At 38.1% G+C, this 57,671-nt stretch carries 54 protein-coding genes, 1 pseudogene and 1 CRISPR repeat array (2 of these 56 cut by a window edge); of the genes and pseudogenes, 7 read left to right on the top strand and 48 right to left on the bottom strand.

What is annotated here, in order from left to right; genetic code table 11:
- The 28 genes from glpK to FTX43_RS06290 all read right to left on the bottom strand — a co-directional run.
- On the bottom strand, positions 1-316 hold the 5' end (the start) of the coding sequence (gene glpK / locus FTX43_RS06425; RefSeq protein WP_002314031.1) for a glycerol kinase GlpK. Its footprint begins 1,181 nt before the window's first position; the window shows 316 of its 1,497 coding nt (coding positions 1-316); its start codon is at positions 314-316; its stop codon lies beyond the left edge, outside the window.
- Between the two features lie 135 nt (positions 317-451).
- Positions 452-1,912: a helix-turn-helix domain-containing protein gene (locus FTX43_RS06420; protein ID WP_147606891.1), complete on the bottom strand. Its 1,461-nt coding sequence runs from the start codon at positions 1,910-1,912 to the stop codon at positions 452-454.
- Positions 1,902-3,197 (bottom strand): FAD/NAD(P)-binding oxidoreductase, encoded by a 1,296-nt coding sequence (locus tag FTX43_RS06415; protein ID WP_147606890.1) that lies wholly within the window; start codon positions 3,195-3,197, stop codon positions 1,902-1,904. Before FTX43_RS06415 ends, FTX43_RS06420 begins: the two co-directional genes overlap by 11 nt.
- Positions 3,198-3,539: 342 nt before the next feature.
- Positions 3,540-4,217, bottom strand: a complete 678-nt coding sequence (locus tag FTX43_RS06410; RefSeq protein WP_002310684.1) for a type 1 glutamine amidotransferase domain-containing protein — start codon at positions 4,215-4,217, stop codon at positions 3,540-3,542.
- 29 nt (positions 4,218-4,246) lie between these two features.
- Complete coding sequence (locus FTX43_RS06405) at positions 4,247-5,338, bottom strand: NADH-dependent flavin oxidoreductase (protein WP_002320708.1); 1,092 nt, start codon at positions 5,336-5,338, stop codon at positions 4,247-4,249.
- Between the two features lie 102 nt (positions 5,339-5,440).
- Positions 5,441-5,875, bottom strand: coding sequence for a MarR family winged helix-turn-helix transcriptional regulator (locus tag FTX43_RS06400; protein WP_002310682.1), 435 nt, complete (start codon positions 5,873-5,875; stop codon positions 5,441-5,443).
- Between the two features lie 163 nt (positions 5,876-6,038).
- Positions 6,039-7,661 carry an alpha-glucosidase gene (locus tag FTX43_RS06395; protein WP_147606888.1) on the bottom strand — a complete coding sequence of 541 codons (1,623 nt, stop codon included), beginning with the start codon at positions 7,659-7,661 and terminating at the stop codon, positions 6,039-6,041.
- Between the two features lie 238 nt (positions 7,662-7,899).
- Positions 7,900-9,213: an NCS2 family permease gene (locus FTX43_RS06390; protein WP_002292548.1), complete on the bottom strand. Its 1,314-nt coding sequence runs from the start codon at positions 9,211-9,213 to the stop codon at positions 7,900-7,902.
- Positions 9,214-9,457: 244 nt separating this feature from the next.
- Positions 9,458-9,682, bottom strand: a complete 225-nt coding sequence (locus tag FTX43_RS06385; RefSeq protein WP_002310680.1) for a hypothetical protein — start codon at positions 9,680-9,682, stop codon at positions 9,458-9,460.
- A 19-nt stretch (positions 9,683-9,701) separates the two neighbouring features.
- Positions 9,702-10,124, bottom strand: coding sequence for a VOC family protein (locus FTX43_RS06380; protein WP_171847343.1), 423 nt, complete (start codon positions 10,122-10,124; stop codon positions 9,702-9,704).
- Positions 10,125-10,255: 131 nt separating this feature from the next.
- Positions 10,256-10,966 carry a B3/4 domain-containing protein gene (locus tag FTX43_RS06375; RefSeq protein ID WP_002310678.1) on the bottom strand — a complete coding sequence of 237 codons (711 nt, stop codon included), beginning with the start codon at positions 10,964-10,966 and terminating at the stop codon, positions 10,256-10,258.
- A gap of 17 nt (positions 10,967-10,983) precedes the next feature.
- Entirely contained in the window at positions 10,984-11,481 is a 498-nt protein-coding gene (locus FTX43_RS06370) for an N-acetyltransferase (RefSeq protein WP_002316636.1), read from the bottom strand.
- A 36-nt stretch (positions 11,482-11,517) separates the two neighbouring features.
- Entirely contained in the window at positions 11,518-11,970 is a 453-nt protein-coding gene (locus FTX43_RS06365; RefSeq protein WP_002310676.1) for a MarR family winged helix-turn-helix transcriptional regulator, read from the bottom strand.
- Positions 11,971-12,104: 134 nt separating this feature from the next.
- A complete protein-coding gene (locus FTX43_RS06360) occupies positions 12,105-12,710 on the bottom strand; it encodes an NUDIX hydrolase N-terminal domain-containing protein (protein ID WP_002335169.1) in 606 nt (201 codons plus the stop codon).
- Positions 12,711-12,907: 197 nt separating this feature from the next.
- The gene (locus FTX43_RS06355; protein WP_147606886.1) at positions 12,908-13,528 is read right to left on the bottom strand and encodes an AAA family ATPase; all 621 of its coding nucleotides are present in this window, start codon (positions 13,526-13,528) and stop codon (positions 12,908-12,910) included.
- A 1-nt stretch (position 13,529) separates the two neighbouring features.
- Complete coding sequence (locus FTX43_RS06350) at positions 13,530-14,399, bottom strand: class II fructose-bisphosphate aldolase (protein ID WP_047927900.1); 870 nt, start codon at positions 14,397-14,399, stop codon at positions 13,530-13,532.
- Between the two features lie 22 nt (positions 14,400-14,421).
- Complete coding sequence (locus FTX43_RS06345) at positions 14,422-14,829, bottom strand: hypothetical protein (RefSeq protein ID WP_047937430.1); 408 nt, start codon at positions 14,827-14,829, stop codon at positions 14,422-14,424.
- 18 nt (positions 14,830-14,847) lie between these two features.
- On the bottom strand, positions 14,848-16,137 hold the full coding sequence (locus tag FTX43_RS06340) for a PTS sugar transporter subunit IIC (protein ID WP_002312716.1): 1,290 nt from the start codon (positions 16,135-16,137) through the stop codon (positions 14,848-14,850).
- Between the two features lie 25 nt (positions 16,138-16,162).
- Positions 16,163-16,465 (bottom strand): PTS sugar transporter subunit IIB, encoded by a 303-nt coding sequence (locus FTX43_RS06335; protein ID WP_002292534.1) that lies wholly within the window; start codon positions 16,463-16,465, stop codon positions 16,163-16,165.
- A gap of 35 nt (positions 16,466-16,500) precedes the next feature.
- Positions 16,501-18,582 carry a PTS sugar transporter subunit IIA gene (locus FTX43_RS06330; RefSeq protein ID WP_002314025.1) on the bottom strand — a complete coding sequence of 694 codons (2,082 nt, stop codon included), beginning with the start codon at positions 18,580-18,582 and terminating at the stop codon, positions 16,501-16,503.
- Between the two features lie 488 nt (positions 18,583-19,070).
- Entirely contained in the window at positions 19,071-19,835 is a 765-nt protein-coding gene (locus FTX43_RS06325) for a TIM44-like domain-containing protein (RefSeq protein WP_147606884.1), read from the bottom strand.
- Between the two features lie 111 nt (positions 19,836-19,946).
- Positions 19,947-20,816: a triphosphoribosyl-dephospho-CoA synthase MdcB gene (gene mdcB / locus FTX43_RS06320; protein ID WP_002345431.1), complete on the bottom strand. Its 870-nt coding sequence runs from the start codon at positions 20,814-20,816 to the stop codon at positions 19,947-19,949.
- Positions 20,817-20,837: 21 nt separating this feature from the next.
- Positions 20,838-21,923: an acyltransferase family protein gene (locus FTX43_RS06315; protein ID WP_147606882.1), complete on the bottom strand. Its 1,086-nt coding sequence runs from the start codon at positions 21,921-21,923 to the stop codon at positions 20,838-20,840.
- A gap of 23 nt (positions 21,924-21,946) precedes the next feature.
- Complete coding sequence (locus FTX43_RS06310) at positions 21,947-22,537, bottom strand: malonate decarboxylase holo-ACP synthase (RefSeq protein WP_147606880.1); 591 nt, start codon at positions 22,535-22,537, stop codon at positions 21,947-21,949.
- Positions 22,538-22,540: 3 nt separating this feature from the next.
- Positions 22,541-24,217, bottom strand: coding sequence for a biotin-independent malonate decarboxylase subunit beta (mdcD, locus tag FTX43_RS06305; protein ID WP_147606878.1), 1,677 nt, complete (start codon positions 24,215-24,217; stop codon positions 22,541-22,543).
- A complete protein-coding gene (locus FTX43_RS06300) occupies positions 24,207-24,506 on the bottom strand; it encodes a malonate decarboxylase subunit delta (RefSeq protein WP_002292523.1) in 300 nt (99 codons plus the stop codon). Before FTX43_RS06300 ends, mdcD begins: the two co-directional genes overlap by 11 nt.
- A 101-nt stretch (positions 24,507-24,607) precedes the next feature.
- Entirely contained in the window at positions 24,608-26,254 is a 1,647-nt protein-coding gene (mdcA, locus tag FTX43_RS06295; protein ID WP_147606876.1) for a malonate decarboxylase subunit alpha, read from the bottom strand.
- A gap of 6 nt (positions 26,255-26,260) precedes the next feature.
- Entirely contained in the window at positions 26,261-27,172 is a 912-nt protein-coding gene (locus FTX43_RS06290) for an ACP S-malonyltransferase (RefSeq protein WP_025477154.1), read from the bottom strand.
- A 119-nt stretch (positions 27,173-27,291) separates the two neighbouring features.
- On the opposite strand from FTX43_RS06290, the gene FTX43_RS06285 reads away from it, so the two are divergent.
- The gene (locus tag FTX43_RS06285) at positions 27,292-28,149 is read left to right on the top strand and encodes a LysR family transcriptional regulator (protein WP_002287551.1); all 858 of its coding nucleotides are present in this window, start codon (positions 27,292-27,294) and stop codon (positions 28,147-28,149) included.
- A gap of 187 nt (positions 28,150-28,336) precedes the next feature.
- Here the strand turns inward: FTX43_RS06285 and FTX43_RS06280 are convergent, their stop codons facing one another.
- Positions 28,337-28,699, bottom strand: a complete 363-nt coding sequence (locus FTX43_RS06280; RefSeq protein WP_002310656.1) for an MmcQ/YjbR family DNA-binding protein — start codon at positions 28,697-28,699, stop codon at positions 28,337-28,339.
- Between the two features lie 143 nt (positions 28,700-28,842).
- Between FTX43_RS06280 and FTX43_RS06275 the strand changes: the two genes are divergently transcribed.
- Entirely contained in the window at positions 28,843-30,282 is a 1,440-nt protein-coding gene (locus FTX43_RS06275; protein ID WP_147606874.1) for a helix-turn-helix domain-containing protein, read from the top strand.
- A 6-nt stretch (positions 30,283-30,288) separates the two neighbouring features.
- On the opposite strand, the gene FTX43_RS06270 is transcribed toward FTX43_RS06275, so the two are convergent.
- The gene (locus FTX43_RS06270; RefSeq protein WP_002312699.1) at positions 30,289-32,841 is read right to left on the bottom strand and encodes an HAD-IC family P-type ATPase; all 2,553 of its coding nucleotides are present in this window, start codon (positions 32,839-32,841) and stop codon (positions 30,289-30,291) included.
- A 705-nt stretch (positions 32,842-33,546) separates the two neighbouring features.
- On the opposite strand from FTX43_RS06270, the gene FTX43_RS06265 reads away from it, so the two are divergent.
- A complete protein-coding gene (locus tag FTX43_RS06265; RefSeq protein WP_147606872.1) occupies positions 33,547-34,974 on the top strand; it encodes a helix-turn-helix domain-containing protein in 1,428 nt (475 codons plus the stop codon).
- Positions 34,975-35,134: 160 nt separating this feature from the next.
- On the opposite strand, the gene FTX43_RS06260 is transcribed toward FTX43_RS06265, so the two are convergent.
- The 7 genes and pseudogenes from FTX43_RS06260 to FTX43_RS06230 form a co-directional block, all read right to left on the bottom strand.
- Complete coding sequence (locus FTX43_RS06260; RefSeq protein WP_002292507.1) at positions 35,135-35,500, bottom strand: DUF1622 domain-containing protein; 366 nt, start codon at positions 35,498-35,500, stop codon at positions 35,135-35,137.
- Positions 35,497-35,862 carry a DUF1622 domain-containing protein gene (locus FTX43_RS06255; RefSeq protein ID WP_087063967.1) on the bottom strand — a complete coding sequence of 122 codons (366 nt, stop codon included), beginning with the start codon at positions 35,860-35,862 and terminating at the stop codon, positions 35,497-35,499. Before FTX43_RS06255 ends, FTX43_RS06260 begins: the two co-directional genes overlap by 4 nt.
- A gap of 171 nt (positions 35,863-36,033) precedes the next feature.
- A CRISPR array of direct repeats spans positions 36,034-36,399; the repeat unit is 36 nt; unit sequence GTTTTGGAAGCATTCAAATCAGCATAGCTCTAAAAC.
- Between the two features lie 90 nt (positions 36,400-36,489).
- Complete coding sequence (csn2, locus tag FTX43_RS06250; protein WP_025478102.1) at positions 36,490-37,152, bottom strand: type II-A CRISPR-associated protein Csn2; 663 nt, start codon at positions 37,150-37,152, stop codon at positions 36,490-36,492.
- The gene (cas2, locus tag FTX43_RS06245) at positions 37,142-37,486 is read right to left on the bottom strand and encodes a CRISPR-associated endonuclease Cas2 (protein ID WP_002310648.1); all 345 of its coding nucleotides are present in this window, start codon (positions 37,484-37,486) and stop codon (positions 37,142-37,144) included. The genes csn2 and cas2 overlap by 11 nt, the downstream gene beginning before the upstream one ends.
- Positions 37,483-38,348 (bottom strand): annotated as a pseudogene (gene cas1, locus FTX43_RS06240) (type II CRISPR-associated endonuclease Cas1). The gene cas2 and the pseudogene cas1 overlap by 4 nt, the downstream one beginning before the upstream one ends.
- On the bottom strand, positions 38,349-42,371 hold the full coding sequence (gene cas9 / locus FTX43_RS06235) for a type II CRISPR RNA-guided endonuclease Cas9 (RefSeq protein ID WP_147606870.1): 4,023 nt from the start codon (positions 42,369-42,371) through the stop codon (positions 38,349-38,351).
- 8 nt (positions 42,372-42,379) lie between these two features.
- Positions 42,380-42,577 carry a hypothetical protein gene (locus tag FTX43_RS06230; RefSeq protein WP_002310643.1) on the bottom strand — a complete coding sequence of 66 codons (198 nt, stop codon included), beginning with the start codon at positions 42,575-42,577 and terminating at the stop codon, positions 42,380-42,382.
- A gap of 315 nt (positions 42,578-42,892) precedes the next feature.
- Between FTX43_RS06230 and FTX43_RS06220 the strand changes: the two genes are divergently transcribed.
- Together FTX43_RS06220 and FTX43_RS06215 are read left to right on the top strand one after the other, a co-directional pair.
- Positions 42,893-43,021: a hypothetical protein gene (locus FTX43_RS06220; RefSeq protein WP_002287569.1), complete on the top strand. Its 129-nt coding sequence runs from the start codon at positions 42,893-42,895 to the stop codon at positions 43,019-43,021.
- Between the two features lie 56 nt (positions 43,022-43,077).
- Complete coding sequence (locus tag FTX43_RS06215) at positions 43,078-44,808, top strand: oleate hydratase (RefSeq protein WP_147606868.1); 1,731 nt, start codon at positions 43,078-43,080, stop codon at positions 44,806-44,808.
- A gap of 618 nt (positions 44,809-45,426) precedes the next feature.
- Here FTX43_RS06215 and FTX43_RS06205 read toward each other — a convergent pair.
- The gene (locus FTX43_RS06205; RefSeq protein ID WP_025477152.1) at positions 45,427-46,287 is read right to left on the bottom strand and encodes a hypothetical protein; all 861 of its coding nucleotides are present in this window, start codon (positions 46,285-46,287) and stop codon (positions 45,427-45,429) included.
- A gap of 290 nt (positions 46,288-46,577) precedes the next feature.
- On the opposite strand from FTX43_RS06205, the gene FTX43_RS06200 reads away from it, so the two are divergent.
- Together FTX43_RS06200 and FTX43_RS06195 are read left to right on the top strand one after the other, a co-directional pair.
- The gene (locus FTX43_RS06200) at positions 46,578-47,711 is read left to right on the top strand and encodes an alcohol dehydrogenase catalytic domain-containing protein (RefSeq protein ID WP_002292500.1); all 1,134 of its coding nucleotides are present in this window, start codon (positions 46,578-46,580) and stop codon (positions 47,709-47,711) included.
- A 30-nt stretch (positions 47,712-47,741) separates the two neighbouring features.
- Entirely contained in the window at positions 47,742-48,056 is a 315-nt protein-coding gene (locus tag FTX43_RS06195) for a YrhK family protein (protein ID WP_002316627.1), read from the top strand.
- A gap of 125 nt (positions 48,057-48,181) precedes the next feature.
- Here the strand turns inward: FTX43_RS06195 and FTX43_RS06185 are convergent, their stop codons facing one another.
- The 10 genes from FTX43_RS06185 to FTX43_RS06140 all read right to left on the bottom strand — a co-directional run.
- The gene (locus FTX43_RS06185) at positions 48,182-48,640 is read right to left on the bottom strand and encodes a GNAT family N-acetyltransferase (RefSeq protein ID WP_147606867.1); all 459 of its coding nucleotides are present in this window, start codon (positions 48,638-48,640) and stop codon (positions 48,182-48,184) included.
- A 222-nt stretch (positions 48,641-48,862) separates the two neighbouring features.
- Complete coding sequence (locus FTX43_RS06180; RefSeq protein ID WP_147606865.1) at positions 48,863-50,116, bottom strand: PTS sugar transporter subunit IIC; 1,254 nt, start codon at positions 50,114-50,116, stop codon at positions 48,863-48,865.
- 28 nt (positions 50,117-50,144) lie between these two features.
- Positions 50,145-50,462, bottom strand: a complete 318-nt coding sequence (locus FTX43_RS06175) for a PTS lactose/cellobiose transporter subunit IIA (RefSeq protein ID WP_002310632.1) — start codon at positions 50,460-50,462, stop codon at positions 50,145-50,147.
- A 24-nt stretch (positions 50,463-50,486) separates the two neighbouring features.
- On the bottom strand, positions 50,487-50,807 hold the full coding sequence (locus FTX43_RS06170; RefSeq protein WP_002292494.1) for a PTS sugar transporter subunit IIB: 321 nt from the start codon (positions 50,805-50,807) through the stop codon (positions 50,487-50,489).
- Between the two features lie 312 nt (positions 50,808-51,119).
- Positions 51,120-52,535 carry a glycoside hydrolase family 1 protein gene (locus tag FTX43_RS06165; RefSeq protein WP_147606863.1) on the bottom strand — a complete coding sequence of 472 codons (1,416 nt, stop codon included), beginning with the start codon at positions 52,533-52,535 and terminating at the stop codon, positions 51,120-51,122.
- Between the two features lie 17 nt (positions 52,536-52,552).
- Positions 52,553-53,869: a PTS sugar transporter subunit IIC gene (locus tag FTX43_RS06160; protein WP_002312687.1), complete on the bottom strand. Its 1,317-nt coding sequence runs from the start codon at positions 53,867-53,869 to the stop codon at positions 52,553-52,555.
- Between the two features lie 149 nt (positions 53,870-54,018).
- Complete coding sequence (locus FTX43_RS06155) at positions 54,019-54,717, bottom strand: FadR/GntR family transcriptional regulator (RefSeq protein WP_002310628.1); 699 nt, start codon at positions 54,715-54,717, stop codon at positions 54,019-54,021.
- Positions 54,718-55,005: 288 nt separating this feature from the next.
- On the bottom strand, positions 55,006-55,962 hold the full coding sequence (locus FTX43_RS06150; RefSeq protein ID WP_002348342.1) for an aldo/keto reductase: 957 nt from the start codon (positions 55,960-55,962) through the stop codon (positions 55,006-55,008).
- Positions 55,963-56,101: 139 nt separating this feature from the next.
- The gene (gene msrA / locus FTX43_RS06145) at positions 56,102-56,905 is read right to left on the bottom strand and encodes a peptide-methionine (S)-S-oxide reductase MsrA (RefSeq protein WP_047929837.1); all 804 of its coding nucleotides are present in this window, start codon (positions 56,903-56,905) and stop codon (positions 56,102-56,104) included.
- Positions 56,906-57,079: 174 nt separating this feature from the next.
- A protein-coding gene (locus tag FTX43_RS06140; RefSeq protein WP_002319875.1) for a 6-pyruvoyl-tetrahydropterin synthase-related protein crosses the window boundary here: on the bottom strand, positions 57,080-57,671 show its 3' portion. Its footprint extends 1,043 nt past the window's final position; only the last 592 of its 1,635 coding nucleotides appear in the window; its start codon lies off the right edge, out of view — the gene reads right to left on this strand; it ends in the stop codon at positions 57,080-57,082.

The following is a 57,671-nucleotide window of genomic DNA, read 5'->3' as shown; positions in this document are numbered from 1 at the left end:
ATTGCCAAACAACTGCATGATAGATTGGACGTCCTGTATCTTTTTCCCAGATTACTGTTGTTTCACGCTGGTTCGTTATGCCAATCCCAGCAATCTGATTTGGTTTGATCCCTGATTCGATGAAAGCTCCGGCAATAACTGACTGTACAGAATTCCAGATTTCATTTGCATCATGTTCAACCCAGCTTTCTTGCGGGAAATATTGCGTGAACTCTTTTTGAGAACTGCCGATATGTCTTCCTTTCTTGTCAAAGATAATTGCTCGTGAGCTAGTTGTACCTTGGTCAATCGCCATGATATACGTTGGTTCTGTCATTGTGATTCCCTCCATTATCTGCAAACGCTTTCTTTAACTACTTTTATCATACTACTCATTTAAAAAAAGAAACTGTCAAAATTTTATTCGTTTTTTCTTTTTTTGACAGTTTTTCATTATGATGCTAGTTTTTGATTAATTCTTTTCTTTTTTCAACATTTCTATTCTTCTTTTCAATCGGATAATGTCATAAGGCGACGCAAATTCTGATAGATAATATTCATTCTGTTGCTTGTTTCTCTGACAAAACGTTATGACCAAATCATAGTTTTTTCCTTCTTCATAACTTTCAATCTCAATACCGCTGACTCCTCTCAGTTCTCTGATCAGATACTGTTGGAAAGCAATACGATAAATAGGCAAACTTTCTAAATCGATCCCTATCACTACTGGTTTCGCAATATAAAAATCGATCATCAAAAGAACATTGGCATACTGGATCATCAGATAACTAAGTGCACTGTCTTCGGTGCTTTTCCTTGGCAATTGCTGCATCGCTGTTTCCTGTAGTTTCTCCAATAACTGTGTTAAGGAATGCCCAAGCATTTTTTGCTGCTGCTCCAAAAGCCGATCACGCTCGTAGACTTCGATCTTTCCAACAAAGAAAAACCATTCATTGTTGATTTGTGAAATTTGGTAGCCTACTGCTTTTTCCTCTTTGATTTTCAAACGACGAGGACGATAATGCCATAGCATCGTTTCCCGAATATAAGTATCCAAAACAGCTGTGGGTAACTTTTTGCTCCGTGTCAAATCATATTGATAAAATATTTCTTCGTCTACTATCGAAAAAGAAACAAAAAAGCTGTAAAACATCATTGTTTCGTATACATTCAGTTCTGCTGCTGTTCGACTAAGATGCATCACGATGATTGGATCGATTGCTTGATAAAGCCGATCCGACTGATAGAGTAATTTCTTTTCTTCCAAAGTTGCGTACGTACTTTTTTCATTCAATAGTCTTTTTTTCGTGATCCCGAGCCAGCAAGCAATCTGTGCTTCTGCTGATGCCGTAAACGTCGTTTCTAATACGCGACCCAATCCTAGAATGAATGGTCTTTTTTCTGGTGTATTTTGCAAAAAAAACGGTCGTTGGTCTTCCGGGATATATTGGAATAATTCATAATAAAAATATCGGATCTGTAGCTCTTCTCCGTATAATTGACCGTTTTTGATTTGTAATCCAAATTCCTCTAAGAGCTGGTTCAATTCTTTGATTTTTCGAAAAACAGAAGACTCACTGATATTAAACGCTGTCGCTAATCGAACGATGGATACTTGCTGGTGTTCTAATAAATAGACAAGCATTTTAAACTTCAAGCTTTCCTGTAATAAAAACAAAAGAATTTTTTCCAAACTGACATCTTCGTCCAACACAAGCAGCGCCTGATACTCGTTTCGCTGTACTTCTACTTTTTTTCCCATCATCCGGCCAATCAATTCAATATCTTCCAAATATTGATCAAAAGAAGTTTTTGACAGTTGGACATGCTCTCTCAATCCATTGATAGAGGCTGTTCCCCCTTGCAGAACAAGTTTTCGCAAAATCAGGATCTGTAACTGCTCTTTTCTTTCTAATAATGCTTCAATCTTCATAGGCAGTATTCGCCACCTTTGACCACACCATATCAGGCACACGATATTCTGGCTGGAAAAACAGCTCATGTTCTTCTAACTGTTCGAACGTCCAGCCTTCTTCTACTGCGATTGTCAGTTGGTCAAGAAGATGGAACATTTCTTTTCTGCTTTGGAGCTGTGCTCCAAGAATCTTTTTTTCAGAATCAAATAGGAATTTGATTTTGACTTTGCTTTGGTTTATTGCTGCAAGCTTGTATTCCGCGTACCCTGTTTCAATTTTTTGGGGATAAAAAATGCTTTCTTCTTCTGTCATACCTACGCTTCCTAAGAAATAGCCAAACCACTGATTGCCGACTGGTCGGTAGGTTCCCTGATCCTTTGTCGCGGAGCCGCTAATTGTCTTGCTGACATTTCGCGCTGTACGGACAGCGTTGTTTACTAGAGAAACGTACATTTTTTCATTTGTTGGGCGAAAAGTGACTTGGATTGCATCGCCAATTGCATAGACGTCTTTTTGAGACGTTTGCAAATAGTCATCTACCCAGATCGTTCCATCATCATTCAATGTTAATTGTTCTTCCCACATCTGATTGTCGGGGCGAGAATGGTTAGCCAGCAAAACAAGATCATAGTTTTCCCTTCTTCTTTCCGTCTCTACTACAGCGGTTTCATTTTCGGATAAAGATACGACTTGCTCTTCTAAGAAAAGCGATATCCCTTGATTTTTCATTTCCTTTACTAACGGTTCCGTCATTTCAGGGTCTAGATAACGAAAAAGAATCGACTTTCGACTTTCATAAAGATGGATTTGTGTTTTTCCTGATGCTAACCCTTCAGCTATTTCGATCCCTGCTTGACCTGCTCCAATGATGGCAATTTTTTTTGCATCCATGATCTTTTGCTGAAGAGAAGCTATGTTTTGTATCTTTTTAACTGAGTGAATGAATCTTGCTTCTGCAGGAACATTTCGAAAATTTTGATTTGAGCCAGTCGCCAAAATCAAACGGTCAAAATCCAGTTTGTCTCCGCCTGCTAAAATGACTTTCTTTTCTTCCAATCCTATTACCGTCTTTTCTGTGTAAACATGGATACGATAGCGGTCAATCAGCTCTTCTTTGGTGATCCAAGAAAGTTGTTTTTCACTGGTGACCTTTCCTTTTACTATCAGATTGAATCCGCTGGGAATCCACCCTAACTTCGATTGCTTTTCAATCAAATATATTTCACTTGTTGGTATCAATTGGCGAAGATAAATAGCCGCATGAATCCCTGCAAACGACCCGCCGACAATTATAATGTTCATCTGCATTCCTCTTTCTTATTAAGTGTGCGACTGCCAATGGGCTGAAATCACAATGTTCTTAAACCATGTTTACTCATTCCTATGATCCATAGCAGCGTAGCAGAACACACTCTCTCCATCCTACCGTGTGACTAGGTCTGCTTCTCAGTAATAAATTAGTTGACCTAATTGAAGAGTATCATTTCTGAAGAGATGTTTCAAAAAATGTACTCTTAGAAAGGCAAAAAACTCGCCTTTTGCGTACCTCTGTCCAAATAGGAAACAGAAAAGAACGAAAAGACGAGTTTTAGCGTGTGTAATGTAATAGTTAGAATAGACCTATCATTTTTATGTTGACAATTTTTAATGCTTTAATGCTTCAACCACTACTTCGCCCAATTGATGAGCAGATTGAGGGTTTTGCCCTGTAAGAAGACGTCCATCGATTTGAACGACTTCTGAAAAAGCTGGACCTGACTGATAGTCAGCTCCTTTTTCTTTCAAAGCATCTTCTGCTAAGAATGGTACTTCATTCGTTGTACCATTGGCTTCCTCTTCTTCATTACTGAATCCAGTCACTGTGCGTCCAGCTAAAATAGACTTTCCAGATTCATCTGTAACTGGCAACAATCCGACAACACCGTGACAAACAGCTGAGACCAGTCCTTCATTTCGATAGATTTGTGAAGCAACTTTCCCAAGATCTGTTGCTTCTGGAAAATCCCACATTGTTCCGTGGCCACCAGCATAATAAACTGCTGCATAATCTTTTGCATCCACATCATCAGGACGTAAGGTATTTCCCAAGGCCCGATTTCTGAAATCTTCATCTTTATAATAGGCCCAATCGATTTCATCCATATTCAAAACGCTTTGCGGTTCTAAAGGTACATATCCACCTTTAGGACTGACAAAATCTGCATCGATTCCATTTTTTACTAATACATCATAAAAATGAGTTAGTTCACTTAACCACAAACCTGTAGGACGCTCGATCTTTTCGTACTTTTCTACATTTGTTAATACGATCAATACTTTCATTTTTCCATCCTCTTTCTATAAAAATTGAGTTATTGATAACGTGCTTTCAAGAAATTATATAATGGACTTGGCAAATAAAGCTCTTTATATGCTTCTTCAAAAGGTTTCGTTACAAATTCATCCTCACGGTTTTCCAATAACTTCTCTGCCCAGTCAGGATCGACGATCATTTGCTGTCCAATTGCTGCAAGTTCTGCATATTTCAGTACTTGCTCTACATCTTTGCGAGTACGGATGCCTCCGACACCAATTAAAGGGATCTTTCCTTGGATCGTGTCGTGGACAGCTTCAAGAATCGACTGATCGCTGTATTTATCAGAACGGGCTCTTCGATCATACGCATTTAATGAAACATGCAGATAATCTAGTTTTGTCTCACGTAATCGTTCAAGAAGCCAGATCGTGTCTTCAAAACGAATACCTGGTGTTTCATATTCTTCTGGTGAGAAACGATACCCTACGATGAATGGTTTTTTTGCATATTTTTCAACCGTTGAGAAAACCGTTGTTAATAATTCGTCAATAAAACGATAGCGATTTTCTAAGCTACCGCCCCATTGATCCTCTCGTCTATTCGAATGTGGAGAGAAAAATTGTTGAATCAAATACGTATTTGCTCCATGCAACTCGATACCATCAAATCCTGATTCAATCGCTCTGCGTGTGGCTTCGCCAAATGCTTGGATTGTTTCTTTGATTTCATTTTCACTTAATGCTCGCGGTGTTTCTGCATCAGGTCGTTCCGCTGCAACTGCACTTGCAGATACAGGCTGTTCTCCGGATAGAGTAGCTCGACTAGTCATTCGTCCACCGTGGAAAATCTGAACAATCGCTTTTGCACCGTCTCCTTGGATTGCTTTAGCTAGTTCACTTAACCGAGGAATCATTTCATCATGAGCGATGCTCAGTTCACCTGGCCAACCTTTCCCGATATCTTGGACATTTGCAGCACCAGTAATAACAGCACCAAGTCCTTTAGAACGTTGTTTATAATAAGTAATCTCATCTTCGGTGATCACACCATTGAAGAAGCTGAGTTGTGTCGTCATAGGCGACAGCATCAATCGATTCTTCAATTGAACTCCTGAAGGTAAAGTAATTGATTGATCAAATTGTGACATTGTTATTCCTCCCATGAATTGCTCTAATTAACCTATCGAGAATCATCTATCATTAAACCACTCGATTAGTTGTACATGCAACTATTTTGCTTAAAAAAATTTTTATTTTTTTTGTAACTTATCTGTTGCTTCATTCATTATCTCGGCTAATTCTTTACTTGCTTCATTTCCCAAGACTGCTTTGTACGACTGATGGAGTTCTTCCCAGCTACCATCGACTTCCTTAGTAAATTGGCGTCCTTGTTCTGTAAGATAAACCAATGACAAGCGTCCTTCGCTAACTGTTTTGACGTATCCTTTATATTCTAATTTTTCAACAAAACGAGCGATTGTTGAAGGCGCAGAATAGAGCATTTGCGCAATATCTTTTTGCGGTATACCATCTTTTTCTTTTAATATCAATAAAATAAATCCATATGTTGGTGCCAGGCCTGTTTTTCTAAATGCTTCATCAGCTAATTTATTCAACATGCGATCAAGCTTTTTCACACTAAAGAAAAGACATTCATCCAACGCTTTTTCAATTGGCTTTTCCATTTCATCCCCTCCATTGGCGTACATATCATAGTATGATTTTTATTTTTTGTCAAAAAACACGGAGTAATGACCGCCTCCTCTGTTTAGTTTTGAGAAAAAGAAGTTGTGACAAAAAATATGTCACAACCTCTCGGTAATACGTTTCAATCAAATAAGCTTTTCTTTATTTTACTTCCACCACAAATGCTTCATATGGTCGTAACTCAACTTTGCCGTCTGGTAACTGTTTCAGAGGATAATTTGATACAATAACCCTTAAAGCTTCACGTGGAACAGTGAACACCTGTTTTTCACTGGATATATTGCAAACAACGAGCCATCGATGGTCTTCATATGTGCGAGAATAGGCAAAGATATGCTCTGGCGTCTCTTCTACTAATTCATAGTCACCCCAGACGATGATGTCGTGTTTTCTACGCAAATCGATCAATTTTTTGTACATATAAAAAACAGATTTTTGATCTGCTAACGCTTCTTCTGCATTGATTTCTTTATAATTTGGGTTGACTCGAAGCCATGGAATTCCCATAGTAAACCCAGCATGTTCACTGGCGTTCCATTGCATAGGCGTCCTAGCATTGTCTCTTCCTTTCGCATTGATTGATTCCAAGATTTCCTCTTTTGTAAATCCAGAAGAAATCCTTTCGTTATACATATTGATTGTCTCAATATCTTTTGCTTCCGCGATATCATCAATTGGGCAATTCGTCATGCCTAATTCTTCTCCTTGATAGATATAAGGAGTGCCTTTCATCATATGAAGCAAGATAGCAAACATCTTGGCACTTTCTTTTCGATACATATCGTCATTTCCCCAACGAGAAACAATTCGCGGGAGATCATGATTATTCCAAAATAAACTATTCCATCCTTCATCCCCCAAAGAAGTTTGCCATTTCGATAATACTTTTTTCAGTTCAGAGATACTTAAAGGTTTCAAATCCCATTTGTCTTTGCCTTCTTGCTGATCTAATCCTATGTGTTCGAATTGGAAGATCATGGATAATTCCTTTCTTTTAGGATTGGAATAAAGTTTAGCAATCTCGGTAGTTGCTCCCCATGTTTCGCCAACGGTCATCAGATTTTTGTCGCCAAAAGTTGCTTGATTCATTTCCTGAAGATACTCATGCAGTTTAGGTCCATTACTTGTGATTTCTTTATCCGGTTCTTTGCCAATCATATCGATCACGTCCATACGAAAGCCACCAATACCTTTATCGATCCAGAAATTCATCATTTGATAAATCTCTTGGCGAACCTGTTTATTTTTCCAATTCAAATCAGGTTGACGCTTGCTATACAAGTGCAGAAAATATTGCCCCGTTTTTTCATCCAACTGCCAAGCAGAACCACTGAATATTGAGCGCAATCTATTAGGCTCTTTTCCATTGACCGGATCACGCCAAATATAATAGTCCCGATAAGGATTTTCTTTATTTTTACGGGCCTCAATGAACCACGGATGTTCATCAGAAGTATGATTCACCACCAGATCCATGATGATACGGATATTTCTTTTCTTTGCTTCTTCAATCAGTTCTTCCATTTCTTCCATCGTACCGAATTCTGCCATGATTGCTTGATAATTACTGATATCATACCCATTGTCATCATTCGGAGACTCGTATACTGGAGAAAGCCAAATTGCATCAATACCTAAATACGCCAGATAATCCAACCTGGAAATAATCCCCCGCAAATCTCCAATACCATCTTGATTTGAATCTTGAAAACTTCTTGGATAGATTTGATAAACAACTGAATGGTGCCACCATTTTCGTTCCATGATTTCCCTCCTATAAATGGATGTTTCTATTTTTCGCTTAATCATCTAGTTTAGTTTCTTCCACCAAAAATTGTAACGCTTTCAAACAGTCATTGCACCTTGTTATCGGTAACAGAATAAAACAAAAAAACAGCTGAGGAAATTTCCTCAACTGTTTTTTGAAAGGATTGATTGATGTAGGGAAGAACGCTGATTTCACAACCTCTTTATTTCACAACCTCTTTATTTCACAACCTCTTTATTTCACATTCAATATCCACATGAATCCCACGAATACAAAGAACAGACCATACATGATTGGAGATACTTCTTTTCCTCTTTTAGCCGCTAACATCGTAATTGGATAGAAAATAAAACCTAATGCAATCCCATCTGAAATACTATAAGTTAAAGGCATGCCGATCAAGATCAAGAAGGAAGGGATCGCAATCTCTAATTTTCCCCATTCGATTTGACGTAATGATTGAGCCATCAAAACACCTACCATGATCAATGCTGGTGCAGTTACTTGTGAAGTAACAACTGATAGTAATGGAGAAAAGAACAAACCTAACAAGAAAAAGATTCCTGTAGTAATTGCTGTGATTCCTGAGCGTCCTCCAACAGCGATTCCAGCTGACGATTCTACGAATGCACCAACAGGAGAAGTACCTAATAAGGAGCCCGCAAGCATAGCTGTTGAATCAGAAGCTAAAGCTTTCCCTACACGAGGCATCTTGTTGTCTTTCATAAAACCTGCTTGATTTGCTAATCCAACTAAAGTTCCTGCTGTATCAAAGAAAGTCACAAGCAAGAATGTTAGTACTACGACCCACATTTGAAGAGAATTGATGTCCCCTACATGTTTTAACGCAACTAAAAATGTTGGTTTCAAACTTGGTGCTGCGGCAACAATTTCAGAAGGCATTGGAATCAAACCTGTGACCAGACCTAAAATCGTTGTAGCTGCCATCCCGATGAAAATGCCACCTGGTACACGTCGAACAAGCAAGATAGCCGTGACGACTAATCCAAAAATCGTCAACCAAGTAGAACCAACGTTGAGTGATCCTAATCCTACTAATGTAGATTCATTCGAAACGATGATGCCACCTTCGCTCAGACCAAGGAAAGCAATAAATAGACCGATACCACCAGAAATCGCATATTTCAAATCTGCTGGGATCGCATCAATGATCATTTCCCGCAGTTTGAAGATTGTAATCAAAATAAAGATCAAAGAAGCAACGAATACGCCGGACAATGCTGTTTCCCATGGGATCCCCATCCCTAAACAAACAGAATAAGCAAAGAAAGCATTGATCCCAAGAGCAGGTGCCGTTCCAATTGGATAACGGGCTAATACCCCCATCAAAATACAGCCAATCGCACTGGCTAATGCAGTCGCAGTGAACACCGCTCCTTCATCCATTCCAGAAGCGCCTAATACAGTTGGATTTACAAATAAGATATAGGCCATTGAAATAAATGTCGTAAATCCTGCCAGTACCTCACGTTTTACCGTGGTGTTCAATTTTTCTATTTCGAAGTAGGAAAGTATTTTTTCCTTCATCTTCCATCCCCCTAAATCCGAACATTATAAATAAAGTCCGTTAAAATTTCGATTTATTAATAAAACAACGTGTTTTATCATATACTAAAACAAAACATAAGTAAACAAAAAATTCGGATTTCAAGCAAAATCCGAACGTTCCATCTGATTAAATCCCTTTATCTCAAAGTTCATGAACATTCACTTTGGATTACAAGAATTTCTTTATTGTGTTAATAAAGTTTCTTCATTCTAGTCTCAAAAATCAATAGTGTGATTTGATTTTACCATTTCGTTTCTGCTCTTCTTTGATGAATTCTTTTGTATCAACAGGATTTAGGTTATTTAGTCCGCCAAAACCTGTATCGACCATTTTTCCCCAACCTTTTGTCTTCTTTTTACCTGATTTGAGATTCCTTGCTCGAAGCTTCTCACTATGTTTTGCTCGCCGATACTTCAAATAACCTTCTAGCCTTCCCATTAGATCCACTGTTTTTCCTCCTTTTTATTCAAACAGACGACTCAGCTTTTCCTATAACAAAATAATTGCCTTCAGGGTCCGAAAAATTGAAAGTCAAGACGCCATTGTTGTCTGTGATTTCTCCAGGTTCGTCCATGTTCTCGTAGATAGTTTCAAATTCATCCGTAAAAAAGACTAAAGAAGGTGGCGGTCCCAATACTTCTGGTGAAAACTTCTGCACAAATACTTTTGGAAATATACCTAATTCTAATTCTTTTGAGATACTCAGTACAATACTCTTAAATTCTTCTGGCAATTCGATCGTTTCTGAAATTTCTGCACCAATTTTTTCTACAAAGAATCGGCAAATCATCTCTACGTCATTGACGTAAAGCATCACACGTGTTTTTTGTATCATCGTTTGACCCTTCTTTCTAGTTGATTTTCTTACCTGTCTATAAACTGATTCCATTATATCACGAAAGCGCGAACACCTTGTGTTTAATCCTATTCAAGAAAAATAAAGCAATAGTTTCTGTACTCCATTAATTTTTTTACAAAAAAAGAACTGCAATAAATGCCGCTCTTCTTTTTTCGATTTTTTTATAATTCTGCTTCTGATTCAGCTTTGGTTAGTGTGTGTCTGACACTAGACACGCCAAATGTTTGATCGATTTTTTCCTTCAACGCTTCGATTGCCTGTGCGCCGCGTGCCGCTTGTTCAGCATTGATGGATTCAATGACCAGCACCGCTGCTTGCGTTTCTTCCGTCAGCATCGTTCTTTGGGCTTCACGCCAGTTGAGACAGCGACAGATTGCTCCTTGTTCATCATAGTAGATGATTTCTTCCGGAAGTGCCGGAGCATCGGAATCTGCACCTAAAGGCAGGAATGATTCGCCACCTTGGGCTTTTCCTAGATGCAGATTTCCTGAAATCTTTTCGATATCTTCTCCGCCGCAAGGTACGCCAAAAGACAAGGAAATACTATTATAAATATCTACAAGCGGATTGATTGGGAAAAATTCCCGTTCTTGATTTGCACGTTTCAGTAAAGCTTCAATAGAAGAACGTGCACCTTTTTTAGTCTTGAATGTGGTAAAAGCCTGACGCCACTGAGCAATGACTTCGTTTTGGCTGAATGTTTCTTCTGTAAGGTAATTTCTTGCTTCTTTTGCCGCGCTATTCAATAATTGATGATACGTTTCTTCAGTTTCTTCTGTTACGTGATTATCGATACCACTCGCGGATAAGATTTCGATGGTTGCTTCAGGAAATACTTCCCAAAAATTGGCATCCACTATTACTTTTTTCATATGTTTACACCTCTTGATTAGAATAATTCCTTGATGAATAGATCGTCTGTTTGGGGATCATCTCCCATATAAAAAATATGTTCACTGTACTTGGTAAATCCTCTTTTGCGATAGAAAGCGAGCGCAACATCGTTGTGTTCCCACACACCGAGCCAAATGGCTGTTTTTTGCTTTTCTTTTGCTTTTTTGATAGCTGTATCTAGTAAAAATGTACCAATACCTTGATGTTTAAATTTTTTTCGTACATAGATTCGCTCGATTTCTAAAAAATGATCATCCATTTCCTCAGATTGACTCGTTCCTATATTTAGTTTCAGGTAACCCGCAGGCTCTTGGTCGATACTTACTAGTAAAAAATCAGTTTCTTTCTCTTTTAGCTCTTCTGTAAGTTTTTCTGGCGCATAAGCTTGTCTCAAGTAAGCAGCTAGATGCTCCGGCGAATTATCTTTTCCAAATGTATCTGTAAATGTTTCGATACTGATTTGTTGTAGTAAGTCTACATCTGAAGGCGTCATTTTTCGAATTTCGTATTTATTCACGGCTTCTTCCTTTCAATAGATCCTTTTATTACCTTTTTTGACAAAATTCCAATCTTCGCTAATATTCTTGCATACTTTCTTTAAAAGATATTCCAATTGTTTCGCTTCCTCGTCAGACAGACCATTTAATGCGACTGCATTAGAGTAGTTGTTTTCTCGGATGATGAAAGGATAGATTTCTGCTCCTTTTTTAGTCGGATAGAGTTTCTTGATTTTTTTATTTTCTTTATCTTCCAAACGTTCGATCATCCCATTGGATTCTAATTTCTTGATTGCTCGTGCAGTCGTTGTACGATCTACTTTGATCATTTCTGCTAGTTTTTCTTGGATGATTCCTGGATTTTCGCAAATACGTACTAAATAAAGATACTGCCCTCTTGTTAAATCAACTTCTTTGAATTCGATATTGCTGATAGAATCCAGCGCTCGGGCAATCATTCCGATGTCTCGAAGAATTTCAGCCATTTCACCCCACCTTTATTTTGTTTGTAAGACTAGTTTACCTCTTTTTGTTGCAAATGCAACTATTTTTTAATAAAAGAACGAGTTCTTTTTAGAGAACTCGCAGAGTAAATAGCTTTCTTCTTTTACGAAAAAACTCAATCGCAATAAAGCTGGTTTTTGTTTTCTAAAATGAGCAACTGCTTCTTTGTTGTTCGTTTTTCTGATAGCTTTGGCAACTCTTCTATGCTAAAAAACCCCATGTCGGAAGTTTCGTTGTTCTCAATAAATTTTGCATCTTCATCGTGGATCGTACAAGCAAAAACAAGCTTATAATACTGAAAAAGCTGCGGAATATCTTTTTGTTTATTCGTATCAAAAACCGCTCGCAGCTGTGTAGATTCTACTGTTAAACCCGTTTCTTCATAGACTTCTTTCCGCACGTTTTCTTCAGGAGATAAACCTATTTCGGCAAATCCGCCTGGCAGTGACCATTCTTTCGTCCGTTTATCTTCGATTAGTAGGATCTTGCCGTCTTTTTTGATATAGGCACGAACATCAACTTTTGGTGTGGGATGACCTTCTTCAATAACTGTAAGTGCTTTTATTTCTTCGAAAGTTTCTTTTCCTATTTCACTGATCAATTCCAATGAGATCGTCCGAATCTCCTCAAATCGTTCTTTATCGAATACATCTTTTCCATAATACAGACCAGCTTGAGAAAGTGCGAGTAGTCTTTTGTATTGAGCCAACTTGTTATTCATTCTCTTCCCTTCTTTTCATCGAATGTATGACTATGTAATCAAGTATAGAAGACTGACCTAATTACGGCAAATAAACACAAGGAAATCGGCAATAAATAAAAGAATATTAAAAAAACATTTTAGAACAAAAAGACATTTGGCTCCTCTGGGAACCAAATGTCTTTATTCTTATCTGTTACTATCAAACCATTTCTTCGTTATTTATTGTCATTGATTTCTTCTTCTAATTTATCTAATAGCGAGGTGTAATCCACTTGAGCATAGTCTGTTACATCAAATTCATATAGTGTTCCTAACTGGAATTCATCATATTTTCGGTCAGTGATGATCTTTTTGAATGCTTCTTTCGTAATATGGTTCGTCCCTTTCGATCGATCTTCCAATATGTCGCCATAGTGATAATGATCCATGATATAGCTCAAATGACGATCTGGTTCACGATCACGTTTGTACCGACGTTGCCATAACACTTCAAAATCTGCTGTCAGGCGAATCGTGATCACCTGATATCCGTATCTTTCTGCTAATTCTTGGAGTCGAGTTTTTTGCTTATCACTAAAAGGATACTCGGACACAATCACTTTCTTTCCTGCTTCCATATACAGATCAAGTGCTTTGTAATAGAAAGGATAAACTTTCGTCCTTTCTTGTTCCGCCCGTTCTTCCAAGTTGTTAAAACCGATGGATTCTGCATAATATTCCTTGATTTCATCGAGCGTGATGGCATACATATCTAGAAATCGTTCCCGTAGTTTATTCATAAGATATGTTTTTCCTGTACCAGGACTACCAGCTAGAAGAATGAAATACTTTTTCATCTCATTTGTTTCCTAAGTTAATTGGACTTTCCAAGTTCATAAACAGTCCAATCTTATGCTTGACAATTTCTTTTACTGCTTCATTTGCTGGAATCACATTATGGCGAAGAGACTTGTTGATTTCTGTTTCACTAAAGGTTCCTTTAGCCACTTTTGTCCAGTTGACTAAAAGCTCCGTTCCAACATTGAATTTGCGGATCCCGCTATTGATCAATTCAGGATAATCTTCTTCTTTCACACCTGTTCCGCCATGGATAACGAGGGGGACATCGACTACTGCATCGATTTCTTTCAGCAAGGGAATGTTCACTTCTGTTTTTGATTTGAATTGTCCATGATTCGTACCAATAGCAATAGCTAATGCATCCACACCTGTAGCTTCTACAAATTTCACTGCATCTTCCGGTCTTGTATATACCTTGTCATTTTCAGCGACATGGATCCCTTCTTCTGTACCGCCGATCGTTCCAAGTTCTCCTTCTACGGAAACACCGTGTGCATGGGCATATTCTACCACTGCTTTCGTTTTCAAGATATTTTCTTTGAAAGGCAGATGGGACCCGTCATACATGACAGAAGTATATCCGCTATCGATTGCTTCTTTGATATCATCAAAGTCTCGGGCGTGGTCTAAGTGCAAGACTGCATCAACCATTTCTTCTTCTGCAATAGCTGTCATTACATTGACTAACACATGCATGCCGATATATTTTGCGGTGTCGACACTTGTTTGAATAATGATCGGCGAGCCCATTTCTTTTGCTGCGCCTAGCATGGCAGGAAGCATTTCTAGGTTATGTGTATTAAAAGCTCCAACTGTAAAATTCAATTCTTCTGCTGTTTTTGTTACTTCTTTCAATGTTGTATACATCTTTTATTGCCACCTTATCTTTTTATTTATTTCCTTTGATCGTTACTTGTTTTGCAATTTGTCGCATCTCATCCATTTTGCCCATGTAGTAATCGATTCCTTGATCATCCCCAGCACGAGCAGCATCTGCACGCTTCTGGTTATAGAGGCTCATCAGTTTTTTATACCCATCTCCGATCGTCTGTTTATTTTCCAAGCTCTTTTCTAAATATTGGATGGCTTGATCGTTCTCATACAATTCAGAAAATTTAAGTCCAATTTGTTCATAAAGTTCCGCTAATTCGTGCTTCTCTTGGGTCGTTGAAATCTCTTGATTTAATTGTGTAATCTCTGATTGAATCTTTTCGATCGCTTCTGGCGAGAGGATTTTTTCCTCTTTTATCAATCTTTTTTTTGGTTCATTTTCTTTTTTCTTAAAAAATCCGAACATCATTTTCCCTACTTTCAATTAAAATGCTTTCAAAATTGGGCTTAAAATCCAGGCATATAAGAGTGCGGCGGCTACTGTATCTACATCGGTTGCTGTAGCATTGATGAACCCCATCGAATTAAAGATCGTTACTAGCAAAGCAGGCAATAATGTAATAAAGAAGCCATGAGCAATACCGCCAATGATCGCTCCTCGACGTCCGCCAACTGCGTTACCAAATATCCCCGCTGTTCCTCCGGCAAAGAAATTCGTTAGCATACCTGGTAAAATCATCGCTAAGCCGAACATCGGCAAAGTGAACATGGCAATAATCGTACCGATCGTTGTCGTAATGAAACCTAAAATAACAGCATTTGGGCTATAGGGAAAGAAAACTGGACAATCTAAGGCAGGAATCGCGTCAGGAACTAATTTCATAGCTATCCCTCGAAATGCCGGCACGATTTCACCTAACAGTAGACGTACACCAGCTAGCAATACATACACACCCACTACGAATTGGATGGCTTGTAAAAAGGCAAACATGATATAGTTTTGATCTCCTGATAATTCAGAAGCGAATGGTTCACCTGCAAATAAAACTGTGATGATATATAGTGGAACCATCACGACCATGACAGACAGATAAGTATCTTGCAAAAACTCGAAATGTGTAGGCAGCTTGATATCTTCGATCGATTTTTTATTTTCGCCTTTCTCACCAAAAAGTTTAGCCACACCGGCTTCAAATAAGTACCCAATCGTACAAAAATGCCCTAAAGCAATATCATTTGATCCTGTGATTTTACGAATGATTGGTTGTGCTACTGCCGGCATAGCAATGGCGAAACAAGCTCCGATAAAACCACCGACTAAGATCAATACGATTCCTCGCAGACCGGCGAAATAACCAAAGACTGTCGTCATCGTCGCCATCCATAAAATGGCTTGACCAGTTAGAAAAATGTACTTCCATTTTGTGAACCGTGCTAAAAGAATATTGAATACAAAAATGGCTAAGAACGTCAGCGCAATATCTCTGCCTAAACCTAAATCATTCATTGCTTGACCATTGATAGATTCAATCGAAGGGATGATCCCTTGCATATGGAATCCTTCAGTAAAAATTTTCCCGAAATAAGTTAAACTCCCAACGATGATACTCGAACCGGCACTCAACACTTGGAATCCTAGGAGTGTCTTTAACGTGCCAGAAATGACTTGTCCTGCTGATTTCTTCTGCAGCAGTAGACCCAACATAGCAATCAATGCAATGGTGATCGATGCCTGAGTCAAAATATTTTCGATGATAAAATTGATAACGCCCATGTTTTTATCCTCTTTTCTTTTTTATTTAGATAACTCCCTTATCTTGTAAAACTGGGGTGATTTTTTCTTCAATTTCATTTTTCGAGACAATATTTTTCAAATAGATCATCGCTGTTTTAGGATCGACTGAGAATTTTTCGAACTGCGAGCGAAAATTTTCTGCTGTGATGATCACATCTGGTTTCATGGACACTGCAGAAGAAATATCACAATGGTCCAGTTTGGCTTCTACTCCTAATTTGTTCAAAACATCCTCAGCAGACATCTGTGCTGCAAAACTACTTCCTAAACCTGCGCCGCATACGAATAAAATGTTCAATTTGTTCATCTTTGTTCTCCCCCGTATCATTTATTATTTCTCAACTACTGAAAAAGCAGTTGTTTGAAATCTTCCACATTGGTGCATTCGATCAATCGATCCAACTTCTCTTCGTTGTTGATCAGTTCGATCAGTTCTTTCATGATGTTCAGATGCGAGTAGGAATCTACTGCTGCTAAACAAAAAATGATCTTTACTGGATCCATTTCAGGATTACCGAAATCGATTGGTTGCTCAATCGTAGCTACGCTGACTCCTAACTTATTGACCCCATCTTCTGGTCGAGCATGGGCTAGCGCCATGTGTTTACCAATCACGATATATGGCCCGTATTCATTCACTGCACGAATCATCGCTTCGACATAGCGTTCTTCAACAATGTTTTCTTTGACCAATGGTTTAGCAGCTCGTTCAATCGATTCCTCCCAAGTAACGGCTTTTTCTTTAATTATGATATTGCTGTCCGTCAAAATATCTTTTAACATAGGCTGGACCTCCCTTTTGTTGATTTCTAAATTGTTTGTTTCGAATAATTTTTCCAACTTGCCATAGATGATGCGGTCCACTCGGCCACCACTTTCTTCCATGACACCGATTATTTGAGTGAATAACTGCGTCGATTCATGACTGTTAGGTTTTAACCGCTGCAGTTCTTCATTTCTTTTCAAAAAATCTTCTATAACTAAAATATTCGTCTCAGTCAGAATTGGATCGACAACTAAAAGCGGCTTGTTTCGATAATTCAATTGAAAGGTGCTGAAAACCAAATCGACATCCAGTTTATCCACTAATTCGATTTCTTTTGAACTTAAAACTGCAGTAATCTCGATCTGAGGAAATTTTTCTTTCAGATTTTCTGCTAACAGATTCCCGGTAGCCATGCCGTGATTACAGACAACAACTGATTGATAAACATAATTCAGGTCTCGCTTGATCACACTGGCAATCGTCGAAAAGTGGATGACAAGAAAAGCTATCTCGTCCTCCAGTATCTTGCCGCCAATTACTTCTTCGATCGTAGGAACAAAATGAGTGACTGCGCGGTGGATTGGAAAATAATTTGTTCGGATGTTTTCTTTCAATGGATTCATGACTTGGATAGCATGCTTGATTCTTATGATCAGTGCAGCCATGTGTTTATAGAGATTTTCGAATAAAGCTTCTTCTTTTAGATGAAAAGGTATGTGTGTCTCGTTCTCTACAAATTGGATCAATTGGATCGTTAGTAGTTGAGCTTGTACCCACTCAATCGAATTGGAGATATCTCTAGCATTGAACGTCTCGATAGTGAAACGAAGATAATTTCTTTCTACTTGTGGGACATTGTTCAACTGAAATTCCGTGATCATGTAGTCGATAAATGCAGAGAAGCTGCTGTCTTTTATTTCTGTATTTTTCCAATTAATGGCGGAGATGAATTCATGTTTCCTGATTCGCTGGATCCAGATCAATGTAAAAAGCAGAATTTGCTTTTTATAAATATCATCCTCTTGTTTTAACAACTTATTGGAATAGATCTCCTCTATTTTTTTGATTTCCACCAAAGGAAAATAATGGAAAAAGATTTTTTGAGCCGGTGTTAGTTGCGCGTCTTGATTCATAAAGAAGTCGGTCATCCCCAGATTCTGATTGATAAAATCATAGATCATCGTACGGATAGATCGTTCTGAACCTTTATAAACCAGTCCCTGCTTTCCATAACTGACGATCTCGATTCCATAACTGACCAGTGTTGCTCGTAATCGTCGCATATCTTCATCTAACGTACTTTTAGAGATTTGAAATTCTTCTTCTTTTTTGTTTAGATGGATCGGGTTTCGGCTGTAAGCAATGGCTAAAACTAAATCAAAAATACGTTCCCGCCGATTCAAAAAGCCGTCTTTCACCTCTTTTATTTCAGTTTCTAATCGAACTTGCTTGTCATTCTCCAGTTTCAACAAAAAACCTTTGTTGCGAATTGTTCTGATTTCCGGAAGCTTTTTACTGCTCAACCAGATATTCGCTTCAAGAACTTCCTGTCGGATCGTCCGCTGACTGACATGGAAATCAGCTGCTAGATGTTCCGCTTTTACTGGATATTGGGCTGTCATGATTCTGTGAAGTATTTCAATTGTTCTTGTTTTCATAGAAATGATCTCCTTCTGATTCCAAGTATATGATTCCGCTTACATAATAAAAAGTAGATATTTCTGCCACTTGAAGTGGAAAGAAAGTAAGCATAGCAAACAAAAAATAAGCCGTATGCTTTTTCAACTTCTCAACGAAAAAGACATACGCCTATTATTACAAAAATTTTGCCCATCTATACAAAAAAGAGGTCGTGAAAAAGCTGTCCTGCATCAAGTAATGAGAACAGCCAAACAAAAATAGTACTTCCTATTTTTCATTTGGTTGGGCTTATTATCGTAGATGCAAGCTTTTGAACACCATTTAGTGGAGAGGTTGTGACAGAGATGTTCAGCCTTGAGCGACAAGAAGCGATTTTGAAAAATAGCTTCCCATATTTTACAAAATCGTGCCTTATTGCCGATAGGCTATCTCTGGAACACCGTTTATTCAGAAAAAGGAGCTACGACAAAATTTTTGTCACAGTTCCGTTCATAAGTATTTTCTGTCAATCCAACATAATCGGCTGGATAAAATCTGCTTGCCATCTTTTTTCTTTCTCAGAAAAATCAAAATACCATATCTGAGAAAAAAACTGTCGTTGTGTCTTACTTCCTGAGATCACTCGCCCATCTTTTCGATCGACTGAATAATCACAGCATCTGAAATCAATTCGGATGGCAAAACTATTTTCGTGGATCTGTCGATAATTCCCTACTTCCTGAATAGTTATTTTTTTAGTATGATTTCTTACACCGTCTGCTTTGTTTTTTTGCAGAACTTTCTGATGTTCGGCAAACAGCTTGTCTGTATAACAGCTTCTGGCTTTTTCAGGAGTTTCTTCTTCCCAAGCAGATTGGATCTTCATGAATATCTTTTGGATTTCCAGAAACTGTGCTTTCTTTTCTTTAGCCGTTCCTGACATGCGGGACAATATCTCCGCTTTCAGCCTTTTCTTTTGTCTTTTATTCTTGACGATAGAAAAAGCAGAAACCCCTCCTACTGACAAAACAGCTAATGCAAGAAATCCCGTTTGCTCATAACTAGAAGGACCTGTACTTGGACCATAATACCCATAAGAATCTCTGCCGTAAGAACGACTGCTAAAATAACTGCCCCCATATGAACGACCGCCAAATGAACCTCTGCCCGAACTTCGACCGCTAGATGTACCTCCACCATGACCACCCGCGATAGCGAATCCTTGGGTCGGCAGAGCAAACAAACATAGGCCCACTAACAAAATGATTGCTAAATAATTGATTTTTTTCATTGCCTTCCTCGTTATCTTTTATTACAAAAAACTATTGTTATCATAGCCTTGCTAAAAGGAAGAGTCAATAACCAGATGCATAAACTGTTTTTTTAGCAGCTTTGTCTTAATTTAATCATTAAGTGACATCGGACAGACATAGGTGTTGGCAGTCCATATTTCCTCTATCTTCAGCATGAACAAGCTGGCAGACAAAAGATCTGCGCTTCCTCCAGGAGAGATTTGGTTTTCCTGACAAAAGTGCAACAGTGCTATAAATGGACGATTTGGTAAAGCACTTTGACTAGCAGCATGAGCAAGTTTCTGCATTTCCACTAACGTTTTCTGATCACTGCGATGCAAGACACAGGTGTCATCTAAGGAACTCATCAAAACTAACAACATATGCATTTGTTTCTGTACATCAGAATCATTATCTAGCTCCTTAGCAGCTTGGATTGCAAGCCTTATATGCGGATAACCCAACACTGCTTCTTCATATGCACCATTTATGCCGTATTTTTGCTTCACCGTATGCCCATGAGTGTTTTTTTTATGACGATATTTTGTATCAGGAAAAGCAGCAAGTTTACTGACATCATCAAGTATTTTGGATAAAGAAAAAGGCTGCTCCGTACTGATTTTTTGCGCAGTGACACTGATCAATAGCCCCATTGCCCAAATCGATCCTTTATGGGTATTGATGCCATCTGTAGCAATCAACATTGCCTTTTCCGCTTTCCGTCCAATCTCAGCAATCTTTTCTCTTAACTCTTGATCGATAGCATGTTGCCATGCTATTTGAGCCATTTCTTCAAAAAAAGGAGTCAGCGTCTTCGCAGACTTAAGAAATAAAGCATAGTCCATATCGGAATGTGCACCCGCATCCAGTGCATCCACTAATCCAGGTTTTGGGCTTAATGTTACTTCTGCGATCAATGCTTCCTCTACCAACGCAGCGAGTTGCTGAGTCACTGCTTTTTTTCGTTCGTCATTTATCATGACACTCACTCCTTCTTTCTATTACTTGTTGAACCCTTTTTTGATGGCTACCCAAATGATGTGAAGCAACCAGCTTAAAGCAAATGCACAACTTGCCGTCATTAGATACGCTACAAGAATCATGAATCCTGAAGGTAACTGCAGCCAATTATCTTTAAATAATAACAACAGTACTTGGAAAACAAAGACATTTGCTAAATACGTACGGTAAGCATAAACAGACAACCATTTGAACAATGGTAATTTTGGCGAATCGTTTACAATCATTTTTGAAGCGCCCATGAAGACAGCAAAGATGATGACTAAACTGTACAAACTTTGGATCGTATTCAAGTAAGGCGCATTCGCAAAGCTCAAGTCTCCTGGATGTGCGAGCAATGAACGGACAGAAAAGAACGCGATAACTAAGCCAACAGGTAAGAAAAGATAACGTACTCTGTCCAAATATTGATAGACTTTTTCGTGATAAACAAATGCGGCTACCCCATAAATCCCGTAAATCATAAAACTAGCAACAAACCGATCTAACAAGTACCAGCTGTCATGATAAGGACCAGTCAATACTTGTGTTTGATAGAACAGATACCATGCAACATATAAAATCGTTGAGCCAATCAATACTGGCCATACATAATTTTTATTAGCAAATACTTTGTAACCGAGCCAAACAAAAAACGGCATGAACAATTGGATCTGCAGCATCATCACGGTATACCATAAATGAGGTGCTCCATCACCTGTGACATATTTCAGTAAAAAGCTTGCAGTATCCGTATACGGAGTTTGTTGTTGGACTGCTGGGAATAGCCAAAGATAAGCCGTCGTCCATAGAAGATACGGAACGACTAGTTCAAAAAACTTTTCCTTCAAAAATTCCCAATAAGACAAATGCTGACTTGTTTTTACCATATTATAGACAATTGCAAAAATAAACATTGGTGCTGTGTATTTAACGATGACGTAAAAGGTACCAAGAAAAGCTGTATTTGTTGCGCTGTGGCTGTTTGCCAAAGCAAAGCTCAATATCGTTTGCATCATAACAGCCGTTACAGCTGATACTTTCTGGAAGTCACTTACGTTGATTTTGATTTTTTTGTTTTCAAACATCGCTTTCTCTCACTTTTAGTTTATTACCAAATCTCTTTGGTTAGTTTTGGCCCTGTTGTTGTTTTCAACAGGAGTTTTTTCTCTGGTGTCCGCAAGTATTCTTTTAGCGAAAATCCGCCTTTTGATGTAATGACTTGGGTATCGAATTGCTCAAAAAAAGCAGGATGCGATTGAATTGCCTGAATTGGCAATTCAATCGGTGAATCTGCGTACAGCAGCAAATCAAAATCGCTGGTTTCTTTTACTGCCGGAATCCCAGTTGATAATTCAAATCCTAAGCTGCCGCCGATCCCCCATTTGCACCCTGATAATATGTTTCTAGCCGCATGAAATTGCTGATAAACAGGAAAGGAGGCAACTTCCTTTTCTCGAAAAGATTCTCGATCAATGATTGTCCATGGATAGATCACTTTTTGAACAGAGTCACTTGGAATCTCAAGAGCCAAGCGCTGATTTCGTGCCGTACCTCGCAGACCAATCGGCAAAAACCCCCGATCAGCAGGTTCAGCACGCCGAACGACACCATACACTTGTTGAGAAAGCTTCAACCATTCTGGCAACTCTTTCTTGATTTCCTTTTTATCAAAAACAACAATATCATGTGCTTGAATCATTTTTTATGCATCCCATTCTTCGTCCATTTTGGCACGGACTTTATTTGTTTCGACACGTCCGAATGTTTTGGCTGTTTCATTCGTGTATCGATTTGTCAGCATCGTATCATTTGTATTGCGGACATCTTGAATGGCTTCATTGATTGCTTCGATGACTTTGCTGACATTTTGTTCTGAAGCAGCTTGGTCGGTGATATCTTCTAGGAAATGATAGATTGCTCCTAGTTTTGTATAATTATTGATATCGTAAGCGATAGCTGGAACTTTTTCAGCAGCTGCTTCGATTTCAGCAACCGAACGTTTTGTCACACGTGCAGCACTTTCTTTAGACATCGCTTGGACAGTGATTTCTTTATTATTTAAAGCAATCAAGCGGCTTGATTGTAATCCATGTGCTAAAAACGCACCTGAAATAGCATTTCCTGCAATCAATCCAATAACTGGATGTCCAGCTTGACGGAGTTTTGCATAAGCAGCAGCACTATTAGCCAAAGCCACATGGATACCGATCAATTCTTCGTTATAACCGTATGCTTGGCTTGGTACATCGATCACAACGACGATTGGCCGTTTCACTTTTTTATCTTTATCTTCTTCGTAAACATGAGTTAAAATTTGTCCCATGCGGAAACCTTCAACTAAACCAACTTCACCGTTTCGTACACGGTACATCGGGTTTTTAGGATCAGGTACGATCGATGTCACGATGGCTTCTTCTACGAATTTACTTGATTTGCCATAATACACAGTACTAATAGAAGAAGCTGGATTTTTCATGCCAGTTAGTGCCGCAAACCAATCGTAACCAACACTTGTTGCAGCTGGTTCATTTCCTTCTGCTACTTCTGGTAAGTCCATTGATTTTGCTTGATGGTTAGCAATTGCTTCATTGTAATCGTCAATGCTCATTGGTTTTGAAAGATCCAAAGAATCAAGTAATGATAAATAAAATGCTGAGCTTTCACTGCGATGCGTGTCTTTTCGTTCGTCCATTGCTGCGATGACAGCAGTTTTGATTGCTTCTACACTATCAGTCACTAGTTCATCAATGATTTTTGATTCTACCCGTTGACGAGATCCTAATGTATTCCAAATCAAGTCTTTGTCACTAGAATCAAATTCTCGAACACCTGCTTCTTGCTCAATAACTTCTGGACCATTCAAACCGATTCTCGCTTTTTTTGTTGCGATCAAATAACTCATCAATGCTGAAGTAATCGACATACCGCCAAATGATCCTACACGTCCTGGAATCAAACCGATGACTGGTACATATTGTTTCAAAGCAATGATTACATTTCCGATTTCTGAAATAGATAACAGTCCGTAGTTCGCTTCTTGCAGACGAACACCGCCTGTATCTAGTACGATGACTGGAAAAATTTCATTTCCTTTTTTGTTTTCTTCTAATACATGTTCGAGTGCAGCAACGATTTTTGCACCGGAAACTTCACCGATACCGCCACCTTGGAATTTTCCTTCCATAGCGATTACTACTGCTTGTTTGCCATTGATCGTGCCACGGCTGACAACAATCCCGTCATCACTTTCAGGGACGATTCCTTGTGCCGGCAAACTTGGCGCGATGATTTGATCGAATGGATCAATCAATTCACGTCCATTGTCAAGTAGAGCGTTCACTCGTTCTCTGGCGTTTAATTCTACAAAACTATTTTTCATCTGAAAGTTCCTCCATTGCTTGCGTCAATCGTAGGTACACAACTCCTGGTGTAGCACCGAAGTCATTGATCACGATATCTGCTGAAATTGGATAACGATCAAAAAATCTCGTTAATACGTTGTTCCATACTTCGCCGAAGCCATCGCTTCCTGTACAGATTTTTACAGTAGATTCTTTTTTTTCTGTTGGAAACATCAAGATTTCCAAATCACCTGAACCGACCACTCCTACATGGATTTTCTTATTGATCGGCTGTTTCGTTGGATATTTATAAGCTAATTGTTCCATGGATCTCTCCCCTTTTTGTAAAACAAAGCATACACGTTCTGCTTATTCGTCTTTCTTCTTCCACCTGGGTAAATGGCGACAAAAGGTTTTTCTCGCCAATTTTATGACCAAGTTCTGAATTTCATTGGCGGCTCATACAGGCCATCTGACCATTCGATCAAATCATCGATGGTTTGTGCAGCTAATAATGAACGTTTCGCTTCACTACGTTTGATGCCTAGATCTTCTGGCAATTTCACGATGCCGGCATCGCGCAAACGGTCTAGTGATTCTTTCGTACTTGTCATTCCAAGAGGTGTAACACCGCCGATTGCTGCAATTGCTGCTTGGCGTTCTTCTTTTGTTTTTGCTTTGTACAAATAAGCAATTCCTTCTTCTGTCACGATATGTGTGGTGTCTTCACTGTAGATCATCACTGGTGCATTGGCTAAGCCTGCTTGTTTTTGAACAGCTAGTGCATCTAATTCTTCGACAAAGACTGGTTTTTTATTTGAACCATATGTTTCCACCATTTGAACAACTAATTTTTGTCCTTTCCCTAATGGATCATAATTGTTGCGAAGTGATTGCCATGCTGGTGTAGAATGACGACGACCGCCAGGATTATGTCCCATGTTAGGCGCACCGCCAAAGCCAGATAGACGTCCTTTTGTTACGGTCGAAGAATTTCCTTCATAGTCTAGTTGCAAGGTTGAACCGATAAACATATCGATGGCATATTGTCCTGCAGCTTGTGATAATGTTCGGTTACTACGCATCGTGCCGTCTTTTCCGACAAAGAATACATCTGGACGAGCAGCAATATATTTTTCCATACCGACTTCGCCACCGAAACTATGGATGCTTTCAACCCAACCTGATTCGATAGCTGGAATCATCGTTGGATGTGGGTTCAATACCCAGTTCTTTGCGATTTTCCCTTTCAACCCTAGTGATTCGCCATAAGTTGGCAATAACAATTCGATAGCTGCTGTATTGAATCCAATACCATGATTCAAAGATTGTACGCCGTGTTCTGCGTAGATTCCTTTGATTGCCATCATCGCCATTAGGATTTGCAATTCTGTGATGTTTTGAGGATCGCGCGTAAATAGTGCTTCTAATTGATAAGGTTGATCTGCTTTTACAACAACATCTACCCAGTCTCCAGGAATATCGACACGAGGAAGTTTATCAACGACTTCATTGACTTGAACGATCACGATACCATCTTTGAAAGCTGCAGCTTCGACGATTGTTGGTGTTTCTTCTGTATTGAAACCTGTATACAAGTTGCCGTCTTTGTCTGCTTTATCTGCAGCTACTAAAACGACATTTGGAATCAAATCGATGAATAAGCGTCCATAAAGTTCCAAATAAGTATGGATATCTCCTAATTTCATTGTGCCGTCTTCAATCATTTGGGCGACACGCAAGCTTTGGGCACCTGCATAAGAGAAATCGATCTTGCTTGCGATTCCTTTTTCAAAAATATTCAAATGTTCTGGTCGCGAGATACTAGACATGATCAAATGCAGATCATTTACTTTTTCTGCATCGACTTTTTCAAGACTTTCTGAAAGAAAACTTGCTTGTTTTTGATTGTCGCCTTCTAATACAACTTTGTCGCCGGGAGCAATCAGTTTTTCCATCACTTCTACGATTTTTTCAGTTTCTACATACTTGCCATTGAGCAAGTTGCTGATTTTTTCCAATCGCTGCGCTTTTTTTTCGCGTTTAGAAGCCCAGTTGCGGTTTGGTTTTTCCATAATTAGTCATCTCCATTTTTGATATAGAAACGTGGCGTCATCAATACCATGTTGGTCTAGATTGATCGTACGGATCCCTTTATCTACACCAAATTTTGTATGAATCAGCTTTGTCAAAGTATTGCCGGGGGGAAATTCAATCGTCAGATCCATTCCTAATTCTTTTGCCAAGTCCATCATTTGGTTCCATTGCACAGGGAAAGCTAGGTTTTCCAACAAATCTTTACGAATCTCTTCTGCGTCCTGAGTGGCTCTTCCATCCGTATTTTTTATATACAAACATCTAGCATCAAATAGATGGACAGACTGCATATACGGCTTGAATTTCTTGACCGTATCATTCATCAAGAGACAGTGAGATGGCACAGGAACTTTCAGCAGCTTCGCTGTTTGCGCTTGGTGCCGTTTGGCTTCTGCCAACGTAACGGACAAACCTTCGATACTCCCAGATAACGTATGTTGCATGGGACAATTTTCATTTGACAAATAAACTGGGTGGTCAGGATCAAATGTTTTTGCTACAATTTCCTCTGCTTCGCTTCTCGTCACACCTACTACTACGCCCATTGCATAACCGCTTGGATAAGCTTCTTTCATTAAGACTGCGCGGTGATAGACTAGTTCCGCTGCATTCTCAAATGTCAAAGATCGACAAGCAACAGCTGCACAAAAAGCACCGATCGAATGTCCTGCTACAATATCAGGCTGAATACCGTTTTTTTCCATTTCATCTAAATAAAATACTGCTTTTGTCAGTAATGCTAGCTGGATAAAAACCGTATCTTGATAGTTTTCTTCTTTATCAACTAACCGATACCCCGTCACATTTTCTAAACGTTCCATGTACATTTCAGGGATATCCGCTAACATCCCTAACTTCTGACTGCCTTGCCCAGGAAATAAGAAACCTGTACTCATGAGCCTCGCCTCCTTAGCACTTACTTTTTCCACTGCTATCTTAGTCAATTTCTGCTATAATAAAAAATGCCAAAAAAAGAAAAAACCATAACAAAAAGGTATGGATGGGATGGATAATTATGAAATTGCTTCATCTACAGTATTTTAAAAAAGTGTTCGAAACAAAAAATGTCACCCAAGCAGCCAAAGAATTATTTATTTCTCAACCTGCCTTGAGCCGTGCGATCAAACATTTGGAAAACGAATTAGGAGTCCCTTTGTTTTACCATAGCGGTAGAAACATTGAGACAACTGTTTATGCAGAAGAATTCTATCCATATGCAGTCAAAACATTAGACACATTAGAAGAAGGAATCAAATTATTGTCTTCGGTCAATGAGAAGATCGTTACTTCCGTCATTTTGTATTTAGAGGTAGCCTCTGTTTCTATTCCGAACTTGGTCCGAATTTTTATGGAAAAGCATCCTGATATCCAATTAACGATCATGCAACATCATTTACCAGATGATATTACCGACCCTGTACTGTACATCACTTCGGAGATGAAGCCTGGCATGACCAATATTCCTATCATGAAAGAACCTGTTTATGTAGCCATTCCTAAGAAACATCCTCTTGCGAAAAAAGAACATCTGCAATTAGAAGATATCCAACGCACCCCCATCTTGATGCTGTCAAAGAGCAATGCCTTCCGTCATACACTGGATGCAGCACTTGAAGCGAAAAGTATCGAATTGACGATCAGTTCGACGACAGATGATCCTGCGACATTACGTTCTATTGTCAAGCAAGGCTTAGCTGTTAGCTTTTTCCCAAAAGTTTCTTGGTCTTACGATAAAAATGATCCTTTCGTCTTGCGGGAAATCAAAGATTTGCCCTTGACACGAACAATTTATTTATCTTCTAGCTTCACAGAAGATCATCCTTTGATCAAAATGATTGCAAAAACGATGCGAGAATTTTATTTAGGAAAATAAAAAGAAAAGAGCTGTGACAAAATTCTTGTCGCAGCTCTTTTTTTCGAATAAACGGTGTTCCAGAAGTAACTTCTTCAGAAATAAGCCCAAATTTCCCAAAAATTTGAGAAGCTATTTTCGTAAATCCCTTCTTATTTCTTGAAGCTAAACACTTCTGTCACAACCTCTTCTCTATTGTCCTATACATTCATTGCGTTGATTTGAAACTTTCATCAATCAAACCTGCTAGTTCATCTAGTTTTTCTATTTTACGTAGATCAACAGAGATCCAATGTTCTTTATTCATGTGATAGGCTGGAAAATACCCCTCTTTTCCTCGCAAAATACCGCCAAGTTCAGGATCGACCTTCAAATCAAGGATATCGATGATCCTATGGTCACTTGCATCATCATAGATTTTTTCTTCTGGAACAGACATCAGGACCCCAAACCATTTTTTGCTTTTTTGATGTCTGAATACGCAATAATCAGGGAATTTTTTAAAAATATATTCTGGAGACAAATTGTATGTTTCATCGATGTGATCGATTAGTTCTTTTTCCGTTAGCATCTGCTTCCATCTCTTTCTTATTGATTCTCTTTATTCAAACATACCACGTAAGAATAGAAAAATGAATACTGGTTGAAAGATCAGATGAAACTTGACCACCGTTTATTTTCTCCGTATTCTTAGAATAGAAGGGAGTCTGATTTATGTATTCACTAATGAAAAAAATCATTACCGAAAAAGATATTCGACGTCATGTTTCTTTAGTCGAACAATTGCTGAATCATACAAAGATAACCGTAAATGAATTAGCTGAAATCATAAGGACAACCGAACGAACGATTTTTTCTGACCTTCAATCTATTCGCTCTCATCTGCCCGAAGGCTGGGACATCTTCAGCGATCAAGCAGGAATCAGTTTGCAAAACCAGCAAAATTTATTAACAAATGACCTTTGGGAGATTTTTTTCAAACAATCAGTCAGTGTCGAACTGCTGAAAAATCTGCTTTTTACAAAAAAAGTTGCTGTCCCTGATTTTCTAGCGGATCATGGGCTTTCTTATGGGACATTGAAAAGACATGTGACTAAAATCAATCAGCGTTTAGCAAGTTACGACTTGCAGATCGATTTGACGAAATATACAGCTTGTATTCTTGGAAAAGAGCGTGCGATTCGTACTTTCTATCATCGATTGCTGATTCCTTTCACTCATAACAACTATTTTTTCGAGGATTATTCAATCCATGAATCCCATTATTTTCAATTTTTAAGAAACCTCAGTCAAACTGAACTAGCTGTTGAAACAGAAGAGATTTTCGGAACATGTTGGTTATTTATCAATACGATCCGTATAAAAGCGAATTGCCGGTTAGATTCTTCTATCCATATCAACAGCACACTCTCCTCCCTGTATGACTCTGCATTGAAAAAATTGTATTTAAAGGAAGGTATTTACCTTAAAGACACTGAGCTTTCTTTTGCTTCTTTCTGCTTTCTGGAAAGTTGGAATTACAACAATAACTATGGACAAGAAATCGCTCGCTGCCTGCATCATTCTCCATTTTTAGAGGTCCTCGAAACGTTTGTAGAGGAACTAGCTTCAGAGCTGTCTCTTGATCAACTAAAAAAAACATCTCTGACTGATAACTTGGCTCTCCTCGTATTAAAATATCATGAATCGCCAATACTGATCGAACCTTTGGAACGCCAATACCATCGTTTTTTAGAGACGTATGATCAGCAATATGCACACTTGTATCAGCAGAAAGAGAATTTACTGAACGATCTAAAAAAAGAAATGGAAATCAATGTACCAAATTACTTTCTTCAACTCTTGTCTTTACTGATCCAACAAACGATTTTTTCTATCAAACCGAATTTGTTCAATGTCTATTTTATTTTCCAAGGAGAACCTTCATGGAAGGCGTTCTTGCAGCAGGAATTAAAAGATTACTTGGGAAAACGTGTCTGCTTCTTACCTATCGAACTAACCGATCTTTCCACTATTTCTTTTGAAAAAACAGATATCTTGATTTCCAATTTCCCGTTGGATTCTCTAGATATCCCTATTGTATACATTTCTTCTATTCCAACGAAAAATGAGCTCAATCGTTTGACTGAACTCACTTTCAAAACTTTTTTATAGTAACGGCTAGCGACTGAATTCTCTAGCTGTTTTTTCTTTTTTGCGAAACAGTTTATTCATGATCCCTTTTTCTATTTCTACAACTAAGAATAGAAGAATCACATTTGCCCCAATCAATAACTGTTGTGTCATCGTTAAACTTACTGTACCGATCAGCTGCTGAGCGATTGGCAGAAAAATAACCATCCCCTGCAATAAAGCAAGGATACCTAATGAAAGAAAAAGCGATTTGTTTTGCAAAAGACCTTGGTTCAGTGACGGCTTGGACAACTCTCTGCAATTGATCATGTAAACAGCTTGAGCTAAGACGATATTTTGCAGAAGAATGGTTTGCTGTAAGCTTTGCCCTTCAAATTGCATAGCCAATAAATAGGCAGGAACCATGATCAGTAGTGCGACATAGATGATCCGAAACAAATGATAACCAGATAGGATTCCTTGCTTTGGATCTCTCGGTGGACGCTTCATGATTTCTGGATCTGGCGACTCGAACCCTAATGCATAAGATAAAGTGATTGTCGTTACCATATTGACCCATAAAATCTGTACTGGGGACAAAGGTAGCGGGCGATTCAGTATCAGCGCCCAAATCAAAATCAATCCTTGAGCTAATGCAGTTGGTAAGAAGAAATTGATGGTCTTTTGCAAGTTATCCAAAATGCGCCGACCTTCTTTTACGGCTTTTGCAATCGTATGGAAATTATCATCTCCTAAAACCATATCAGCTGCCTGTTTGCTTACTTCACTACCTTTGATTCCCATAGCGATTCCTATATCGGCTCTTTTCAAAGCAGGTGCATCATTTACGCCGTCTCCGGTCATTCCGACGATTTCTCCATTTTTCTGCAAAGCTTTCACGATTCGCAGTTTGTGTTCTGGTGTCGTTCGAGCAAAGACATCGACTTTTGGTACTTGTCGAGTCAACTCTTCTTCAGACATAAGATCCAAATCGATTCCTTCTAAAACTTTAGCAGTATGTTTTAAGCCAATTTGTTCCGCGATTGCTTTTGCTGTATCTTTGTGATCCCCTGTAATCATTTTCACTGAGATCCCTGCTTGTTGGCATTCCTTTACAGCTTTGACTGCACTTTCTTTTGGCGGATCAATCAACCCGGCAATCCCTGCAAAAGTTAATTGGGTTAAAGACTCATGCGTGAGTTCCTGTTTCGAATCTACTTTTTTGTAAGCAAATCCTAAAACACGCTGACCTTTTTTCGCAAACGCTGTGGCTGTTTGACCCCATGCTTCTTGTTCTGAATAAGAAAGAGTTGATTTAGCCAATAATACTTCTGGCGCACCTTTGACGTAAATCACCGTTCCTTTTTCCTCCGTATGCATCGTTGCCATATATTTGTATTCAGAGCTGAACGGAATCTTTGCTTCTATTTTTTTCAAAGGCAGATTGGCTGTTTCTGTGTGTCGAATCAGTGCAAGTTCTGTCGGATTGCCACTTAAATTTTCTATTTTCTGTTCTTCTTTCGTCTTTAATTCCTGACAATTTTTCATAATAGACAGTACGCGAGTTTCTTCTTTTGCTGCTACATCCACAACTGTCATTTCATTTTTTGTCAATGTCCCTGTCTTATCTGAACAGATCACTGTCATAGAACCTAATGTTTCTACCGAAGGAAGTCCTTTGATGATCGCCTTTTCTTTTGCCATTTCATGTACTCCAACGGATAGGATCATGGTCAAAACAGCTGGTAATCCTTCGGGTACCATTGACACCACCAAAGCGATCATAGCTGAAAGAAGGATATGCCAATCCATGCCATAGCGGAATGTTGTAAAAACAACTAAGAACAAGATTAAACAAAGAATGCCTTGAAAAATTTGTTTGTTCAATCGGTTGATCTTTTTGATTAGAGGCGTCGTTTGTTGTTCGACCGATTGCAGTGCTTGATTGATTTTACCGATTTCTGTCGTGTTTCCTGTTTCTACAACGACACCGACTGCAGAACCAGATTGTACAAGTGTTCCTGAAAAAGCCATATTTTTCTGGTCACCGATTGATTCTTCTGCTGCCAAAACGGAATGATTTTTTTCAGATGCTTCTGATTCTCCCGTCAAAATCGATTCTTCTACTAGTAGATCATGTACTTCGATCAACCGAACATCTGCTGGAACGACATATCCGGCACGTAAGACAATGACATCTCCTTTTACTAGTTCTTTCGCAGGGATTTTTACTTGCATCCCGTTCGATAGTACTATCGCTTCTTGTCCCATCAGCTGCTTCAAACCATTCAACGATTCTTCTGCTTTTCTTTCTTGCCAATAACTAACGAGTCCGTTGACGATCACTACGAATAAAATAATACTTCCTTCGATGTATTCGCTCGAAGCAAATTTCAAAAAAGAGGCAATGATCAACACGATCATCAGCAGATCAGTAAAGTGTTTTGCTATTTTTTTCCATCGTTTTGTCTGCTGTCTTGCTTCTATCTCATTATATCCTTGATCAGTCAGGCGTTTCTGCCGTTCTTCTTGCGACAACCCTTCTGTTGATGTTTGATGGTTTTTCAATGTATCTTCTACCGTCAATTTGTACCAGTTCATCCTATCTCCTCCTACTTAATTGATACTTTTATTATACGTAGGAAGATTTTTCAGGCGTATCGATTATTTCAGGGATGTCTGAAATAATTCGTTTTGCCGAGCAAAAAACATAAATATTAGATTGTCGCTTGTTGCCTCTTATAGGATAACGGCACTTATCTCGTGGGAAAAATAGATGGAAAACAGGGGGAATACAACTAATTTGCCAGAATAACCAGTTGTCTATTTTCCATTATGTTTCTTCCCTCCATATTTCGTTTGTCAATGTCTCGCAGATACATGTGCTTATCTGTAACACCTCTTCACTATAGCGCCAAAAATGAGAAAATTTTTTTTATAACATCAGATTCACGTAGAATATTTCAAACAAAAATAAATAAAGTCGGATTTTTCTGATAATTGCACGTGGAAAAACGAACAATTTTTTAATAAATCAGACTTCTAAAATGGATAGTCTAAAAAAAACGAACAAATAACTTAAATGACTATCATTCATTCATCAACTGTATTTGCATTCCGTTTAATTGTTAAAAATTCACAATCTATTTTCTAATGAAAATATTTATTTTTCAATTTTTATAACATAAAAATCTTTTATTAACGGAATTTACAGGCTTTTTCAGAAATTAACTGATGATTTCAAAAAGAAAACATGTCATAATATTTTCCATATTGTGCAAAAAAATACAAGATGGAGGCTTTACTATGATTGAAGAATATATTGAGAAGAATATTTTGAGACAGCTGTTTTTATGTGGACAATTCTATGTAAATAAAGAAGTCAATCTAGAAAAGCTCTCCAATCTTCTACATGTTTGCAAAACCACTTTACTCAATGATATCAATAACATAAAAAAAGAATTTGAAGAACAAATTGTTTATACACATCGGGAAAAGGATTGTTACACTTTATATTTTTCAGAACATATACCTCGATGTAAGATCATGCAGCAATTGACCCAAAATTCGTTGTTTTTAAAAACTTGCCTGCTTTATTTGGAAGAAAATGAACCTGATTATCTCCAACTAACTGAGTGTGAATTCATCTCTGTCAGCAAAGCTTACTCCTTAAAAAAACAAGTATTGGCTTATTTTCATGATTGTGGGATCGAAATCGACCGCTACTCCCCTCGATTCACTGAAATGGAAAGACGTCTGTTGCTTCTTAATGTGGCTTACCGTTTAGGCAGCTTTAAGTCCTGGGAGCTACCTGAATCATTTTTTGAACGTGCGGATCGTTTCATTGAATCTGTAACGGAGAATAGCGGTAGATTTTATGATAAAGAAAATAAAGAAATCTTATCGATTGGTTTTGCTATTAGTTTCTTACGCCAACAGTTATGTACTGTGACAATAGATCCAACATTTATCGAAGAAATCAAAAAACGTCCTATTTACAATTATGTCGAGTCAGCATGGGAAACCACTGATTTCCAAACCTATTATAAAAAAGAAGAATTTGCCTTTATTTTGACACTGTTCAATCTTTGTAATTATGGTTGCCATTCTTATCAGTTGATTGCGGAAGATTTTCAACAGCTACACCAAGTGTTTATTGACAATACTCCCGAAATAAAAGAACTAGTTGCTACTTTTGAAACTCATTTCAATCAAGAATTATTCGGGAATCAGCCATTTGAACGTGCACTGATTCATCTGATGCGTTCGGCTTGGGATAATTATCAATTATTCATGCCAGAAAAATTTTATCTTCTAAATGAGGAACAGACAAATTTGTATAAAGAAGTCCAAACTCTTTTTTCCAGTTGGGCCAAACGACTACCTTATGATCTACGGTTTAATCCTAATTGCATGCGAGCTTTTGTCATCGAATTGAGTGGAATTCTCCGTCTGACAAAAGAACGTCTGACTATCTATATCGTTACAAATTCGGATGTTCATTATCTGATTTATCGGGAAGCCTTGGAAGCTGTAACTACTTTTGATTTTCAAGTTGCACCAACAATTTATGCAAGTATATCTGATATAAAGAAGTATGCACAGCAATCCTCGAACCGAGTGTTATGTGAACGTACATTATATACACCGGATGCAGTCCAATATGAGAATATTATTCCTATTTCAATCAATACGATCGAACGAGCAATCGTTTCAGCTGTGCAAAATAAATAAGAGGCTGTGACAAACATCGTGTCACAGCCTCTTATTCTGAGTAAACAATATTCCAAAAGTAACTTCTTCGGAAATAAGCCGAAATTTTCGTAAATTTCTTCTCATTCCTTGAATCTGCCCACTTCTTAACAACCTCTCGATAAACAGCAGGCTCATAACCTCACTTATTTGGAACGTCTACTGGCCCGATTTCTTTATTTAAAAAATAAGAAATGATCGTTCGGATAACTACCAATGCAGCTAGTTGGAAAATATCCTGCAAAGTAGGCTTGATAATCGATTCGATGATTCCAGCTGAAACAAGAATTTCCAAACTTAGAAGTATATAGCCTCCTAACATCTTTTTAATAGCATTGTTCTCGCTGACTCGGTCGTTTTTCGCTTCTGTATGGACAAATAAGTATTTCAAGAAATCCTTAATCGACAGACAGACTCCCCAAATCAATAAACAGATAGCAAAAATATCAAGTCCCAGTACAAGTTTTTCAAAATATGGAAGAAGAAACTGCATCAACTCTGTCGTCATCCTACCTCTCCTCTTCTTTGTTTCTCTTTGTCTTCTATTTCCTGATTCAAGAAATAAGAAATGACTGTTCGAATGATAATAATAAGTGCAAGCTTCAAAATATCTGTCCAAGTCGGCTTGATAACTGACTCGATGATATCAGCAACGACTAGTACTTCCAAGCTTAACAAAATATAACTTGCTAACAGTTTTCTTGTATCTGCATTACGAGCATTACGTTCTGCATAGTTTTTCTTGACATGAGACCAATCAAAAAGTTTGAATAGAACAAGAACGATCCCAGCAACTAAGATACCGATAGAACAAATATTTAAAATAGCAATGATCCATTCTAAATAACCGATCAATTGTGTGTTAAACATTGCGTCGCCACCTATCTTTTTTCCATTTAAGAGCCGATACTTTTATATCAGCTACTGACTATACAGCAAAGTATCTATTATCAATTGTAAAAGAAAACAGATAATTCCGTCCACTCATATGAAAAACACCCTTGACACTAATCCTCTTTCGATAAGTGCAAGGCTGTTTTTGCTAGAGTAGTATTCAAATCAGCATAGCTCTAAAACTTATTTATCTCACCATCCAAGCAGAATCAGGTTTTGGAAGCATTCAAATCAGCATAGCTCTAAAACGATAAAAATTATTTTGATCCTTTGGGTAATGTTTTGGAAGCATTCAAATCAGCATAGCTCTAAAACTTCTGTAGAGGGGTTTGAGTTCTTAAGTCTGTTTTGGAAGCATTCAAATCAGCATAGCTCTAAAACAGACGTCGATCCGCTTCGTGATAGTCCTAAGTTTTGGAAGCATTCAAATCAGCATAGCTCTAAAACAGTAAATTGATATGAATCGTTTCGGGTTTTGTTTTGGAAGCATTCAAATCAGCATAGCTCTAAAACCTCGCAGAAAAAATTTTTCCGTCAATGTTTCATAATCACGCTACTCGTTCATAGCAAAACTTCAGCTTTGAACGCTTCTCTTTTTTACCATTATACCATGTTTTCCAAGTTCAAGAAATAGTCTTTATCCAAGACAAATTGTTTTATCCCTTTGATCGAACGCGGCTCTACAAATAGCACTTCCATATGATATAACGAAATATAATTTTGCACTTCGCTTATTTCTTCTTCCGTGAGATAGGAACACACATTGATCAAAACCAATAATTTTTTCTTAGACAAGTATTTATAAACCTGAAGCAACTCAAGTAATTTCTCAAAAATAGTATCACTTCTTGTCTCGATCTTGATACCCAATGCTTTGAATAATTCCAAGACCGTGATCTCGTCTCCTTCTAAATCGAGTTCGTGATCCAACAACTCGTACCCGATCAGCTCACTGATTGTCGCTGTCAGTTTATCAATCATTGATTTCACTTCTACTTTTTCATTGAGCTGGCGCTCCAAATCTGCGTAGATCAATTTTAAAGTCGATGCCGAATTGATGTCAAAACCTAAAACATCTGTGATAATCAGTAAATCTGACTCTTTTAATTCTTTGTATTTATCGTTGAACAGCTTTAGTTCATGGGATTCACTGTACTGATAGAACCATTTCACGATTTTTGCAAACACAGTGACATCTTCTACGATTAAAAATGTAGCTTTTTCCAGTGACAGAGGCTGTTCCAATAATGGAAAATTAAGATTCAGCATCTTCGTCCTCCCCTAGATAAATGACTCGCTTATCCGAATTAGCCACACTTGTATCTCTTTCCCCGCTCAAATAAACCATACGCGCGAATTGTTTTTCCGTTACCGTGAGTAGTGTGACAAATCCTTTTTTAGGGTTATTGCTTTTTAATCGTTTCAGCATCGCTTGGCTAGCTGTAGGATTCAGCAACAATTTACTGTACACGGAAAACTGATGCATGATGAATCCTTCGCTCAATAAAAATTTTCTGAATTTCCTGTATGCTTTTCGTTCATCGGCTGTTTCAGTAGGCATATCAAACATTAAAATCATTCTCATATAACGATAACTCATATCCGAAATTGAGGGACTCCTTCCGTCTCGTTATTCAATACTTTGATTACTTTACTCGTATAATCCGATACGATGTTGGTAAGAAACATTTCTTTTTTCCATAACTGTATTTATTGGTAAATAAATCAAACAAACGCCGCTTGATCACAGGAAATTCGCAGTTGCGGTAGCGATAAACAATCTCGTCTATGACCGGTCGGAATGGTTCCATGAAATCACTAGCCAAATTAAAATCATTGAATTGATTCGCATGTTTCAATCCAAATTGTGTCATGCAACCATTTTTGACGATTTCTCGGGCAAACATGCTCAACAACAGTGTATATCCGTAATCTAATCCTGCATTGATCTCATTGTTTTCTTCACGAGTAAACTTCGTGCCGAACAATGTTTGAAAATAGATTCTTGCAGCATGGCCTTCGCGATTCGTTGGGTCAAATTCAAGTAAACCTTCGTGCAATTCTTGTATTGATTCTGCTTTTTCAGTAAATGATTGCTTTTGCAAGAAATTGCTTTGGTTCTGGATTTTCTGGGAAATAATTGCTGTCCATACCTGCCCCTTTTTTTCAGGAGACCACGCCAATTGTCGCGTTAACTGCAAACTGCTGTCATGTCTACTGTAGAACGGCAACAGCTTAGCAACAGGAAGTCGCTTGTCATCACAAAACAACACGAGTATTTTCTCATCGACTAATCGTTTCAAGAGCATCGTTGTGATAGTGATATCTGTGGTTTCCAATAACAGCACATCAATTTCTGACAGATGGAGACGTTCGGTTTTTTCAGCATTTTTGAAAATCAAATGATTATTTACGTATGCTAATTTTGAATGTGTGTTGACCACTACTGTGCGCCATCCCATTTATTTCCCCATCCTGATACGAGTTTCATATAATCCGGTGATTGATTGATGAATAATCGTTGACTGCCAGATCTCAGTCAAGCTAGTGTACCTTTTTCGCGGGATCGTCACATCAAAAAATTTGAAATCAGCCGGTGCGCCCATCGCATTGAACTGCATGAGATTGACAAAAGAACTTGCTAGTTTAGCTAGATCATCCGTTTGGTTTTCTTTGTAAATTTTTTCCAGTTTCTCAATATTTTTCTCTGCCAAGGTATATTTCCCTGCAAATTCGAGGACACGGGCAAACACTTCTGAAAACTCCTTGTGGTGTTCATTCACATAATCAAAACTTTCTTTATGAGAAATCTCATCGTACTGTTTTGCATGATAAAGAAGTGTGACTAGATGCTCCGGCAAGAGAAATGAATTGGCTTTTTGTGCTTCCTTATTGCTTGCGACCATTCGTTTACGCCCGTTTTCTAGTTCAAATAGCGCGTACTTAGGCAATTTCATCTCAATTTCTGCCTGTTCGTACCCTTTGTTTTTCAAAAATAAAACGGGGGATTGTTCAAATGCTTCTCTCTCCATGATTGTGATGCCTTCTAGCGCATTTGTCCGTTTGCGCGCTTTTCCTTTTTCATAAGTGAAAGCGACTGTGTAAGCAACGTTTGGGCTACCTAACCCGCCGTATTTAGCTGGATCCCAGTTGTTTTTCCGAGGTAACAGCTTAGAAGAATCTTTTTTAGGCTCAACTGTTTCCTTTGAGAAGCCTCCTTTTTGAATTTCTGTTTTTTTCACGATATTCATATGGTGGTGATTGATGACTTTTTTTACCTGTGCGATACTTTTTGATTTGTCCCAGAAAATCTCGCCATTTTCATCGCAAACCGGTGTGTCACTTTCGAAAAATTTCATGATGTTCGAATAAAATTCTTTTTTTACCGTCGCTTTGTTTGCTTTATGCGCATTGAACTTCAGATATTCGCCATAAACGAATTCCGGTGCTAGTTGCGGATATTTCTTCAAAAGAGCAAGAGCGATCACACCGTTCAGATATGCATCATGTGCGTGATGATATTCATTAATCTCACGTACTTTATAGATCCCGAAACGGTTTCTGAATTGACTGACTAGTGCAGATTTGAGCGTGATGATCCGAACTTTACGTATCGGTTCATTTGTGTCTTCTGCTTTATTGAACCGATGATGTAAAATACCGGCTACGTGTTTGGTAATCTGACGCGTTTCCACCAACTGCCGTTTGATGAATCCTGCCTTGTCTTCTTCCGTCAATTTGATTTTTGTCAGATTATCAAGTTTTCTTTTACTGATCAGCTTAGACGAATAAAGGTCGTACCAGAAACTGCGCATTTTTTTCACGACTTTCTCACTTGGTACATCGTCTTTTTTCAGACGATTTTCTTTTGAGGAAACTAAAACTTTGTTATCGATTGAGTTATCGGTCGTAAAGCTTCTTGGGATAATATGGTCGATATCGTAATCTGATAATCGATGGATATCTAAAGGCGCACCTGTATACATATCTCGACCATTCTGCAAATAATAGAGATATAATCGGTCTTTTTGCAGGGAGCTGTTATCGGTCGGATACTCTTTCAGCAATTGACTGCCGAAATCTTTAAGTGATTCTTCCAAAGCTTTCAACCGCGGCCGTGAACTTTTGAGTCCTCTGCCCGTCGTTTGATTTTCTCTGGCCATCTCGACCACGATGTTTGCTGGTTCATAGCCCATGATGCCAACGATTTCATCTACAATCTTCAAACTTTGGAGGATACCTTTTTTGATAGCCGGACTGCCTGTTAATTCTTTGACGATTTCTTCCAGATTTTCTGTGTCTGTGATCATTTGTGCTTTTTTGATTTCTTTTTTGAACGATAAACTATCATCATTGATCAGCTGCATGAAGTTACGATTTCGATGATGAGGAAAATCGTCATCATTGATCAAATAGTCTAAGATTGTTTTGTTCGATTGTTTGTCTCGGATTCCTTGAATCAGTTCTTTCGATAATCTACCCCAACCAGTGTAATGTTTTTTTGTAAGTTTCTTGATTATGTGTTTACCTAAAGTCGCTTCATGATGACTCAGCCTTGTTTTAATCATTTCCCGATCCTCAAAAACAGTCAGCGTTTTGATGATTTCTTCAAACATTGATGCCAATTCAGGATCTTCCAGCCATTGTTCCATTTCTCTTTTATTTTCACTCATGGTCAAAAAATCGTGGTACGTTGTATAGGAAGCGTTGAATGCTTTTTCGATGCCGGACAGTTCCGCGTGTTTGATATCGTATTTCAAATACAAGAATTCTTGTAAATCTTTTTTGGTTACCTTTCGATTCTTTTCGAACAATTCATGAAAGATTTCTTTCTTCTCTATGCTGGAAAAATAGTTCATCTGACCACGTTCGTCTTGATATCTTACTTTAGTCAACTCATTATAGATCGAAAATTTCTGATACAACAGGCTGTTTTTTGGCAATACCTTGTTGTGTGGCATGTACATATCTGTGTTGATCATTCGTTCGATAAACCGGACAGCAGAGCCCTCCATATCCACTATTTCAGGTAAGTTCCAAGGTTTGATCTTTTCCTCTGATTTTCTGATAAGCCACGCAAATGGACTATTTTCCTGTTTTTTTGCTAACGGACCAACATAATACGGTATCTTGAAGGTCAATAAACTTTCCAGCTTTTCTTGTTCTTCTTTTAAAAAAGGATAATGCTTTTTCTGGTTTGCAATAATTGCTCTCAGCTCGGTCAAATGGATCTGATGCGGGATCACACCGTTATCAAATGTGCGCTGTTTTCTCAAAAAATTCTCTTGTTCGATCTTTGTCAGGAACACCTCGCTGCCTCGGATACCTGTCAGTTCTTTTTTGACAAATTTATAGAAATCTTCTTGTGTCGCATGCCCTTCGATATACCCTGCATATCCGTTGACTGAATTATCCCCAAAAAAGGCGCGATATTTCTTCGGCAGATTCTCTTTCACAAATCGTTTCAGAAGGACCAAGTCTTCTTTATGTGCGTCATAGCGTCTGATCATCCCTGCTGAAAGCTTCGCTCGTGTATTTTTCGTGCTGTCAGAAAGAATCTCAGATAACAAGACAGCATCATAAACATTTTTCGCTTGGACAAAAAGATCGATGTAATCATCTCCGATTTTCTCTAACAATTCTTCAAGGTCTTCTTCATATGTTTCTTTTGAAAATTGCAGTTTTGCTTCTTCTTCTAATCCAAATACATTTTTGAAATTCCCCTGATTCCCTACCATTAATTTTATAAATTGACTGAGATAACCATTGGATTTTTCATGAGGAAAATATTTCAGGAGCGTTTCTGCTTTTTTTGTTTTCGACATCTTTTCTGTAAAAACGAAAGAACAATCGACCGCTTCGTCTAATTTTTCTGTTTGTTTGTCGCCTGCTTCGCTGAATTGCTGGTTATATGTGCTCAGAAATTGACAAAAAGTCTCTGTCACTGAGGAATTCTCCGTATTTAATTCACCCTCAATCAAAAAATTTCCCCGATATTTCAAGAGATGAGCCATCGCTAAATAAACGAGACGGATGTCCGCTTTCTCTGAAGAGTCAGCTAGCGCTTGTCTCAAATGATAGATCGTCGGGTAAGTCTGATGGTAGCTTTTTTCTTGCTTGATCGTAGCAAAGACCGGATGTCTCGACTGTTTCTTTTCATCTAGGACTAAAAAACTTTCATTCAGTCGAGCAAAAAAGTGTTCGTCTATTTTTAAAATCTCTGGTGCGAATATTTTTTGCAGTTCAAGGATTCGTTGTCTGCGTCTCGCTAACCTCCTGCGCGCAGTCCGCTTGCTTCTTCTTGCTTCGGCAGTCTGGCCTTCGTCAAAAAGTCGAACACCCCAAAAGTTTTTCTTCGTGCTACTCTTTTCTGTATTTCCTGCTACTTTCATCTTTTTGGAAACCAGTCGATAGTCATCTGTCAATACGGACCACCCGACGGAATTGGTCCCGATATCTAATCCGATCGTATACTCTTTCTTCATGCGCTAAATCATCCTTTCATCCAACAGCTCATCATAATTGAAAAAACGAAAACACCTATTGTAAAAGCTGTGATTTTTGCTATAATAAATATATTGGTAGCATTCAAATCAATATAGCAAGTTAAAATAAGGCTTTGTCCGTCATCAGCTTTTTTAAAGCAGCGCTGTTCTCGGCGCTTTTTTTGTGCTTTGCTTTTCAAAATCATCCCTTCATCTTCTTGCCAGACAGGAAACCATTTTCACTAAAATTATATCATATAATTTTTTAATATGATTCACTTTTTTCTGCTATTCAGACTTTTTGTACGTTGTTTTATCATTCATCAAAAATATTTATTGTTATTTTTTGTACGTCTTTTTCTACTTTTTTCCTTCTTCCATTTTCTTGTTTTCTTACACGGCATTCAGACACTTCTTCTTTTTTGTCAAAATTTCCTTTTTCTTCTCACCCTATCATTTGGCATTCTCATAAAAACGAACTATCCTTGGATATAGAAAGAGAAAACAAGGAGGCGTTTTTCATGAGTAAAAAATTAATCAAAGTCGGCATCGGTTTAGGTTTGCTTGCCCTTGGCGCTGCATATCTAGGAAAAAAAACAGGGCTATTCGAAGATGACAGTCATTTATATGATGAATTTGAATCCATCTAGCATCCTATTTCGTTGAATCACTACGGACATACTTGGAAGACATTGGAGGAATCACAATGAGAAAAAGTAAAGCAATAATGATTGGTGCCGGTATTGCCAATATGGCAGCGGCTGTTTATTTGATTCAAGAAGGCAAATGGAAAGGGGATCAGATTACCTTTTATTCATTGGATGATCACGGTTCAAATGATGGTGCACCGACCGACACTGTAGTGGATGAATATTGGAATAAAAATCATCCATTAGAAAACCAAAAAGGCTATATTGCTCGAGGCGGTCGTATGCTTAATTACCGTACCTATGTAGATTTGATGGATCTATTAAGTCGAATACCTTCTGTTACTGAGCCAGGAATGACTGCTGAAGAAGATACGAGAGATTTTGATGCAAAACACCGTACCTTTGACAAAGCACGTTTGATGGAAGGTGGTAAAGGGATCATTGACGGCGGAAAACTGGGCTTCAACAACAAGGACCGTATTCTTCTGACTAAACTGATTGCCATGCCTGATTCAGAAGAAGAAAAACTAGACAATATCACTATCGAAGAATATTTCAAAGATGATCCACACTTTTTTGAAACAAACTTCTGGTTTATGTGGGAAACAACATTTGCTTTCAGAACACGTAGTTCTGCTCAAGAATTGCGTCGCTATATGCATCAAATGATTTATGAATTCACTCAAATCGAACATTTAGTGGGCGTCAATCGAACACGTTACAATCAGTACGAAAGTATCATGCTTCCTTTGATCGAGTACTTGAAAGAACAAGGATGCAAAATCATTTTGAACCGCCGTGTCACTGACTGGGAATTCAAAGAAACACCGATGCAAGATGAAATCACTGTGACTGGTTTGAAAATGACCAATACATTGACTCAGGAAGAGGAACATGTCACGGTAGATGAAGATACAGCGGTCATTTTCACGAATGGTTCCATTACAGATTCAGCTACTTTGGGAGATTACGAAACACCAGCTGTAGAAAATATGGATTATGGTGCAGCTTCTAGTCTCTGGAAAAAAGCCAGCGAACGTTTCTATAACTTAGGAAATCCCGATAAATTTTTCGCGGATCGAGATGCGAGCGAATGGGTCAGCTTTACCCTGACGACGAAAAACCATTTGTTGTTGAATGAAATCACCCGTATCACGACTCAAGAACCAGGAAATGCCTTGAATTCATTTATTTCAACCACACCGATCACGTCGTTAGGCCAAAAAGATGTCAATATGTCTATCGTCGTGCATCATCAACCGCATTTTACGTCTCAAAAACCAAATGAAACAGTTATTTGGGGTTATTTCCTTTATCCAAGACGACGTGGCGAATTTGTGGATAAACAGTATATTAAGATGAACGGAAAAGAAATGTTGGAAGAACTGATTGGACAACTTTCAAAAGTAGATCCTGGACCAGTGAATATTCGTGAAAAAGAAACAGAGATTTTCGACAGCGTAATAAATAATATCCCTGTCTATATGCCTTATGCTTCCGCATTATTTAATAACCGTGCAAAAAGTGATCGACCAAAAGTCATTCCTAAACATTCAACCAATCTGGCCTTTACAGGAGAATTTGTTGAGCAGCCTTATCAGATGATCTTTACTGAACAAAGTGCTGTACGTTCTGGAGAAATCGCTGCTTTCCATTTTGCGGGCATCCCTATGTCCCGTCTTGTCAAAACACCGCGTTACGACAAAGACATCCCTACTCTAGCTCGTGCCGCAAAAAAATGTTTGAATAACCAGGAGGTTGTGAAAAAGCTGCCTTGCATCAAGTAATAAGAACAGCCAAGCAAAAATAGCTTCTCATATTTTTCGTTTGGTTAGGCTTATTACCGCAAATGCAAGCTTTTGAACACCGTTTAAGGAAGAGGTTGTAAAATCAGCGTTCTGACCTGAGTATTAGAGAAACAAATGGCAAAATAGTTCCTCATATTTTGCCATTTTTTGAGCTAATACCGAGGGTCAGCTGATTGAACACCGTTTACCAAGAGGTTGTGAAAAAGTCGTTTAGTTTCGAGTATTAAGAAAAATTTTTGGGAAATGGCTTTCTACATTTTTGCATAAATTTGGCTTAATACCGAGAAACTGGCTTTTGAACACCGTTTACCAAGAGGTTGTGAAAAAGTCGTTTAGTTTCGAGTATTAAGAAAAATTTTTGGGAAATGGCTTTCTACATTTTTGCATAAATTTGGCTTAATACCGAGAAACTGGCTTTTGAACACCGTTTACCAAGAGGTTGTGAGCCTACCGTTCAGCTCCGAGTCACAAGGAACAATTTCAAAAAATAGCTTCCTATGTTTTATGAATATTGTGACTTGTGACCGAGGAGTTGGTAGGGAAACACCGTTTATTCATAACAAGAGGTTGTGACAGATTTCATGTCACAACCTCTTGTTATTTATATTCGTTTCTTTTTGAAAAAACCTTTTTTTCAGTATTCACTCTCTTGCCAATCCACCATAATCCAGCTGCTATCACTACTTCAACGATTGCCACTACACTAAAAAATTGGATGAATGACAAAATATATGTGTCTAACAAATGTTGCAGTGCTTGGGTTCGAATATCTAACTGACTGGTCATATCGTACAAATAGAGACTGACTGACAGACTTAATAATTGGAAGCCTGCTCCTCCAATCACCACTGCAAATGACCAAAGAACTTTTTTCCAAGACATTCTGTATAAATAAAACACTCCGCTCAGCAATACAAGTAAGATACTACTAATCACTGGAAGAAAAGAAACCATTCGCTCTCGTATCGTCAATATCTGATCGATGAACGACATCAAATAAATTGATTGTATTCCTCGTCGAAAAATCCCAGAAGTCATATAGATGAGTAAATTGTTTTCTTCACTAGCAAATGGATCATCCTCTGCTTCTTCTTGTTTGTATGTATTGATTATCTCTTGGAGCTTTTCTTCTACTTCCTTTTCTCCGATCAGTTCTACTGGTTCTTTTTCATATCTGTTGCGGATGAAAAGCTCGATATTTTTTTGTACTAGTTCTTCAGAAACAATCTTTTCCAATGCTTCAGCCGGAGCTCCAATCTCATAATGATAGCTTTGGATCTCTTGATTGATCTCAGCAGCTACTTTTTTCGCATAGTCCGATTGCATGTTTTGCTCTAACATAAAATGTTGATTTGCCAAGGTGCTTATTAAACAAAGCATAACAGTCAGGCAAAACAGGCAGACAGAACTAATCATAACAATGATCCGTTTATTCCATTTATTTTGGATTTGTTTCATTACGCCTCCTCGTATTTGTTTTTTCACTGAAACGAATGATGATTGGTTATTGTTTAAATAGTTAAAATGATTCAATAGTTCAACTATACTTTACTGTACGTAAGGATACAATGAAGGCACACACCTTCTTTTTCTAATAAAAAAAAATTTTGGAACTCTTGCTTTTTTGAGGATTTTTATTTTGAGAAAAAAGCGTTTCATTATCAAAAAGATAAGAACTCCTTTAGAATGAAACTATCTGTAGTACCAATAATGCAGACAATTTTGTGAATCTGAAAGGAGCATCTCCAATGAAAGCAGTCACTTGGCAAGGAAAACAAAAAATGGAAATCAGAAACGTAGATGATCCAAGAATATTAGAACCAACAGACGCAATCATCCGTATCACAGCAACCGCCATTTGCGGATCCGATCTGCATCTTTACCATCATGGTGAAGCAGTTTTGGAAAAAGGGTATGTTGTAGGTCACGAACCTATGGGAATCGTTGAAGAAGTAGGATCACAAGTTCAAACATTGAAAAAAGGGCAACGAGTGGTTATTCCTTTTAATATCAGTTGTGGTCATTGTCATTTCTGCCTGAATCACATGGAAAGCCAATGTGATGAATCAAATCCAGATCAGTTATATGGCGGGCTTTTCGGATTTGGCAAGTTGAATGGCAATCATTGGGGTGGGCAAGCAGAATACCTAAGAGTACCTTATGCAGACTCTACTTCGTTTGTCGTTCCAGATAATAATCTTCCTGATGAAAAAGTTTTGTTTCTATCAGATATTTTGCCTACAGCTTATTGGAGCGTTGAAAATGCAGGCGTAAAAAAAGGCGATACAGTTGTGATTCTAGGATCTGGTCCAGTCGGTCTATTTGCTCAAAAATTCGCTGTAATGGCTGGAGCAGAGCGCGTGATTGCAGTGGATCCAGTACAACATCGTTTAGATAAAGCGGCTAATTACAACGGCGTGGAAACTTATTTCTTAGAAGACACAGCACAAGCTGGAACGGAATTATATGAGTTGGCTAAAGGTGGTGCCGATGTCATCATCGATTGTGTAGGAATGGACGGGTTAGAGCCTGTAAAAGAAAAAGCAAAAAATTTGGTGAGCCTACAAAGTGGCACGATTTCGCCTTTACAGATGGCTTCGCAAGCTGTCAAAAAATTCGGAACCGTCCAAGTAACTGGTGTGTATATGACGCCAGCTTCTTCTTACCCGCTTCAAGAGTTTTTCATGCGAGATATTGCGGTCAAACATGGACAGGCACCCATTATCCATCTGATGCCGAAAATCTACGAAATGATTGCAGAAGGACTATTTGATCCTACACAGATCATTACTCATTCGCTACCACTAGAAGAAGCAGCACAAGCATATGAGATCTTTGACAAAAAAGAAGATAAAAATATAAAAGTTGTTTTGAAACCTTGAAATCAGTAAAAAATACAGGTGATTTTCTTTATGCCCAAAATCAAACGAAATACCCATGAGATTGAAATAGGAAAAGAAGAAGATATCGAAATACGAGGGCGTCGCTTCCGCTTCTATTTCCAAAACCGTTACACATTGATCTCACTAGCTGTCGATTTATTAACCGGGATTTTCTATATTTTTGGAAGCCTTGCTTCCTTAACTAAAATCCCCGATCGATATGGCACCTATTTTTATTTGGCTGGTGCTATTTTCTTGACGATTCGTCCTATTCTCAGAATCGTTAGGAACATTTTTATTTACGACGAGAAAAGAACAAGGAAAAAGCATGGGAAGGCCGTTTAGCCTTCTCCATGCTTTTTTGTTATTCTTGTGTTGTGCATATTTCGCCTACTGCGATTCGAAAAAATTTCTAAGTATAGAACAATTTTTCGGTTTCCTTCTCTATATGCTGTTTCATGTACCTACTCTTACAGCGGCATTTGGTACACTCGCACAGGAATTCCTTCATTATCCTGAGCCATCCCGATAAATTGCCAATTGTATTTTTCATAAAAATCCGTATGGTCCGTCACAAGATAAAGCATCTTTACGCCCATTTCTGCAAAGTCTTGCTTGATCGTTTCTAAAATCATTTTGGCAATCCGTTGGTTTCGGTAGTCTTTTTCAACAAACAGCGCACAGACATTTGGAGTCAAATCTACTCGATCATGAAAATCATTGTCAACAACACCTGCACCTGCAATAATCTCTTCCCACTCATCCAACACCACATACCATTGCGGAACCGATGCGTTTTTTCTCGTGCTTGCTTGGATACTTTCTTCATAAACAGCAACTGGCAGATGCCATTTTGAAGCAAACCATTCGGCTGTTTCTTTTATCAACGTCGGTCGATCCCGCAATTTTATGACTGTTCTTCTCTCCATTTGTACTCTCTCCCATTCATATTTGGTCTATTATAGCACCTTGTATTTCAAATAGCTTTTCAATCGCTCGATTTTTTTGAATGAATGGGATTTTTTATTTATACACAAATTCCAAGACAAATATACCTCGATTTTCTCATTCATTATTCGATCCTAAGTTTTAAATTACTTGTTTTCATAAAAAAAGCAGAACCAGATAACCGGTTCTGCTTTCTTTATTCATTAAGCATCCAAAGTTTCTTTTCTTCTTTCTTGGATCGTAGCTACCTTGACGAACGGCAGATAGATCAAAATAGAAAGGATCAGATTGACAGCGGCCAGTACACCACCTGCAATACTCTTCGTTGCCAATACACCGCCAATAATTGGTGGCGTTACCCATGGTGGCATAACGGTAGCTGCTGGCACTAAACCTGTAGAAGTCGCAAAGTACGCAACACTAACTAAAACCATTGGTGTCAAAATAAATGGAATGAACATAATTGGATTCAATACGATTGGTAAACCAAACATCGTTGGTTCATTGATATTGAAAACACCTGGCGCAATCGACAAGTTTGTTACAACCATATATGGTTTGTTTTTACGTCCTACTAAATAAATAGCTAACAGTAAACCTAATGTTGCACCTGTTCCTCCTAAATTGACAAAGCTGTCGAAGAAAGGTTTGTTCACGATAAATGGCGCGCTATGTCCAGCTGCGATCGCATTGACATTTGCTTCGATTGCTGGCGCATTGATCGTTTGCATCAAAGGATCGACCATATTCGCCCCGTGTAAACCAAAGAACCATAAGAATGGGGTGATAAATGCAAGCAATAATGCAGATGGATAAGAGTTCGCAAGTCCCATAAATGGTTCTTGGACCACTGTATAGAATGAACCCACGATATCATCAACCCCAAATGCAGCAAAAATTGCAGCAACTAAAGCAAAGGCAGAGATAGTGATCATTGCTGGCAGTAATGAAGCAAATGCTTTCGCAACTGCTGGTGGCACACCATCAGGCATTTTGATAATCAATTTTTCATTTCCGCTTAAACGTACAAAGATTTCTGTTGAAATAATCCCAACAATAATAGCAATAAACAAACCGTTTGAGCTCATACCTAATGCTCCGCCTAAAGCAAAGAAAGAGCCTAAAGAAATCACACCTGCGGAAACACCGTCTTTTCGGTAGCCGTTAGCTAAATGATACGCAAGTAAGAAAGCAATCAAGACAGAAAGAATGGCAAATGTGCCGTTCCAAGCTGCAGCCCCGAATCCTTTCCATGATTCACCGCCAAAAATTGAATTCATCAATTCTTGGAAACCGGGAATCGGTAAGTTATTGATCATTACTGCTAATGCTCCTAAAATCATTAACGGCATACTCACCATAAATGAATCTCGAATCGCAACTAAATGCCGTTGTGCACCAATTTTTGATGCGACAGGTATAAAATGTTTCTCCATAAATGCAACAAATTTATCCATAAATCTTCCCTCTTTTCTTTACTGTGGATTACGCGTCCAACCGACGATACAGATCAATGATCTCTTTTGCTAAATCTGTAAAAGCAATAGATGTCATCAGGTGATCTTGACTGTGAACTGTCAAAAGTGTTACTTCAACGTGGTTTCCTTGTGCTTCTTGCGTCAGCATCTCTGTTTGAGAGTGATGTGCTTGGACTAAAGATTCCTCTGCATCTTTGATTTTTTCCTCTGCTAAAGTAAAATCTCCTTTTTTCGCCGCAGCAATCGCTTCCATTGCATCGCTTTTTGCATTTCCGCCAAACATAATCAGACCCATGATGGCTTCTAGATTTTTTTGATCTTCCATTTCTTGTTTCCTCCGATATTTTTATTATTTGTTTATTAGTTTTTCTGCTTGGTCAAGTACTTTTTCACCATTCATCATGCCATAGTCAGCCATATTGATCACATCTAAAGGAATGCCTTTAGGTGCTAGCTTTTCAGCAAATTGATTTTGCATAAAACGTACTTGCGGACCTAAAAGTAAAACGTCTACATTTTTAGATTCTAGTTGATTATCTGCATCTGAGGCAGAGACAGCAAAGATATCTGCTTCCATTCCTTTTGCTTCTGCTGCCTTTTGCATTTTTGTGACTAGGAGGCTTGTACTCATTCCAGCTGAACATACAAGCATGATTGTTCTCTTTTCCATTTTAAACACGTTCCTTTCTATTCTTACACTTGTATATAAAGCAAGTAGTGTGCCAACTTTAAAAGCGCTTTAAAAAGTTGATATTATCACGTTTATGGTCTATACCAAGTTGCATACACACTAAAAAGGAAAGCGCACACTAAACACACAAATTCTTTTTTATTGTGTTTATTTCTTTTAACGTGCACAAAAAAAGTTATGACAAATCTTTTGTCACAACTTTTTTGAATAAGAGGTTAAAATGCTACTTTCACAACCTCTTTTATTTCAAATAGCCAGCAAATAGAATCAATATCTTCGAAAAAATTCTAGTTATTTATAGACTTCATCAGGTAAGCTTAATTCTCTCTTATCAATCAGAGACTGATACCATGAAGCAGACTTTTTCAGTGTTCTGCTTCGTTCATCGTTCAATTCGATTCGAACTAATCCATATCGATTCTTAAATGCATTCATTGGTGAAACACAGTCAGTGAATGCCCATAGCATATAGCCTTCGCAATTGGCACCTTCTTCTGCTGCTTTGATCAAATAACGCAAATGCTGTCCGATAAATTCGATGCGATAGTCATCTTGCACGATCCCTTTCTCATCCATATACTGTTCTTCATGTTCTCTTCCCATACCGTTTTCTGTTATCAGCCAAGGAATATTACGATAATTTTCTTTTAGATACATAGCTATATCATACATGATTTTTGGATAGATCTCCCACCCTCTGGAATTGTTCATTTTCTTTCCAGGTAAATCAAAGACTTCATAATATCGTTCTGGATGAAACGGTGTCTCTTCATTCCATTGATAACGAGGAGCACGAACGCGTTTAGGGTAATATTGATTGATTCCAAGGAAATCTACTGTATGATGTTGGATCGTTTCTAAATCCTCTGTTGCAGGATCGAAATAAATCGATTGTTTTCGACACAACTCCAGGAACTCTTCTGTGTAGCATCCTTTTACCATCGGATCAAAAAATACTCGATTATAAAACAGATCATACATATAAGCAGCTTTTTGATCTTCTGGAGAACTGGAACGAGCATAGACCATCTCAGGATTTAAAATACAGCCAATCCTTCCGCCATAATTGCCACTATGGTAAATTTCTACAGCTTTAGCCGTTGCTAAAACTTTGTGATAATTCCACATCATCCATTTTTTTGTGTTTTGTTCATGCGGCCAGCGAACAGCATCCAAATAGCAACGCGTTTGGGGAACGATTGGTTCGTTGAATGTAAACCAGTTTTTTACCCTGTCACCATAACGATCAAAAGCAATCTTTGCGTACTTAGCATAAAAATCAACCACTTTTCTTGAAGACCAGCCATCATATTTTTCCAAAAGAAAAGCAGGGACTTCGTAGTGTTCTAAACAAATCATCGGTTCTACGTCTGCTTCGATCAAAGAGTCGATCATTTCACTTATATGCTGAGCATATTCTTCATCTACTATACAATTCTCGTAATCAGTGAAAAAACGAGCCCAATTGATAGAAGTCCGATAATGTGTCAGATGGATGGATTTCATCAAATCTATATCCTGTTGGTACTGCTCCATAAAATTAGTTGCTACGGCTGGACCATATCCATTATGCCAAACAAAATGTTCATTTTTATACCAGCTATCTATAAACGAATCCTGTCCTTCTTTTTTTCCTTTCCAACCTTCCGTTTGCCAAGCAGAAGATGCTGCACCAAGAATAAAATTTTCTGGAATAGTAATTTTCATGATTTCCTCCTGTTTTTTTAGATCCCATCATTTTCCACACGATTTGCTACTTTTACGAATGGCAGATAAATCAAAATAGAAACAACAATACAAACAAGTTGCGTAATAACTGCACCGATATTTCCTGCTGTGGCCAGATAAGCATTGACGATCGGCGGCATCGGCCAAGGAACCATTACAACTGCTTTTGCCGCAAATCCTAAAGCGGTTGCAAAATAACCGATCGTTCCTGTAACAAGCGGCGTTAAGATAAACGGGATAGCTAAAATAGGATTCAGCATGATCGGCATACCAAAAATAACTGGTTCATTGATGTTGAAGATCCCAGGAGCAAGAGATAACTTGGTGATTTGTTTCATATCTTCTCGTTTTCCCACTAGCAATACTGCTATCAGTAGACCTATCGTGACCCCAGACCCGCCCATACTCATATACATATCCCAAAATGGCATAGTGATAATGTTTGGTACTTCTTTTCCAGCTTCAAAAGCTTCCGTATTTACAGCAATTGCCGCTAAAAGCAACGGTTCTCGAATTGGCTTCACCATTTGATTCCCATGGATACCAATCACCCAAAAGACTTGTGCAATAAACATCAGTAACAAGATACCAGGTAGCCCTTGAACGACACCTTCTAATGGGCGTTGTACGATATTGTAAATGATATCATAAAGGTACATCCCTGTAAGTTCTTTGATGATAAATCCCGCAGCCGCGATACCTGATACTGTCAGAATCGTGGGAAATAACGCAGAAAAACTGGCAGAAACATTCGTTGGCACGGTATCAGGCATTCTCAGCTGTAGTTTCTTCTGTTTCCTCAACCAGCAATAAAGTTCAATGGAAAGGATGGAGACCAACATTCCCAAAAATAACCCTTTCGTATCTGTATATTGTTTAGCCAATACGTTTTCTACTATAACAGTCTGATTTTCATTCACTAATTCATAAACAGTTGGATTAACAGATAAATAAGACATCACTGCGATGATACCAGGGAATACACCATTCACTTTATTCAGCTTTGCTAATTCGATCCCTATCAGAAAAACAGCATAGATGGTCAAGAAACTTAGTGTGACATAGCTGATGGCAGATGCGATAGGTTTTAATTCTTCTAAAAAACGCAAAAAACTTATCTGTGCTAACCCATTTTCCGAATCAAAGACCATTGCTGAAAACAACGTGCCAAAAGCACCCGTAATAATTACCGGAATCAATGCAGCAAATGCGTTTTTTATCACCATGATATACCTTAAATTATTGATTCTCGTTGCCACATTCCCTAAAACATTGGCTAATTTATCCATAAAACTCATTCCAGATCCCCTCATTCCTACTTCTTCTCCTTGCCGTCATCTCTTTTCGTCTGTTAGTCAGCGCTTACATTCCGGTGAATAAAAACTATTTGCTTGTCCGTTTTACCAAATATAAAACAAAAATTCATCTGATGTATTTATCATAAAATACATCAGATGAACTGTCAATTAGTTTCTTTCTTCCCAATTATTTTCTGTAATTCTCTCCGATTTATTGCCATATGGACAGTCATCGCATCAAATGCCGCAAGTACATTCCGCCTCTCGATAGCCTGAACGATTTCTGTATGGATATCGATCGTCTCGATTTTCAAATGCTGGATATCATAATTTTTATTAAATAAAGCAATCGATTCATTAATGATCGGAATGATATGCAGTAACGCTACGTTTCCGCTAGCTTCTGCAATCGTCGTATGAAAATCGATGTCTAATTGAACATGATCTTGTGTACCTTCTCGAAAAGACGTTTCAATCTTTTGCGTTAAGCTTTTCATTCGGCTGATTTGATTTTTCGTTGCATATTCCGCCGCTAACCCTGCCATCTTTGGCTCCAATAAATATCTCAGCTCAAACAAGTCTCGTATCATCCGATCCTGATCTTCAATCAAAGAAAAACCGAGCGGATCATTAGCAATCCCTCGCTTATCACTGACGAATGTCCCCGCCCCTTGCCGAACTTCAAGAATATTCCTAGAAGCAAGCGCTCGGACAGCTTCTCGCACCGTGCTGCGTCCCACCTCTAAATAATCGGACAACTCATATTCATTCGGCAACTTATCTCCTACTTGCAACTGCTTTTCCTTTAAATATCTAAGGATCTTGTCCGTGGTTACTTCTACTAGGGTTTTATTTTCTTCCAAACCACATACCTCCTTTTCATCTGATGTATTTTTTCGTAATTATTATAACACGTTTGAATCATCTGATGATTTTTTGTATAAAAAATCGATTCATCCGTTCATGGATATACAAACGAAGCTATTTACCATAAAAAAAGACTAGGATAAAATTCACTCCTAGCCTTCGATCCTTTTTATTTTGAACGACAAAACGTATGATGTTCAATAATAGATGATCTTCATTCGATTCTTGATGACATTTTTTGTTCATTTTTTGATAGATGGATAAAAAATTTGATTACATCTTTTCTATTCTAGAATTTGGTCGATTTTCAATTCTTCTTCTGGTGAGAAATCTAAATTATCCATCATTCGAACACTTTCTTGTAACTGACTTAACCGACTTGCTCCAACCAGTACACTCGTAACAGATTTTTGTCGCAAATTCCATGCAAGGGCCATTTGCGCTAATGATTGCCCTCGTGATACGGCGATTGTCTGCAGTGCTTTGATTTTTTCCAGAGTTGATCCAACTTGTTCTTCTGAAAGGAATGGTATTTCCTTACGATGTGCTCTAGAATCTTCAGGAATCCCATGCAGATAACGATTTGTCAGCAAACCTTGGGCAAGCGGGCTGAACGTGATTGCTCCTAGCCCTTCTTCTTCTAATACTGGAGATAAGTCGTCTTCTAGTAGTTCACGAGAAAACATATTGTAGCGCATCTGATGAATAATGAACGGTGCTTCTTTTCTTTTTAAAATTTCAGTCATTTTTTTGGTGTCTTCTCCATTATAGTTGGATATACCAATATATAATGCTTTTCCTTGTCTTACAAGTTGCATCAATGCTTCTGCTGTTTCTTCCAAAGGTGTATCAGGGTCTGGACGATGATGATAGAAGATGTCAACATAATCTAGCCCCATTCTTTGGAGACTCTGATCACAACTTGAAATGATAGATTTACGCGAGCCCCATTCTCCGTATGGACCTTCCCACATATGATAACCTGCTTTGCTAGAAATAATCAGTTCATCACGGTAGGCTTGAAAGTCTTCTCTAAAAATACGCCCGAAGTTTTTCTCTGCAGCTCCAGCAGGGCCTCCGTAATTATTCGCAAGGTCGAAATGGGTAATTCCCATATCGAAAGCACCTCTTAAAATCTCTCTTTGGTTATGGATAGGATCATAATCTCCAAAATTTTGCCATAATCCGAGAGATAAAATTGGTAATTTTAAACCTGAATGACCGGATTTACGATATTCCATTTTTTCATAACGTGCACTATCTGCAATATACAAATTTTCTCCTCCTCACCACTTTTAAAACGCTTTCTTTTATTCTGCTTTTAGTTTACTACATTTTAAAGAAAAGGAGTTAGTCAAAATGATTTTTTCTTGTATTTTTTTACCATTTGTTTTTTATTCGTTGATAAATCAGAAATTGCTTACGTGCTTGCTGAATTTTTTTATAGCGTTTCGGTTGTTTTTTGTAAAATTGCTGATGATAATTTTCTGCTGGCCAAAACGTACTAGCTGGTTCAATTTTTGTGACGATTGGTTGGTGGAACGTTCCTGAACTGACTAGTTCCTGTTTCGATTGCTCCGCTAATTCTTTCTGACGTTCGTCTTGATAAAAAATCACCGGACGGTATTGCTTCCCTCTATCTTGAAATTGTCCAAAGGCATCTGTGGGATCAGTTATTTGCCAATAGATTGTCAATAAATCGCTATAACTTATCTCTCTCGTATCATAAATGATCTCCACAGCTTCCATGTGACCTGTGTAGCCACCGCTCACTTGTTCATAATTTGGTTTTTCAACATGTCCGCCCGTGTATCCTGACAAAACAGATAGGATCCCTTTTTTCGATTCAAACGGCTCGACCATGCACCAGAAACATCCCCCTGCAAATACTGCACGTTCTTGATAGTCAGCATCTTGCATAGCATGCTTGGAAAAGTCATATTTTTGCTGCGTGTCAAATCCTTCTGTAAGCAATAAATAAAAATCCATTACATCAGGCGTTAGGTTCATCCGGATAGCTAATGGACGTAGTGTTGCTTCTAGTTTCGATAACTGTTCTTTAACGGATGTATTTTCTCTTATGTCATTCTTTGTCTGGATCAATACTTTTCGTTCCCAATCTCGTGTATTCGGATTTAAAATCAGATTATAAAGAGTTTGAATGAATACTTGTTCCTTATCCATAGACTCTCCTCCTTTCCGAAGAAGACAAGCTAGTGACTTTAGCTGTAATTTATCATAAAGTGAGGAAATAAGCGATTACTTCATCCCCCTACAGATTTTTCGTATAAAAAAGAGAGAATCCTTATCGACAGATTCTCCTTTTTAATCAATTTATTTTATAAATGAAAAGTTAATTTACCTTTTATGGAAAATTATTTTAAAAAATAAACATAAATATGCAGTTAATGTAACAAGATAAGAAATAATAGTCGTTACTGTATAATTTGTGCTTACTTTAATATCAGCAACTCCTTTGACTCCGCTTATTTGTACCAATCCATTAGCATTCACCTGCTCCTTTACAGGTTGATGATTTATTTCTACATTCGTTCCTAAATAAGCATATACAGGAAGTGTGATTACTTGGCTCTTCTCATTAGTTACTCTATATATGATAGAACTACCAGTTGTTTTATAAGGAAGGTTTACCCATTGACTGCCAATCTTTGCTTCGTGTTTTATTATATGCTCCTTATTCTCCAATGAAGCGATAGGAGAATAATCATATAAAAAATAATCCATTCCTTTAGTGGTATACGCCTCTACTGTTTCTTTGTTTACAACAATATGTCCCGGCTGAGAAATTATTTTTTGATTGAAATTTTTTTTACTAGAAACAGTTAAAGTGATTAATAACAAAACAGTCATAAATAAATAAAATAGTTCTCTTGTCTTATTGTATCTTCTATTTTTGAAAAATATCATCGTTAATATCAGAGAAGAGAAT

It is taken from the genome of Enterococcus sp. DA9 (assembly GCF_008000875.1).
In the GTDB taxonomy this organism is placed as follows: Bacteria; Bacillota; Bacilli; order Lactobacillales; family Enterococcaceae; genus Enterococcus_B; species Enterococcus_B lactis.
Note: the sequence above shows the minus strand (reverse complement) of the source record. Positions and strands in the feature narration are given on the sequence as shown.

Coding starts and splice junctions, on each gene's coding strand:
- FTX43_RS06420 (WP_147606891.1), bottom strand. CDS start 1,912: ATGAAGATTGAAGCATTATTAGAAAGAAAAGAGCAGTTACAGATCCTG.
- FTX43_RS06415 (WP_147606890.1), bottom strand. CDS start 3,197: ATGAACATTATAATTGTCGGCGGGTCGTTTGCAGGGATTCATGCGGCT.
- FTX43_RS06410 (WP_002310684.1), bottom strand. CDS start 4,217: ATGAAAGTATTGATCGTATTAACAAATGTAGAAAAGTACGAAAAGATC.
- FTX43_RS06405 (WP_002320708.1), bottom strand. CDS start 5,338: ATGTCACAATTTGATCAATCAATTACTTTACCTTCAGGAGTTCAATTG.
- FTX43_RS06400 (WP_002310682.1), bottom strand. CDS start 5,875: ATGGAAAAGCCAATTGAAAAAGCGTTGGATGAATGTCTTTTCTTTAGT.
- FTX43_RS06395 (WP_147606888.1), bottom strand. CDS start 7,661: ATGGAACGAAAATGGTGGCACCATTCAGTTGTTTATCAAATCTATCCA.
- FTX43_RS06390 (WP_002292548.1), bottom strand. CDS start 9,213: ATGAAGGAAAAAATACTTTCCTACTTCGAAATAGAAAAATTGAACACC.
- FTX43_RS06380 (WP_171847343.1), bottom strand. CDS start 10,124: ATGGAATCAGTTTATAGACAGGTAAGAAAATCAACTAGAAAGAAGGGT.
- FTX43_RS06375 (WP_002310678.1), bottom strand. CDS start 10,966: ATGAAAAAAGTAATAGTGGATGCCAATTTTTGGGAAGTATTTCCTGAA.
- FTX43_RS06370 (WP_002316636.1), bottom strand. CDS start 11,481: ATGACGCCTTCAGATGTAGACTTACTACAACAAATCAGTATCGAAACA.
- FTX43_RS06365 (WP_002310676.1), bottom strand. CDS start 11,970: ATGGCTGAAATTCTTCGAGACATCGGAATGATTGCCCGAGCGCTGGAT.
- FTX43_RS06360 (WP_002335169.1), bottom strand. CDS start 12,710: ATGAATAACAAGTTGGCTCAATACAAAAGACTACTCGCACTTTCTCAA.
- FTX43_RS06355 (WP_147606886.1), bottom strand. CDS start 13,528: ATGAAAAAGTATTTCATTCTTCTAGCTGGTAGTCCTGGTACAGGAAAA.
- FTX43_RS06350 (WP_047927900.1), bottom strand. CDS start 14,399: ATGTATACAACATTGAAAGAAGTAACAAAAACAGCAGAAGAATTGAAT.
- FTX43_RS06345 (WP_047937430.1), bottom strand. CDS start 14,829: ATGTTCGGATTTTTTAAGAAAAAAGAAAATGAACCAAAAAAAAGATTG.
- FTX43_RS06340 (WP_002312716.1), bottom strand. CDS start 16,137: ATGGGCGTTATCAATTTTATCATCGAAAATATTTTGACTCAGGCATCG.
- FTX43_RS06335 (WP_002292534.1), bottom strand. CDS start 16,465: ATGAACAAATTGAACATTTTATTCGTATGCGGCGCAGGTTTAGGAAGT.
- FTX43_RS06330 (WP_002314025.1), bottom strand. CDS start 18,582: ATGAAAACAAGAACAATTGAAATACTTCACAGAATCATGACAGCCCAA.
- FTX43_RS06325 (WP_147606884.1), bottom strand. CDS start 19,835: ATGAAAAAAATCAATTATTTAGCAATCATTTTGTTAGTGGGCCTATGT.
- mdcB (WP_002345431.1), bottom strand. CDS start 20,816: ATGATAAATGACGAACGAAAAAAAGCAGTGACTCAGCAACTCGCTGCG.
- FTX43_RS06315 (WP_147606882.1), bottom strand. CDS start 21,923: ATGTTTGAAAACAAAAAAATCAAAATCAACGTAAGTGACTTCCAGAAA.
- FTX43_RS06310 (WP_147606880.1), bottom strand. CDS start 22,537: ATGATTCAAGCACATGATATTGTTGTTTTTGATAAAAAGGAAATCAAG.
- mdcD (WP_147606878.1), bottom strand. CDS start 24,217: ATGAAAAATAGTTTTGTAGAATTAAACGCCAGAGAACGAGTGAACGCT.
- FTX43_RS06300 (WP_002292523.1), bottom strand. CDS start 24,506: ATGGAACAATTAGCTTATAAATATCCAACGAAACAGCCGATCAATAAG.
- mdcA (WP_147606876.1), bottom strand. CDS start 26,254: ATGGAAAAACCAAACCGCAACTGGGCTTCTAAACGCGAAAAAAAAGCG.
- FTX43_RS06290 (WP_025477154.1), bottom strand. CDS start 27,172: ATGAGTACAGGTTTCTTATTTCCTGGGCAAGGCAGTCAGAAGTTAGGG.
- FTX43_RS06285 (WP_002287551.1), top strand. CDS start 27,292: ATGAAATTGCTTCATCTACAGTATTTTAAAAAAGTGTTCGAAACAAAA.
- FTX43_RS06280 (WP_002310656.1), bottom strand. CDS start 28,699: ATGCTAACGGAAAAAGAACTAATCGATCACATCGATGAAACATACAAT.
- FTX43_RS06275 (WP_147606874.1), top strand. CDS start 28,843: ATGTATTCACTAATGAAAAAAATCATTACCGAAAAAGATATTCGACGT.
- FTX43_RS06270 (WP_002312699.1), bottom strand. CDS start 32,841: ATGAACTGGTACAAATTGACGGTAGAAGATACATTGAAAAACCATCAA.
- FTX43_RS06265 (WP_147606872.1), top strand. CDS start 33,547: ATGATTGAAGAATATATTGAGAAGAATATTTTGAGACAGCTGTTTTTA.
- FTX43_RS06260 (WP_002292507.1), bottom strand. CDS start 35,500: ATGACGACAGAGTTGATGCAGTTTCTTCTTCCATATTTTGAAAAACTT.
- FTX43_RS06255 (WP_087063967.1), bottom strand. CDS start 35,862: ATGTTTAACACACAATTGATCGGTTATTTAGAATGGATCATTGCTATT.
- cas2 (WP_002310648.1), bottom strand. CDS start 37,486: ATGAGTTATCGTTATATGAGAATGATTTTAATGTTTGATATGCCTACT.
- cas9 (WP_147606870.1), bottom strand. CDS start 42,371: ATGAAGAAAGAGTATACGATCGGATTAGATATCGGGACCAATTCCGTC.
- FTX43_RS06230 (WP_002310643.1), bottom strand. CDS start 42,577: ATGATTTTGAAAAGCAAAGCACAAAAAAAGCGCCGAGAACAGCGCTGC.
- FTX43_RS06220 (WP_002287569.1), top strand. CDS start 42,893: ATGAGTAAAAAATTAATCAAAGTCGGCATCGGTTTAGGTTTGCTTGCC.
- FTX43_RS06215 (WP_147606868.1), top strand. CDS start 43,078: ATGAGAAAAAGTAAAGCAATAATGATTGGTGCCGGTATTGCCAATATG.
- FTX43_RS06205 (WP_025477152.1), bottom strand. CDS start 46,287: ATGAAACAAATCCAAAATAAATGGAATAAACGGATCATTGTTATGATT.
- FTX43_RS06200 (WP_002292500.1), top strand. CDS start 46,578: ATGAAAGCAGTCACTTGGCAAGGAAAACAAAAAATGGAAATCAGAAAC.
- FTX43_RS06195 (WP_002316627.1), top strand. CDS start 47,742: ATGCCCAAAATCAAACGAAATACCCATGAGATTGAAATAGGAAAAGAA.
- FTX43_RS06185 (WP_147606867.1), bottom strand. CDS start 48,640: ATGGAGAGAAGAACAGTCATAAAATTGCGGGATCGACCGACGTTGATA.
- FTX43_RS06180 (WP_147606865.1), bottom strand. CDS start 50,116: ATGGATAAATTTGTTGCATTTATGGAGAAACATTTTATACCTGTCGCA.
- FTX43_RS06175 (WP_002310632.1), bottom strand. CDS start 50,462: ATGGAAGATCAAAAAAATCTAGAAGCCATCATGGGTCTGATTATGTTT.
- FTX43_RS06170 (WP_002292494.1), bottom strand. CDS start 50,807: ATGGAAAAGAGAACAATCATGCTTGTATGTTCAGCTGGAATGAGTACA.
- FTX43_RS06165 (WP_147606863.1), bottom strand. CDS start 52,535: ATGAAAATTACTATTCCAGAAAATTTTATTCTTGGTGCAGCATCTTCT.
- FTX43_RS06160 (WP_002312687.1), bottom strand. CDS start 53,869: ATGAGGGGATCTGGAATGAGTTTTATGGATAAATTAGCCAATGTTTTA.
- FTX43_RS06150 (WP_002348342.1), bottom strand. CDS start 55,962: ATGGAATATCGTAAATCCGGTCATTCAGGTTTAAAATTACCAATTTTA.
- msrA (WP_047929837.1), bottom strand. CDS start 56,905: ATGGATAAGGAACAAGTATTCATTCAAACTCTTTATAATCTGATTTTA.